We start from the raw sequence: 57,671 nt of genomic DNA, 5'->3' as shown, positions 1-57,671 counted from the left end.
AGCCCTGATCGCCGATGCGCAAGCCATGGATGACGTGCTGGGTGCACTCGACGCGACGCGCGGTCCGGCCGAGCTGGCACTGTATGAGGCCAACCCGCAAGCCACCCGTTATCTGGTTGAAGACCTGCCTCGTCTTGATGCCCGTGGGCGTGTGCTGGTGCTGCTGGCACCGGCACACGCCTGGGCGGATACCGAAGTCGAGCACTGGTGCAATGCGCTGCGCCCGGCATTGTTGGCTGAAGCGGCGTTGCTGCTGGTCGTCAGTGGAGGGCAGAGCACTGCCTTGGTCGAGTGCCTGCGCGTTTTCAACCAGTGCCTCGACGGCCTTGGGCAGGTGTACCGCGGCAAAGGTGGGGTACGTTACCTGCAGCATTTCTGGAGCAATCCGCTTGGCAAAGCAGCCACCCGGGACATGGAGCTGACTCGGCTGAGTGCGGGCTTTGCCGTTGCTGCCGCGCCTCAGGCACCCAGCGACACCGGTGGTGACGAGTTGCTGTGCCTGGCCCAGCGCCCGGTACTGGAAGGCGCGCCAGCCTTCTCCGAACACTGGCAGGTCTGCGAAAGCTTTGAGGAACTGGGGGGCAAAGCCAGCCGGGCGGTGTCTGCCACGGTGATCTTTGCCATGGACGGTGGGCAGCGTCTGGATAGCCTGGCGCGCCAACTGCACCACCTGCGGCAGTCGCGTGGCAACGCCTTGAAGCTGGTGGTGCGCGAAATGGCGCCGACCCTGCGTTATCAAGACGAACAGTTGCTGCTGGCTTGTGGTGCCAGCCAGATCGTGCCGTTCGGTGCCAGCTTGTCACGCTTCCTGACCATGGTGGAGAGCATCCAGGGTTACGTCTGGCGTCGACACCTGCCAACCGACTTCGATGCCTTGCTGGCACGCCTGCGGCCGCTGGCCATCTGCGGGTTGGTAGCGCCACGGGCGTTCGCCGATGCTGTGCAGAGCATGTGGCACGGGGTGCGCAACGGCGAAATCGTCCATCAGTTGCTGGTGTTGCGTCCGGCGCCTGGCCTGACCCCGCTGCAGGCTTGCTCGCGTACGGTATTCCGCCGTGATGGCGACATTGCCTGCGTGGTTGGCGAGGTGCTGTTCCTGTTCCTGTTCGCCTGCCGCTCCGAAGGGGTCGAGCAAGCGCTTGACCACATCTTCCAGCTGTCATGGAAAGAGCTGTTCATCGGCCAGGAGGTACTTGCCGGCGTCGACAGCCTGGCCACTCCGGCCTTCCTCGACAGCAACCTACCGCAGCCACCCCGCAGCGACACGGCGGCGCAGTTGCCTGCACAGGCATGGTCGGCGCTGGCACCGCGCAAGGTCGGCCTGGCCAAGCGGGGTAGCGCATGAACTTCGTGCAACTGCTGCAGGTGGTCGGCATTACCGCACTCGTCACACTGGGCCTGGCCTTGTTGCTAGTGCGCCTGTGTTCGGCATTACGTGGCGTGTTGCGCCGTCGCCTTCCCCCCCGTTACCTGAAACCGCTGGGCGTACGCCGCCGCGCTGCACGCCAGGAACCCCAGAATGACTAATACCACCATCACCCTCCCGGTACTGGCCCGCTGGCCTGGACTGGGAGGGTGGAACCTCTATTTTTTTGCAAAGTTTCTGCTGGTCGCACTGGGCATGCTCGACTTCCAGGCGCTGCCGAACCTGTTGTTCGCTGCGTTTCTGCTTGTCCCTTTGCCGGGCAAGTGGCTGCGTATTGCCCGGCAACTGCTGGCGGTGCCAATCGGTATCGCGCTTTTCTACCAGGACACCTGGCTGCCACCCTTCAGCCGCCTGCTGGCGCAGCCGGGGGTGCTGGACTTCTCGTGGGACTATCTGCTCGAGCTGCTGGGCCGCTTCATCAACTGGAACCTGCTCGGCGCGCTGGCAATGTTGCTGGTGGGTTACCTGTACCTACGCCATTGGCTGCGCCTGAGCACCCTGAGCCTTCTGGGGTTGGCATGGTTGTCGGTCGGCGGCTTGCCGTCGCTGAGTGCAGGCCAGGCGCCCGGCGTGGCGGCGAGTACCACCGCCACGCCCGTGCAAGCCACTGCAACGGCCGACAATGCCACGCTCGACAGCTGGCTTGAGCGTTTCTTCGCCAGTGAGCGCGAGCGGGTGACGGCGTTTCCTGCCGTGAATGCCGATGAGCAACCGTTCGACCTGCTGGTAATCAACATCTGCTCGCTGGCCTGGGATGATCTGTCTGCCGTGGGGCTGCGGGACAACCCGCTGTTGTCGCGCATGGACGTGATCTTCGACCAGTTCAACTCGGCGACCTCCTACAGCGGCCCGGCCGCCATCCGTGTGCTGCGTGCCAGTTGCGGACAGTCGTCGCACACTGGCCTGTACCAACCGGCTCCGGAGCAGTGCCTGTTGTTCCAGAACCTGGCCCGGCTGGGTTTCCAGAGCAACACCTTGCTCAACCACAGCGGCCGGTTCGACAACTTCATCGGCGACATTACCCAACAGCACATGCCGCAACCCGGCATGCGCAATACCGACTTCCCACGGGCGCTGGTGGGCTTCGACGGCTCGCCGATCGCCAGTGACCTGGATGTCTTGCGCCGTTGGTGGGGGCAACGCAAAGGCATCCCGGACGAGCATGTGTCACTGTTCTACAACAGCATCAGCCTGCATGACGGCAACCGTATCGTGACTGCCGACGGCGGCACCCGCGTGGCCGACTATGCCACCCGCGCCAATCGCCTGTTTGGCGAGCTTGGCACCTTCCTTGACGAACTGGAGCGCAGTGGGCGCCGGGTAGTGGTTGCCATTGTCCCTGAGCATGGGGCCGCGTTGCATGGTGACCGCATGCAGTTGTCTGGCATGCGCGAAATTCCCACGCCGTCGATTACCCATGTGCCGGTCGGCCTGAAGTTCATCGGCATGGGCCAGCCTGCCCGCAACGAGCCGCTGCGGGTCACAGCTGCCACCAGCTACCTGGCGTTGTCCGAGCTGATCTCGCGTGTGTATGCGGGCCTCGGCCAGCAGCAGGTGCTGGATGTACCCGGCCTGCTGACCGACCTGCCAACCACCGAGCAGGTTGCCGAAACCTCTGGCGCACAGGTGCTGAATTACCAGGGGCGTGCCTACATGCGCCTGCAAGGCCAGCCTGACTGGCAGCCCATCCCCAAGGAGCGCCCATGATCACTGGCAAGTCAGACCCGTCCGACCGTAGCGATGATATTGCCCAGTTGCGCCAGCACCTGGACATGCCAGAGCTGAACTACCAGGACATCTCGATGCTGGTGGGCGTTCAGCAGGCCCTGCAGCGCTGGCCATTGCTGGGTGAAAGCTGCAGGGCCAGTAGCGACGATGCGCTGTACGCGGCTGTCACCCAGCGCGAGAGGATCGCGCCATGACCAGCCTGGCATTGCATGGGGTGCGCGGAGGCCTGGGCCGCAGCGCCTTGCTGGCTGCATTGGGCTACGCGCTACAGGGCGTGGGCGAGCGGGTGCTGCTGATTGACCTGTGTCCAAGCAACTTGCTCGGGCTGCACTTCAACCTGCCGCTGGATACGTCCGAGGGCTGGGCGCTGGCCGAGCGGGAAGGGCGGCCGTTCAGTGATGCCGTGTACGAGGTGCTCGATGGCCTGTTCCTGCTGCCGTACGGCAACCTGCCTGGCGGTGCGCAGCACCGTGTGCCCGATGCGCAGTCATGGCGCGCTCGCCAGGTCGAGCTGGCCGAGCATTTTGACTGGCTGTTGTACGACCTGCCGCAATTGCCGGGCGATACCGCCGGCAATGGCATGGAGACTGATGTGCGGGTATTGGTGGCAGAAGCCGAAATGGCCAGCCACCTGCTGCTCGGGCGACGCCCGCTCGAGCACTTCGACATGCTGCTGGTCAACCGCTATGACCCGGCCAGCCGCTTGCAGAGCGACCTGTTGATGGTGTGGCGTGATCTGTTTCGTGATCGCTTGCCGATCCAGGTGGTCCATCGCGACGAAGCCTTCCTCGAAGCGCTGGCGTACAAGGCTCCCCTGGGTCTTTACGCACCGCAGAGCCTGGCCTGCCGTGATGTGCAAAGCCTGGCGGTGCGCTGTCTGACGAGGCGCCAGCCGTGACCCTGACCCCTCTGTCGGCCTATACCTGGTTCACTGTCCGTGGCGCGCGTCTGCCGGTCGCATGGCTGTTCACCCTCGGCGTGTGGCTGGCCTTCCTGTTTCTGCGCCTGGAGTCACCCGCCTGGCAGGCGCTGTTGGCCGAGCGCCAACGCCTGTACCCGCAGCTGGCGGGCAAGCGCCCAACCCTGGGTGACCCGCTGCGCCTGTTGATCCAGAGCCTGTGGTTGTTGCTGCGGCGCCAACCGCAGGCACGTACAGCAGGGCCTGGCCGCCGCGCGTTGGGCGCTGTGCGCATGCACCTGCGGGCGGCAGGCGGGGTGGCGCGCCACTACCGCGGCCTGCTGATCGATGCATTGCAACAGTTACCCGCGCGCTACCGCGCCAGTGTTTTCAAGCACCAGGCCTCGGCACGCCTGCGCGGCCTGAGCGTGTTTGCCCGGCGGGCGTTCTATAGCGTGCTGACGGTATTCGCCCTCAGCCTCGCCCTGCTGTGCGTGACCGAGCCGTTCGGCTACCTGGCGCAGCTGATGTTCATCTGCCTGCTCCTGGTTATCGCCATGCTGGTGCGACACATGCCGGGGCGTTTCCCGACCCTGATGCTGATCGTGCTGTCGACCATCATCTCGTGCCGCTATCTGTGGTGGCGCTACACCTCGACCCTGAACTGGAACGACACCACCGACTTGGTATTCGGGGTGATCCTGTTGGCGGCAGAAACCTATTCGTGGTTCGTGCTGATCCTGGGTTACATCCAGACCAGCTGGCCATTGCAGCGCAAGCCGGCAAACCTCCCGGCCAACGTCAGGCACTGGCCAACCGTCGATTTGCTGATCCCTACCTACAACGAAGACCTGTCAGTGGTGCGCACCACGGTAATGGCCGCGCTGGGCCTGGACTGGCCACGCGAGTGCCTGCGCATCTACATTCTCGATGATGGCCGCCGCGACGCGTTTCGTGCCTTTGCCGACGAAGTCGGGGTAGGGTATATCGTGCGGCCCGACAGCAAGCATGCCAAGGCCGGCAACCTCAACCATGCGCTGGGCGTCACCGACAGCGAGTTGATCGCCATCTTCGACTGCGACCATGTGCCGGTGCGCTCCTTCCTGCAACTGACCGTGGGCTGGTTCCTCAAGGACGCTAAACTGGCGCTGGTGCAGACACCGCACCATTTCTTCTCGCCTGACCCGTTCGAGCGCAACCTCGGCTCGTTCCGCCGCCGCCCCAACGAAGGGGAGCTGTTCTACGGCCTGATCCAGGACGGCAACGATATGTGGAACGCGGCGTTTTTCTGCGGCTCCTGTGCCGTGCTGCGCCGCACTGCGCTGGAAAGCATCGGTGGTTTTGCCGTCGAGACCGTGACCGAAGATGCCCACACCGCCCTGCGCCTGCATCGCCAAGGGTGGACGTCAGCCTACCTGAGCATTCCGCAGGCTGCGGGCCTGGCCACTGAAAGCCTGTCGGCGCACATCGGCCAGCGCATTCGCTGGGCCCGTGGGATGGTGCAGATCTTCCGCACCGACAACCCGCTGTTCGGGCGTGGCCTTAGCCTGTTCCAGCGGGTGTGCTACGCCAACGCGATGCTGCACTTCCTGGCCGGCCTGCCGCGGCTGGTGTTCCTGACGGCGCCACTGGCGTTCCTGTTGCTGCATGCCTACATCATCTACGCACCGGCATTGATGATTCTGCTGTACGTGCTGCCACACATGATCCACGCCAGCCTGACCAACTCGCGGATGCAGGGCAAGTACCGACAAACCTTCTGGGGCGAGGTCTACGAGACCGTACTGGCCTGGTACATCGCCCGTCCGACCACGGTGGCGCTGTTCGCGCCGAAAAAAGGCACGTTCAACGTCACCGCCAAGGGCGGCCTGATGGAGCAGGAACAGTTCGACTGGCGCATCGCCCAACCTTACCTGTGGCTGGCGGCGCTCAACGTGGTGGGTCTGGGCTTTGCGGTGTGGCGCCTGGTCACCGGCCCGACGGCAGAAATCGGCACGGTGATCGTCAGCTCGCTGTGGGTGATCTACAACCTGCTGATTATCGGTGCCGCAGTTGCGGTGGCCGCCGAAGTGCGCCAGGTGCGCCGCGCCCATCGGGTGCCGATGCGCTTGCCGGCGGGGCTGATGCTGGCCAGCGGTCATGCCTACCCCTGCACCCTGGTCGACTACTCCGACGGCGGTATCGGCCTGCAGGTACAGCCCGGTCTGGAGTTGAAACCGGGGGAGCAGGTACGCCTGCTGCTCAACCGCGGCCAACGCGAGTTCGCCTTCCAGGCGTGCGTCACCCGTACCGTCGGGCAACACGTCGGCCTGGTGTTCCGCGACCTCGCCCTGCAGCAGCGTATCGACCTGGTCCACTGCACCTTTGCCCGCGCCGATGCCTGGCTTGGCTGGAACGAGCAGCACGAGGTCGAGCGCCCGCTGCGCAGCCTGATCGATGTGTTGAAGCTGGGCGGCGTCGGTTACGTGCGCCTGGTCGAGCACATGCCGCCATGGCTACGGGCGTGGTTGCGCCCACTGCGTTCGCTGGCGTTGTGGCTGGCCAGCTACTGGCCCCGCACACCGCAGGCAATCCCTTCCATGAACCCTGTTGATCGAGACGCATGATGACTGGTTATCCCGCGCGTACCTGGGGCCTGGCGATGGCGCTGTTTACCGCCTTGTCGCAGAGCGCCGCTGCTGCTTCCGTAGCTCCGCTTGCCGAGCCTGCGGTACCCACACCCACGGTACCAAACTGGCAGGTTGCGAAAACCTTCGAGCAGCTTGGGCATGCGTCCGACAGCCTGCTGCTGGGGGTACGCAACAGTGAGCATATCGAGTTTGGCCTGCGTCGCGATCGCCTGGCCACCGATGCCAGCTTGCAACTGGACTACACGCCTTCGCCAGCCTTGCTGCCGAACCTGTCGCACTTGCGCGTCTACCTCAACGACGAGCTTATGGGCGTAGTTCCGGTAGAAAAGGAGCAGTTGGGCCAGCGTGTACGTCGCCAGCTGCCGTTGGACCCGAAACTGCTTGGCGACTTCAACCGGGTACGTCTGGAGTTTGTCGGGCACTATACCGATGTCTGCGAAGACCCGGCCCACAGCGGCCTGTGGCTTAACCTTAACCGCAAGAGCCAGGTACAGTTGCACGAGCAGGCGCTGGTGCTGGAAAACGACCTGGCGTATTTCCCGTTGCCGTTCTTCGATACCCGCGACACCGGCAAGGTAGTACTGCCGGTGGTGTTCAGCGGCGTGCCGAGCCTGGGCGAGCAGCGTGCGGCGGCAATCCTGGCATCCTACTTCGGCAGCCAGGCCGGTTGGCGCAAGGCCAGCTTCCCTGTGCTGTACAACCACCTGCCGGCCCGTGGCGATAAACCTGCACCGAGCATCGTGTTTGCCAGCAACGACCGTCGCCCGGCGTTCCTCGCTGATCTGCAGCAGTTCCCGCCGGTCGACGGCCCCGTGCTGCAGATGATCGATCACCCGGACGACCGCTTCAGCAAAGTGCTGCTGGTGCTGGGCCGTAACGACGACGACCTGATCAAGGCCGCCTCGGCGTTGGCGGTTGGCAACAATCTGTTCCGCGGCGCGCGCGTGAAGGTGGAGCAGATGACCGCGCTGCAACCGCGCCAGCCCTACGATGCGCCGAACTGGACGCGCACCGACCGGCCGGTACGCTTTGCCGAGCTGCTGGATTACCCCGAGCAACTGCAAGTCAGCGGCCTGCAACCGCGGCCGGTGACACTGGAACTGAACCTGCCGCCCGACTTGTTCGTCTGGCGCAACCAGGGTATTCCGCTGCGCACCCTGTACCGCTATACGGCGCCAGCGGTGACCGACGAATCGCGCCTGAGCATCAGCGTCAACGATCAGTACATCACCAGCATGCCGCTGGTGGGCAATGACCGGCGCGGCGGTACCCTTGAAGAAATGCGCCTGGCAGTGCTGTCCGGTGACAACACTGCATTGACCGAGAACTCGCTGGTACCGGCGCTGAAGATTGGCGACCGCAACCGCCTGCGCTTCGACTTCAGCTTTGCCAGTACCCTGGGCAGCGCCCAGCGCGATCGCTGCCAGACCTCGCTGCCGGTGGACGTGCGTGCAGCAATCGACGACAACTCCACCATCGACCTTTCCGGTTACCACCATTACATCGCCATGCCCGACCTGCGTGCATTCGCCCGCAGTGGCTTCCCGTTCAGCCGCATGGCCGACCTGTCCGAGACGCTGGTCATCATGCCGGCCAAACCCACGGCGATGCAGGTCGGCACTTTGCTCGACACGGTTGGCGGGTTGGCCGGACAGATCGGTTACCCGGCGCTTGGCCTGCAATTGATCGACGACTGGCAACAGGTCGCAGCGGCAGACGCCGACTTGCTGCTGATCGGCAGCCTGCCCGAGGCCCTGCGCGATGCGCCCGACCTTGGCCTGTTGCTCAGCGCCCAGCGTGACTGGTTGCTGCAGGGCCGCAGCGCATCGTGGCCCGGTGGCCAGCGTTTCGATACTGAGCCGGTGGCTGCAAGCAGCCGCGTGGCGGTCAGCGCCCAGGCGCCGATTGCGGCCATCACCGGGCTGAAGTCGCCGTTCCACGAGCAGCGCAGTGTTGTGGCCTTGCTGGCCAACAGCGACAGCGATTACGCATTGCTGCGCGACGTGCTTGGCGATGTGGGCAAGCTCGATGCGGTGGCGGGTTCAGTAACGCTGGTACGCAGCAGTGGCGTGAGCAGCCAGTTCGTCGGCGAGCACTACTTCGTGGGCGCGTTGCCGTGGTGGCTGCTGCTGTGGTTCCACTTGTCCGAGCACCCTGTGTTGCTGGCGGTGATCGCGGCTGTTTGCGTGGTGCTGTTCGCCTTCTTGTTGTGGCGGGCACTGCGCTGGGCAGGCAAGCGCCGCTTGGGGGAGGCGGGGTGATGATGCGTCAGATGCTGGTAGGGCTGGTCGCCTTAGGCCTGCCCGTCTTCGCCAATGCCGGGTCGGTTTGCCCATGGCCTGCCTGGGAGCGGTTCAAGGCCGAGCTGGTGAGTGTGGATGGGCGGGTCATCGACCCGAGTGACGAGCGCCTGATCACCACCTCGGAAGGGCAGAGTTACGCGCTGTTCTTCGCCCTGGTAGGCAACGATCGGCAAACCTTCGCGCAGTTGCTGCGTTGGACCAGCAACAACCTCGCCGAGGGTGACCTGGCCCGGCATCTGCCTGCCTGGCTGTGGGGCCGTGACGGGCAGCAGCAGTGGCAGGTGCTGGACGCCAACAACGCCAGCGATGCCGATCTGTGGATCGCCTACAGCCTGCTGGAAGCAGGGCGGTTGTGGGACCAGCCGGCCTACACGCAACTGGGCCAGCACCTGCTGTGGCGTATCGCCGCGCAGACCGTGCGCAAGCTTCCAGGCCTTGGCGTGATGTTGCTGCCAGGTGACTACGGTTTCGAAGACGCCCAGGGTACCCGCCTGAACCCCAGCTACCTGCCGCTGCAGTTGCTCGACCGCTTCAGCGAGGTGGACCCCTTGTGGGGTGAGCTGGCGGCCAACACGCGGCGTTTGTGGTTGGCATCGTCGCCAAAGGGCTTTGCCCCGGACTGGTTGCTGTGGACGCCGGCCGGAAAACCAGCGGCAGACACGAAACATGGCAATGCCGGTGATTATGACGCCATTCGTGTATACCTGTGGGTTGGCATGTTGGCCGAGGGTGCTGCGCAACGCCGCGAACTGGTGGCCCATTATGCGCCGATGGCGGCATTGACCCAGCGCCAGGGGCTACCTCCTGAGCAGTTGGATGCACGCAGCGGTGAAGCCCGCGGCCATGGCCCGGCGGGTTTCTCTGCGGCCTTGCTGCCATTGCTTGCTGCCTCGCCTGAGTACATGGCCGGCTTGGCGGCCCAGCGCCAGCGCTTGCGCGAACAGCCGGTCGAGGCCAAGGCGTATTACAGCCAGGTGCTGGCGCTGTTCGGCCAGGGCTTCGACGAGGCCCGTTACCGTTTTGACCCGCACGGCCGCCTGTTGCCGGCCTGGAGCGCGCCATGCAGCGAATGATCGGCGTGTTGATGCTGGCGGCAATAACCTGCCAGGCAGATGCGCAACCCAAGGATGTCGATGAACAGCGCCAATGGCTGCTGGACCAGGTACGCCGTGGCGAAGCGCTGCACCGTGACGACCTGGTACGCGATGCGCTGGGCCGTTTGCAGTTGCTTGAGCCGCGCAACCCGGACGTGTTGCTGGCGGCCTTGAGCCTGGCATTGCGCGAGAAGAACAGCAGTGAAGCCGAGCAGTTGAGTGCGCGGATCAGTGCCGTGGCACCTGGCAGCCTGCAAGCACGTCAGGCCGCACGCCTGCTTGAACTTCAACAACCGGCGCCTGCGCGGCGCCTGCAGCAGGCGCGTCTGCTGGCGGTTACCGGCCGTAATGAAGAGGCGCTGGCGGTGTACGAACAGTTGTTTGCCGGCGAACCACCCAGCCTTGAATTGGCCCTGGACTATTGGCGCGTGCGCGGCAACCTGCCAGGACAACGCCCTGAGGCAATCCGCCAGTTGCAGCGGTTGGATCAGCAGTATCCAGGCAGTGCCGGGCTGCGCCAGACCCTGGCCGGTTGGTTGTTCGCCGAAAAGCGTGACCGCGAGGCCTTGGCCGTGCTCGATCAGCTGGCGCGAGACCCTGGTGCACGGGATGCCGCTGCCCAGCGCGAGTTCGACTACCTGTCCGGGCAAGCCGTGAGTGCCACCAGCGCGGCAGCCTGGCAGGCCTTTCTTCAGCGTTACCCGGCTTCGCCGTTGTTGGCACAGGCCAGCGAGACCTTGCAACAACAGCGCAAGCTGCTGGCCGACCCGGCATGGCAGGCCGGTCAACGGGGTAAGGCATTGCTCGACAAGGGCCGTAATGCCGAAGCTGAAACGCAGCTGCGCCGCGCCCTGCGCCAGTACCCGGGCGATGCCGGCCTGTATGGGGCCTTGGGTTATGCGTTGATGCGCCAGGGCCGCCATGAAGACGCCCATGCGGCGTTCCGCGCGGCGAGCGCCAAGGAGCAGGACACCTACTGGATCAGCCAATGGAAGGACCTGGAGTCGTCCAGCCAGTATTGGGCCCTGCTGAAGAAAGCCGAGCAGGCCCTGGCGGCGAAAGACGCGCGCGGTGCGCGCGTACTTTACCGGCAGGCTCGCCAGCAACGGCCAAAGGATGAATACGCGTTGTTGGGCCTGGCAGATGTCTCGCTGGCCGAAGGCGATGTGGCGGCTGCCGAGCGGCAGTACCTGCAGGTAAGGCGTATGGCGCCGGATAACGAAAGTGCCGTGCGTGGCTTGATGCGCGTTTACCAGGCGCAGTCGCCAGGCAAGGCGCAGGCATACCTGGACAGCCTGCCACCACGGCAGCAGGCGCAGTTCGCCAGCCTGCGACGCAGCCTGGAACTTGCGCGGCTACGCCAGCAAGGGGACGAAGCCCTGCAGCGCGAGGACTGGTCGACGGCCAGCCACGTGCTGGGCCAGGCCGCGGCCCTGGCCCCGGATGAGCCTTGGCTGGTGTATCAGCTGGCCAACAGTCTGCGTCACCAAGGGCGCACTGGCGAGGCCGACGCGGCATTTGCCAGGCTGGTGCAGCACCAGCCACGTGATCCGGCAACGCGCTATGCCCACGGCCTGTTCCTGGAGTCCAGCGACCGTGATGCCTTGGCTCTGGACAGTCTGAGGGCGGTACCTCAGGCGACCTGGAGCGCGGACATGCACGCGCTGGAGCAACGTGTTCAACGGCGTATGACCCTGGCCTCTGCGCAGCAGTTGCAGGCACAAGGCCGCAGTGCCGAGGCGACAGCCTTGCTTGAAGCCGGCCTGGCGCGTGGTGAAGGTAGCCCGGACGACTTGATGCTGTTGGCTGACTGGGCAGCCGCGCGTGGTGAACATGGCAAGGCGCGCAGTTATTACCAGCGTGTGCTGGTCGCGCAGCCTGGGCGTCCTGGTGCACGCCTTGGGGTGATGGAAAGCGCCGTGGCCGAAGGCAACCTGCAGCAGGCCCGGCACATGCTGGGCGTGAAGGTGCCACAATTTGCCGCTGATGACGGCAACGCCCAGCGGCGCCTGGCGGCGGTGTGGACAGCGCTGGGTGAACACGATCAGGCGGCCAGGCTGCTTGACCGGATTGCCGCGCAGCAGACGCGACCCGATCCGTTGTTGCGGCGCGACGCAGCCCGCCTGGTAGCGCAGGATGATCCTCAACGAGCACTGGACCTTTACGCGGCAGCGATGGCCGATGCGCAGTTGCTGGACCGTGCTGCCGTAGCGCCACGGGATGACCGTGCATTGACCCTGGCCAGCCGCGAGCAGGATGGCGACGACTGGCTGGCCCGTAGCCTGCGCAGTGATGTGGACGCCCTGTATCGCCAGCGCAATACCCATGTGACGCTGATGCATGACTACGGCTGGCGCGAGGATGACGGTACGCCCGGCACGTCGGAACTGAGTACCCAGTCGACCTTGTTGCACGTCGACACCCCTTGGCAGGAGGGCACCGCGTTTGCGCGGGTAGAGCGCATTGGCATGGATGCCGGGTCGTTCGAACCGAACGATCAGGGAAGCTACACCCCCGACTTCGGCAGCTGCCAGTTTGTTGGCAAGAGCGCTGACGGGGAAACACTGCCCGCGTGCACGGGGGGATCGCAGACTGCAAACGGCAGCCTGCTGGCGTTGGGTTGGCAGGGCAGCCGCTGGGCGTTCGACCTGGGCACCACCCAGGGCTATGCAATCAACAACTGGCTGGGCGGCGCAACGCTCAACGGTGACCTCGGGCAGGTTGGCTGGTCGCTGACCGCCTCGCGCCGGCCGATGAGCAATTCATTGCTGTCGTTCGCCGGCGCACGCGACCGCCCGACGGGCGTGCGCTGGGGTGGGGTCACTGCCAATGGCGCCACGCTCGGCCTGAGCTGGGACCAAGGTGGCGACAACGGGGTGTGGGCCAGCCTGGGGCACCATTGGCTGTACGGCGAAAACGTGGCCGACAACCAGCGGACCCGGGCCATGGCCGGCTTTTACCACCGCGTGGTGGAAAAGGCCGACGAGCGTGTACGTGTTGGCGTGACGCTGATGCACTGGCGTCACGACAAGGACCTGGGCGGTTACAGCCTGGGGCAGGGCGGTTACTACAGCCCGCAGCGCTACAGTTCGGTGGGCGTGCCGGTCAGTTATGCCTGGCGCAACTACGACTGGTCGTTGCTGCTGGAAGGTTCCGTCAGCTGGTCTCAGGCCCATAGTGGCAGTAGCCGCTTGTACCCGGACGCACACATCAACCGCAAGGTACTGGCGCACTATGGCGTCGACTCCAACATCGATGCGATGACCGAAGCCAGCGACAGCAGCGGGTTGGGCTACCGCCTGCGCGGTCTGTTCGAACGGCGCCTGAGTGACCAGTGGGTACTGGGCGGCGGCTTCGACTGGCAGCACAGCGATGACTATGCGCCTAGCCATGGCATGCTCTACCTGCGCTACCTGTTCGAACCGTGGCGAGGCAACCTGGCCCTGCCGGTGACACCGCTTGAGCCTTACAGCGAGTGGCGGTGACGGCAATCACTGCGTTGCAAGGGGCGCGCCTGCACGGGGCGATGCGGGCCAAGGGTTGACACCAGGTACGCCGCCCCACCATTATCCAGCCATACCTACGCAACGGGCTTGCCAGCATGTCCACATCCAACCACGCCATTTCCGCTTCGGGCTTCATCGCTCAGGCAGACGCGTGCGTTGCCGTTGCCAAGAAATCCAAGAAACAGCCGCTCATCTGACCGAGGCGCGCTGTCTCGTCAGGTGGGCTGACGAGACAGAAGGCGCCAGGTATCCCTGCCACAACTTCCACTCTTTGCCCTGCTGACGCTGACTTTCGGTCAACATCAGGAGTTTTTGCATGTCGAATTTCCGTGGTATCTGGATCGCCCTCGTCACGCCAATGCGCGCCAATGAAATCGACTTCCCAGGCCTGGAAAAGCTGGTGAAGAAGCTGCTCGAAGACGGTGTGGCCGGTTTTGTGGTGTGCGGTACCACGGGTGAGGCAGCGGCGTTGTCCAAGGCCGAGCAACTGGCAGTGCTGGATGCCGTGCTGGCCTGGGTGGAGCCTGGCAGGGTGGTGATGGGCCTGTCAGGTTACAACCTGCGTGAGTTGCTGGCCTTCCAGGCTGAAATCCAGCAGCGTGACATTGGCGGGCTGCTGGTTCCCGCACCTTGCTACATCCGCCCTTCGCAGGCTGGCATCGAAGCCTTCTTCGCCACCGTGGCCGATGCCGCCAGCGTGCCAGTGATCGTCTACGACATTCCCTACCGCACTGGCGTACGCATGGAACGTGAAACCCTGCGCCGTATCGTGCGCCATCCACGCATTGCAGCGGTGAAGGACTGTGGTGGTGACAGCGAGACGACCATGGCCCTGATCGAGGACGGCCACGCCCAGGTGCTGGCCGGTGAAGACCTGCAGATCTTCAATAACCTGTGCCTGGGTGGGGCAGGGGCCATTTCAGCCTCCGCACATGTGCGCGCCGACCTGTACGTACGCATGGTGCAGCAGGTTGACAGCGGCGATTGGGCTGCCGCGCGTGGTACGTTCTACCAGTTGCTGCCCTGGATCAAAGTGGCCTTTGCCGAGCCCAACCCGGCCGTGGTCAAGGCGGCGTTGCAGCTGCAAAGCCTGATTGCAGACGAGCTGCGCGAGCCCATGCAGGCCTGCACGCATACCACCCGAGACAAGCTGCAAAGCGTGCTGTGTTCACTCGGCGCCTGAAGCGGCAACGGTTGATGGCGGGTTGACAAGCCGCCACACCCGGCATATACCGTTGGTTGTCAGGAGCCGCGCATCAATGGCGATGTCGCGGCCTCCACACCGAACCCAAAGAGCAAATGAGCTCTCTCCGCATGCGGAGAGGGCTTTTTTTCGTCCCTGAAAAATAACAACAAGAGGTGGTCAACATGCGTCATGGTGATATTTCCAGCAGCAATGACACCGTCGGCGTCGCCGTGGTCAACTATAAGATGCCGCGCCTGCATACCCGCGATGAGGTGCTCGAAAACGCCAGGAAAATCGCCGACATCATTGTCGGCATGAAGCAGGGGCTGCCGGGCATGGATCTGGTGATTTTTCCAGAGTACAGCCTGCAGGGCATCATGTATGACCCGGCCGAAATGATGGAAACCGCCGTGGCCATACCCGGCGTGGAAACCGAAGTGTTCGCCCAGGCCTGCCGCAAGGCCAATGTCTGGGGCGTGTTTTCGCTGACCGGCGAGCGCCATGAAGAGCACCCGCGCAAATCCCCCTATAACACGCTGGTGCTGATCGACAACAATGGCGAGATCGTGCAGAAGTACCGCAAGATCATCCCCTGGTGCCCGATCGAGGGCTGGTACCCGGGCGACCAGACCTACGTTGCCGATGGCCCCAAGGGCCTGAAGATCAGCATGATCATCTGCGATGACGGCAACTACCCGGAAATCTGGCGCGATTGTGCCATGAAAGGCGCCGAGCTGATCGTGCGCTGCCAGGGTTACATGTACCCGGCCAAGGACCAGCAGGTGCTGATGGCCAAGGCCATGGCGTGGGCTAACAACTGCTACGTTGCAGTGGCCAACGCGGCGGGCTTCGATGGTGTGTACTCCTACTTCGGTCACTCGGCAATCATCGGTTTCGATGGCCGTACACTCGGCGAGTGCGGTGAAGAGGAGATGGGTATCCAGTACGCCCAGCTGTCGATCTCGCAAATTCGCGATGCGCGGCAGAACGACCAGTCGCAAAACCACCTGTACAAGATCCTGCACCGTGGCTACAGCGGTATGCATTTGTCTGGTGACGGCGACCGCGGCATTGCCGAATGCCCATTCGAGTTCTACCGCACCTGGGTGCTGGATGCCGAGAAGGCCCGCGACAACGTCGAGGCCCTGACCCGGCGTACCTCGGGGGTGGCGCAGTGCCCGGTCGGCAGCCTTCCGTACGATGCCAAGGAAAAGGAAGCCCGCTGACGGGGTTGCCCGGCGTGCCTGCGGGCACGCTGTTTCACAAAGCGAGGGGAAGACCATGCCGTTCTTGAATGACCTGCTGGAGCAGACGCGTCGCGATGCGTCCTCCAGTGCTGCACTGAGTGCCGAAAACTGCCACACCCGGGCAATCGTCGAGACCCACCTGCGCAGTGAAGACACCCTGCAGTCGCGTTTCCGCTTCGATGTCGCTGCCGTCATGCAGGTAGTACGCAACGAAGTGCTGGGCCAGGACGAAGCCTTGCAGGCCATCGAAGATGTGCTCACGGTGGTGCGTGCGGATATTCTCGACCCGCGCCGCCCGCTGTTCACGGCATTGTTCCTCGGCCCGACCGGGGTCGGCAAGACCGAGGTCGTGCGTGCCCTGGCCCGCGCCCTGCACGGTGATGCCGATGCCTTCTGCCGGGTCGACATGAACACGCTGGCCCAGGAACACTACGCCGCTGCTCTGACCGGCGCACCACCGGGCTATGCTGGCGCCAAGGAAGGCCGCACGCTGTTTGACCAGGCGCTGCTGGACGGGAGCCAAGGGCGCCCAGGGATCGTGCTGTTCGATGAGCTGGAGAAGGCCAGCAAGGAGGTGTCCCAGGCGCTGCTCAATGTGTTCGACAATGGCCTGCTGCGCTTGGCCTCCGGTGAAAAGAGCTTCAATTTCCGTAACACACTGGTGTTCATGACCAGCAACCTGGCGGCAGACGAAATACGCCAGCACCGGCTGGGCCCGCTGGCGCCGCTGCGGCGTCTGCTTGGCCTGCAGGCAGGGCGCCGCGAGCGTTTGCTGGGCTTGGTGCGGCGGCGCCTGGTGAAGCGTTTTTCTGCCGAGTTCGTCAACCGCATCGACAGCACTGTGGTGTTCAATGCCATCGAACAGGAGGTGAGCGAGCGCATCATTGAACTGGAGGTGTCGCGCCTGAACCGGCGTCTTGCCAAGCATCACTGCCGCCTGCAGCTGGATGCGGCGGTGGTTGGCAAGCTGGCCAGCGAAGGCCATGACCTGGAGTTTGGCGCGCGTGCACTCAAGCGCTTTATCCGCCATGAGCTGGAAGTGCCACTGGCCGAGTACCTGCTTGGTAACCGCATCCCATGCCAGGCAGAAGTGACGTGCATGACGGTGGCCGGCCACCTTGAGCGCGGGCGCATCCGTTTTTCGTTGCCGACATGACAGTTGTCACAGGATGGTGTGATGAGTAGACAAGACAGGCAATTGAAGGTGGGCTTGCTGTTCGCCGAAACCGGCGTTACCGCAGCCATTGAACGCTCGCAGCGCTGTGGCGCGCTGCTGGCGGTCGAACAGGTTAACCGCGAGGGGGGCGTACTTGGCGAACCGGTTCTGACCCTGGTCGGTGACCCCGGGGGCGACCCGGACCGTTATCGCAATCTGTGTGACGACTATGTGCGCAACCACGGTGTGCGCCTGATGCTCGGCTGCTACATGTCGCACACCCGCAAAGCCGTGATGCCCGTCATCGAGCGCGCCGATGGCTTGCTGTTCTATCCCACGCCCTATGAGGGCTTCGAGTACTCGCCCAATATCATCTACGGCGGGCCGGCACCTAACCAGAATAGCGCGCCACTGGCGGCATACCTGACACGTCATTACGGCGCCAGGGTCGCCTTCGTCGGTTCCGACTACATCTACCCGCGGGAAAGCAACCATGTCATGCGCCACCTGTACAAGCAGCATGGTGGCGAAGTGGTGGAAGAAGCCTACATGCCCCTGTACCCCTCGGCCGATGACCTGGCCCTGGTGGTCGAGCGGGTGGTGCGTTCTGCCCCTGACGTGGTGTTCTCGACCGTGGTCGGTACGGGGACGGCAAGCTTCTACCAAGCAATGGCGCAGCGATATGGTAATGGCCCTCGGCCGCCGATCGCCAGCTTGACTACCAGCGAGGCAGAAATTGCCGAAATGGGGGCCGAGGCAGCCCGTGGCAACATCGTCGTGGCACCCTACTTCACCAGCGTCGAGTCACCGCAAAGCAACGCATTCGTCAGTCAGTGCCGTGCGTTCTTTCCGGCCGATGTGCGGATCACTGCCTGGGCCGAGGCGGCGTATTGCCAGATGCGCATGCTGTGCCAGGCGGTAAATGCCACCGGCAGCCTGGAGGTGGAGGTAATCCGCAATCACCTGTACCACGCGAGCATGGATAGCCCCCAGGGCAGGGTGCAGGTGGAGCAGCAGAACAACCACTCGCACCTGTTTTCACGTATCGGCGAGATCGATGCGCGCGGGCAGATCTGCATCAAATGGCAATCGCCTACGACCATCCGCCCTGACCCCTATGTGGTGGTTCACAACCTGGACGACTGGACCGTGAGCATGATGGGAGGCGGCCCCTCATGAGCACGTCGAACATCCTGAACACGCTGCGTGAACTGCACGTGGGCATCGTTTGTCCGCCCAGTGAAATCACTGATGCCCTGGTGTTGCAACTGATGCGTATCGGCTGCTCGGTGAAGCAGTGCTGGCCACCGCCCAAGGCGTTCGACACCCACACCGACCTGGTGTTTTGCGGGGTGTTCGAAGGCCGCCACCATGCCGAGCTGGGCAAGCTGCTGGCGCAGGGCGGCGTACGCCTGACCGCCATCGCCTTGGTGGAGTACGAGAGCCCGACCATTCTTTCGCAAATCCTGGAGCTGGGGTGTCACGGCGTGATGGTACTGCCTCTGGACAACCACAAGGTGCTTCCGGCGTTGGTGTGCGCCAGAAGCAACAGCGAAGCCCAGGCCCGCTTGATGCAGAAGAATGCCCAGTTGCAGGAGCGTCTGGAGCACCAGGCCGACATCAACAAGGCCAAGGTCCTGCTGATGGCGGCCCAGGGCTGGCAGGAGCCTGAAGCTCATGCCTACTTGTCGAAAGAGGCGATGAAACAGCGGCTGTCGATGCTGGAAATGGCAAGAAAAACCCTAAAACAATTCGAATGAGAAGAGGTTGCCATGTTGTACGGACTGGTTCTGCTGTATGTGGGTGCAGTGTTGTTCATCAACAGCATCTGGCTGATGGGGCGTATCACTGACCGCGAAGTGGCGGTGATCAACCTGTTTGTCGGTTTGCTCAGCCTGTTGGTGGCGGTCTACCTGATCTTCGTGGTGGGCTCGGCCGAAGGCATCAAGGCCGGTGCCTTGACCCTCCTGTTCGCCTTTACCTACCTGTGGGTGGCCGCCAACCAGGTGCTGCAGGTTGATGGGCGCGGGCTAGGCTGGTTCTGCCTGTTCGTCAGCGTGACGGCGCTGGTGGTGACAGTCAGTTCCATCCCTGGCGCCGAAGGGCTGTTGAAGGTATGGGATGTGCTGAACTGGGCGGCGTGGACGGTGTTGTGGTTCAGCTTTTTCCTGTTGCTGGCGCTGGCCAGGAAGATCCAGCGTCTGGTGGCGGCAATGACTCTGCTGTGCGCGATCTTCACAGCTTGGGTGCCCGGGTTGCTGATCTTGTGGCAGCAGATGGGCTGACGACCGTGCGCACCCCGGCTGGAAGAGGCCTCCAGCACCTGGGTGTCGTGGTGCACGGCCTGGAACCATGGGTTCGCACTATCAGCCCGGCACGTAGGGCAGCAGCCGCTCGGTCTCTTTCTTCACTACGGCGTAGCATTCACAGCTCAGCAGTTCCAGGCGTGGTCTGTCGAGCACCCTGATCTGCCCGCGGTTGTACTCGATCACCCCCAGACGCTGCAGCTTGCCTGCAGCATCGGTCACACCCTCGCGGCGAACGCCCAGCATGTTGGCGATCAGTTCCTGAGTCATGCACAGGCGATCACCCGGCAGGCGGTCAAGCGACAATAACAGCCAGCGGCACAACTGTTGGTCGATGGAGTGATGCCGGTTGCACACCGCGGTTTGCGCCATTTGGGTGATCAATGCCTGGGTGTAGCGCAGCATGAACGTCATCAGCTCGCCATGGCGGTTGAACTCGTCCTTGAGCCTTTGCACGGGCAGGCGGTAGGCATGCCCTGCGCTTTGTACGATGGCCCGGCTGGGTGTGCTTTCACCACCCATGAACACGGCAATGCCCACTAGCCCTTCGTTACCTACCACCGAGATTTCGGCCGAGGCGCCGTTTTCCATCACATACAGCAGCGAAACGATGGCATCGGTCGGGAAGTGGACGTGGCGCAGGGTGTCCCCGGACTCGTACAGGGCCTTGCCCAAGGGCAGGTTCACATGCTCCAGGTCCGGCTCCAAACGGCTGAACGTCTCTGACGACAGTGCAGCCAACAAGTGGTTGCTTTGGGGTTTTTGCGTGGGTTGCATGCGTAGGACCGTAGACGGAGTCGTGTCGGTACAAGCTTAGCCTAGCGGGGCCGAAGCTTCCGTCTGCGCGGTCATGGCGCGCCCAGCGGTTCAGCAGGCAGGCATGGAGCAGCCCGACACTGGGCGATGACGTGGTGCATGCGCCCGTCGTCCTTCAGCTGAAGCTTGGCTTCGGCGAGCTGCTCGCCGTCCAGGCTCAGGATCAGCTCGCTGCCGCTGTCGCGTACCTCGATCCGGTAATGGGCGCTACCAAAGCGGTAATGCAGCACATAACCTGGCCAGCCTGCCGGCAACAGTGGCTGCAGGCGCAGGGTGTCGCCACTGCGTTGCAGCCCCAGCAGGTTTTCTACGATCAACCTGTACATCCAGCCGGCAGAGCCGGTGTACCAGCTCCAACCACCCCGCCCGGCGTGGGGCGCAACTGCATAGACGTCGGCGGCCATGACATAGGGTTCGACCTTGTAGGTATCGATCAGCGCGTTGCAGCTCTGGCGCACCGGGTTGATCAGACGCAGCAGCTCCCAGGCCTTGTCGGCCTCGCCCAGGTGCGCATAGGCCATGCTTGCCCAGATCGCCGCATGGGTGTACTGACCGCCGTTTTCCCGCACCCCTGGCAGGTAGCCCTTGATGTAGCCAGGGTCCAGGGTGCCCTTATCGAAGGGCGGGTCGAGCAGTTTGACGATGCCAATGTCGCGGCGCACCAGGTGGCTGTCCACCGCGGCCATGGCCAGACGCGCACGCTCGGGCGACGCGACGCCCGACAGCACTGCCCAGCTTTGCGCGATTGAGTCGATCCGGCATTCCTGATTGCTCGCCGACCCCAACACTTGACCATCGTCAAACCAGGCGCGGCGGTACCAGCCGCCGTCCCAGGCGTGCGCTTCCAGGTTTTCGGCGAGTGCGGCGGCCTGGATGGTGCAGCGCAGCGCAAAGGCGCTGTCGCCCTGGCGCAGGGCAACGCTGCCAAATGCCCGCAGCACCTCGTAGCCAAAAAAGCCCAACCACACGCTTTCGCCTTGCCCTTGTTCGCCAACCCGGTTCATGCCGTCGTTCCAGTCGCCGCTGCCCATCAACGGCAGGCCTTGGGCCCCGCACTGCAGACCGTGGTCGAGGGCGCGCTGACAATGCTGGTACAGACTCTCGATCAGGGCCGAGTGGCCAGGCAGGTCGTAGTAGGACTCTTCGCCGGCGTTGAGCGGGCGCCCTTCCAGGTAGCCGACCGGCTCGTCAAGCACCGCGTAGTCCCCGGTGGTCTCTACGTAGCGGCTGGCTGCCAGCGGCAGCCATAGCAGGTCGTCCGAGCAGCGGGTGCGCACCCCGCGCTGCAGTGGTGGATGCCACCAGTGCTGCACGTCGCCTTCGGCATACTGATGCGCAGCGCACGCCAGCAGATGTTGGCGCGCCGCCGCCGGAGCGGCATGGACCATGGCCATACTGTCCTGCAACTGGTCGCGAAATCCGATGGCACCGCCGGACTGGTAGAAGCCGCTGCGTGCCCAGAACCGACACGCGATCACCTGGTACATCAACCAGCCGTTGGCCAGCACATCCAGTGCAGGTTCTGGCGTCTCGATCTGCACGGTATCCAGTGTCCGCCGCCAGTAGGCGCTGACCTTGTCAAACTCGCCCAATGCGGTCTGCACGCCCCGGTATTGCTGGACGTAGCGGGTGGCGGCTTGGGCGTCCCGGGCGGCGCCCAGGCGGAACACCACTTCCCGACTTTCGCCAGGCTCCAGCTGCAGCGCCACTTGCAGTGCCGCGCATGGGTCCAGACCGCCGCCGATACGCCCCGACAGCCGTGACTGGCGCATGCCCAAGGGGGCCTGGCAATCGCCGTTGCGCCCCAGGAATTCGCCGCGATCACAGGTCAGGCCCTGTATCGGCAGGTCGCAATCGAGAAAGGCCACTTGCGTGGAGTATTCCACTGCGTAGCTGTTTCGGGCAAACAGCGCACCACTGAAAGGATCGGTTTCACTGACCACGTGCATGGCGGTTTTGCCAGGCAGGTCGCCCAGCACCCACTCGACGAAGCAGGTCACCGACAACCGGCGTACCCGTGTCGAAGTGTTGTGCAGTTTGAGCCGGCTGAACTTCACCGGTGCATCCAGCGCCACATGCACCCAGAGCTCGCTGCGCAGGTCCTGCTCAGCATATTCGAACACGCTGTAGCCAAAGCCGTGGCGGGTGCAGTAACGGCCAGGGCCTGGGCAGGGCTGCGGAGTCGGTGACCAGTACTCGCCGCTGTCCTCGTCGCGTAAGTAGAGGGTTTCGCCACTGGCGTCGGTAACTGGGTCGTTGTGCCAGGGCGTCAACCGGTACTCGTGGGCGTTCTCGTACCAGGTGTAAGCGCTGCCGGCCTCGGAGACGACGCTTCCGAAGTACGGGTTGGCCAGGATGTTGACCCACGGCGCCGGCGGCGGTGAGCCGGGTAACTGCGCAATGACGTACTCGCGGCCGTCGGCGCTGAACCCGCCATAGCGGTTGCCCAGCATCTGCGTGGGTTGCTCGGTCGGTGAATGGCTGGCGGGTGCCGGCCGTCGGCTGGCCGGTTTGTCCTGAGGAGCCGGAGGCACCGCTGGCTGGCGACGCAGGTGCAGTTGCTCCTCCAGCGTGCCGAGATTGTCGTTGAGTACCAGCCGCGCTACCGACAAGGTCAATAGCCGGTCCTCGGCAGACAGTTGCTGCGCGGGCCGTACAAAAATGCCGCCGGGGCGGTCGAGCAGGGCCGCTTCGCTGCCGGAGACGACGATCCCCATGATCAGCTCCTGCAATTGCTGGCGGTAACCGGCCTGGTCTTCGTTCCAGATCAGCAGGTCGAGCGCCAGTCCTTTCTGGCGCCAGTAGGCATGGGCGAGCACCATCTGCTTGACCAGATGAATGTTGGCCGGGTCGCCGATCTGTACCAGCACGATCGGCAGGTCGCCTGACAAACCTTGGCCCCACAGGCCGGACTGGTTGCGCCGGTTGCTGGCCAGCAGCGCTGCGTTGGGCCGCAGGCTGGCGTTGGGATATAGCACCGAGGCGGCCATCTGTTCGAACAGCCGGGCGTCGGCCAGCGAGCCGTTGAGCTGGTGCAGCAGCACCTGACTGTGCGGCCAGGCGAGGTCGAACACCCGATCGGCCAAGTGCCGGTCGCGGTACTTGCCGATCAGCTGCAGGCAGGCATCCCGGCTTTCGGCGACGCCTGTGACCAGGTCAACCGTGGCCGCATGGCCGGGCATCAGGGTGATGCGGCAGCGGATGGCCACGATCGGGTCCAGCACAGCCCCTGCGCTATCGGACAACACCGCGTTGTCACGGTCCATGGCCGCCGGCCTCGCCAGAGTGCGCCCTCGCCCGATGAAGCGGGCCCGATCGGTTTCGTAGGACAGCGCCTCGATATCGGCCCCGTGCACCGCGAGCACGTGGCACATCCACGGCACGGCGTCCTGCTGCGAGCGCGGACGCCGCGTGCAGAGAATGGCTTGCAGCGGGCGGATCAGTTCGGTCTGGATGAACAGCTTGCTGAAAGCCGGGTGCAGGGCATCGCTCAAGGCTGGTGCCAACACCACTTCGGCGTAGCTGGTCAGCTCCAGGGTGCGGGGCTGGTCGCCGTGGTTGGTCAGATGCAGACGTCGCAGTTCGATGTCGTCTTCCGGCGACACGGCAATTTCGGTGTGGCAGTCGAAGTCGCGCTCACGCACGCGAAACTCCGCGCGGCCGTCGCTGAAAATCGCTTCCTGGAGTTTTGTGCGGTGTCGTGTCGGCTGGTAGGTGGTGGACCAGTAGGCGCCGCTGGCGACATCGCGCAGGTAGCAGAAGTTGCCCAGGTCGTCGCGGCTGGCGTCTTCGCGCCAGCGGGTCACCGCCAGCGTGCTGCGCTGGCTGTAGCCACTGCCCACGTGGTTGACCATGACGTGGTAACGGCCGTTGGACAGCAGTTGCACGGCCGGATGGGCGCGGTTTGGCTCGCTGAACACCCGCAGCCGTGCCTCGGGGGCGCGCTCTGCGGCATCCTCGGCCGGGGTCTGGAGGGTATGCAGGTACGGCGCGGCGGTTTTCGGTACGCGCTCCTGCAACAGCAGCATGCTGGCCTGGAACTGCGGGTCGGAGGCGAAACGCCGTTGCATGGGCTTGTTCAGCAACAAAGCAGTCAGGGCCAGGAAACTCATGCCCTGATGGTGGGCCATGAAGGAGCGGATCACGACGGCGTCCTGCCCGGGGGGCAGGCGTGCCTCGCTGTAGTCCACGGCCTCGTAGAGTCCGAAGCGGCCAGCCAGGCCTAGCGTGGCCAGCCGCTGCAGGTTGTGGCAGGCGGCAGCGGGTTCCACCATCAGGGCCAGTGCGCTGGCATAGGGCGCGACCACCCGCTCTTCACCCAAGCCACGCTTAAGGCCAAGCCCCGGTACGCCGAACGCCCGGTACTGGTAGTTGAAATGGGCGTCCAGCGCATTGTAGGCCGATTCCGAGACCCCCCAGGGCAGGCCCGACAGCCTGCCATGTTCGATCTGCCGTTTGACGGCGGCATGGCAGGTCTGGTCGAGTAGCGTGCCCTCATAGTTCGGCATCACCAGCAGCGGCATCAAGTACTCGAACATCGAACCGGACCAGGACAGCAACACGGGGACGCCTGCATTGCTGGTGAGCAGCCGGCCGAGGGCGAACCAGCTGTCCTGAGGCACCTGGCCCTGGGCGATGACGACGAAGTTGGTTAGACGCATCTCCGAAGCCAGCAGGTCGTAGAACGCGGCGTCCAGGCGTTGTTCGTCGGCGTTGTAGCCGATGGCGAACAGGTCGCGTTGGCTGTCGTACAGGAGGCTGAAGTCCATGCTGGCCAACGCTTCAATGCGGCTGGCAAGGGCGTGTGCCTGGGCGATGCGCTGGCGGGCAACCGCCTTGACGTTAGCCACCGCCGGGCGCTCGGGGGGAGGCCACTGGTCTGCGTCGAGCTCTGCAAGCTGGCGCCAGGTCAGCAGCCCTTGGGGGGCTTGATCGTTGCCCGGGGGCAATTGCAGCCGCTGCAGTTCGCAACTCAGGTCCACACATTGCGCATGCAGGGCATTCAGCCAGAACGCCCGGTCTTCAGCAGCTTCTGCCTCCTGCGCAAAGGTCGCTGGCTGTGTGATCAGCGCCTGCAACTGTTCGGCCAGCCTCGGCAGCAGCGTGGCGGGCACGTTGCCCACCTGTCCATGAGCGTGCCATACCTGTTCGCGCAAGGCCTTGATCGGCTGGGCGTCAGCGTTTGTGCGGGTATAGGCGTCCAGCAGCGTATCGAAGGTGTCAAGCAACCCCTGGGTAACGCGCCGGTCTGTCTGGGGCGTGTCGGCCATTTCCAGCAGGCCGGGCCTGAGTGTCAACAGCAGGGCGGCCAGGTTGCCGCTGTCTACGCTCGAGACATAGAGCGGTGACAGCGGCTTGAGGGTCTGGGTGTCGTACCAGTTGTAGAAGTGCCCTTTGAAACGCTCCAGGCGGCCCATGCTGTCGAACATGCAGGCCAGGCGCTCGAACAAGCGGCCAGCACTGAGGTAGCCGAAGTCGTGGGCCGCCAGGTGCGAGAGCAGGGCCATGCCCATGTTGGTCGGTGAGGTGCGGTGAGCGATGCTGGCGAAGGGTGGCGCCTGGATGTTGTCGGGTGGCAGCCAGTTGTCGGCAGGGCCGACGTAGCTGTCGAAGAAGGCCCAGTTGGCGCGGGCAAGCCGATGCAGGAAGGCCAGGTCCTCTGCACCGGGCATGAATGCAGCGCGGCCACTCGAGCGGCCAAGCCACCAGGCCAGCGCCGGGCCGAGCAGCCACAGGGCAAGCACCGGCGAGGCAATCAGCAGTACCATCGGCTGCATCGCCAAGGCTCCGATCAGCACCGCCACCAGGGTCGCTTGCCCCCATTGTTCGCGATACACCGCTTTCAGGGTATCTGCACTGTTGCGCTCGTCCTCGCGCGAGGGGTTCCATTGCAGCAGGCGTTGTTTGCTGACCGCCAGACGCCACAAGGTGCGGAGGATGGCATCCAGGCTGTAGCAGGTCTCGAAGGGTAACCAGGCCAGCGACAGGCCGGCACGTACAAAGTGTTTACCCGAGGTGCGCAAAGCTGCCAGAAGGTGTTCTGACAGAGGTACATCGGTGGTCTTGCCCAGTACTTCAAGCAGCGAATCCAGCAAGGGGCGCGTCATCAGCAAGGCCAGCAGGGCGAGCGTCCAGGCGAGCGGCGTGGTACTGGCCAGCCAGCCCCACAGCAGCAGTGCCAGCAGCGCGGCCGGCTCCAGGCTGCGGCGCAGGTTGTCGAAGATCTTCCAGCGCGACAAAGCGCTGAGTGGGCTTTGCACCTGGCCTTGGGTGCCGGTGTGCAGCCAGGGCACCAGCCATGGCAGCAGTTGCCAGTCGCCGCGTATCCAGCGGTGTCGGCGTTTGCTGTCAGCGCTGTAGCGGGACGGGTAGGTTTCGAACAATTGCACATCGCTGAGCAGGCCCGAGTGCGCGTAGCAACCTTCGATCAGGTCATGGCTGAGTACACGGTTGTCGGCAAAACGGCCCTCCAGTGCCTGCTCGAAGGCGTCCACCGCATAGATACCTTTGCCAATGAAGGAACCGCTGAGAAACAGGTCCTGATAAACGTCCGAAACCGCCCGCGTATAGGGGTCTACACCCGCGTCGCTGCCAAACAGGCGTGCATAGCGCGAGCGCGAGACGCTGGGCAGGCTGATGCCCACCCGCGGTTGAAGGATCGCGTAGCCTGCATGGATGCGCCCTGTGTGCGCGTCGAACCGTGGACGGTTCAGTGGGTGCTGCATGGCGCCGATGAACTGCTGGGCGGCACCGCGAGGCAATTGGGTGTCGGTGTCCAGGGTGATGACATAGCGCACGTGGCCGAGTGTTTGCAGGTCGCCGATGATACGCATGAAGCACGCGTGGCCGTGGCCGCGCAACACCATGTTCAGCTCGGCGAGCTTGCCGCGCTTGCGCTCGCGGCCCATCCAGCAGCGCTCGGCGGCGTTCCATACGCGTGGCCGGTGAAACAGGAAAAAGCGCGCGCCGCCCAGGCTTGGGTACTTATGGTTGAGGCCTCGGATGCCTTCGCTGGCCAGGTCGAGCAGCGCCTCGTCATTGGGCTGGCTCTGTTCACGGGCATCCATGAAGTCGCTGAGCAGAGCGAAGTGCAGGTGGTCGTCACGGTTGGCCAAGAAGCGTACTTCCAGCCCTTCGACCAGCTCTTCGACATCGCCGGCATTGGCCAGCAGAGTAGGCACCACCACCAGCGTGCGGGCGTCTGCGGGAATACCGGTCGTGTAGTCCATCCGCGGCAGAAAGGAGGGCTTGACGGTCAAGGTCACCAGCCAGTTCACCAGACCGATGACCAGACGGCTGGTGCACAGCAGAACCGGCAGGGCCATGGTGACCAGCACCGCGAAGGGCCACCCCGCCAGGCCAATGGCGCGTATGAAGCCCCACGCCAGCAGGCAGGAAAGCAGTGTCACAGGCACCAGATAGAACGTCAGTGGCGCCCGGTGCAGCAGGCGTTGCCAGCGCTCGGCCATCGGCACCCGCGCGGTTAGTCGCTGCTCCAGCAACGGCAGGCCGGCACCCGCCAGGTAAAAGCCCACGTGCTCAGCCGGTTCACCTGGGGCGGCGCCTGCTGCCAGGGCCAATTCGATGGCTGTGCTCGCCACCGCGGATTCGCTGAATGTGCTGTGACGCGCCAGGCGCTCGACGCTGTGCCGGTAATGGTCACGGCTGGAGAAATCCATGGCTGGATAGATGGCGGCCGGGTCGCGGCGCAGTATCTGTTCGACATGACTAAGTTGCTCGACGAACAACTTCCAGTCGATGGTCGACAGCAGGCGCAGACTGCCGATGCTGTTGCTGATGGACACCTGGTCGATGGCCTGCTGTTGGGCATCGAGCTGGACATGATGCTCGATGCTGTGCGCCGACTCGCTGAGCATCTGCTCCACCCAAAGCAGCGGCTGGGACAGCGAAACACTGTGCCCCTGCAGCCGCCTGGCCAGCTCGGCGACGAAGGCGGCCGTCATCGGCGGTTGCGAGCGGGCCATGTCGGCGACCACCAGCACCACGCTCTTGGCGTCGCGCTCGGCGGTTTCGCCAAGCCGGTCGGCCCAGACATTGGCCAGGTCTCGGTCAGCCCAGTTGGCCATGACCCGCGCCGCGACTCGGCGCAGGTTTTCTATCAGGGCCAGGCGCAGCATGATCGGGATAGCCCAGAGCTCACCCAGGGTCAGGGTGCTGGCCTGCTGATAGGCCTCGACGAAACGGCTGAAGCTTTCGGCATCGATCCGCCCGTCACCGTGGCAAATCGTCTCCAGGGCAATGTCGTAGACACGCGGCAGACCGGTCGAGGGGCCATTGTCCAACTGCGGCAGCTGCAGGCTGTAGTTGGCTGGCAGGTCGTGTTTGGCAATGCGGATGTGTGTTTCGACCAGATAAAAGTTGTCGAGCAACCACTGCGCGGCGGGTAACGCGGGGCGGGAGCTGGGCAGGGCGCCTGCGAGGGCGGTGCAACTGGTCGACAGCATCCGTTCGTTGTCGGCCAGGCGTTCAAGCAGGGCGTCGTTGGCTGGCAGCTCGCTCAAGCGGTGCTGCTGGGCCAGCCGTAGGCCGTGCTCGGCCATCTGGTCGGCGTTGTACAGCTCCGAGCGCAGCAGGCTTTCATAGGTGAAGGTATGTCGGGGCGAGCGCCAGCGCCCCGCAAGTGCGTACAGGCGTCGAATGTAGCTGCGCGCAAGAAGCCAAGGACTGTCCATGGTAGGTCGGGTTGCTGATCTGGCCTTTCAGCGTTCAGTCTGCGGGGGCGCCCGAGCAGCGTCTGTGCGTTAGCGAACAGACCCGCCGCCGCCTTGCGCCCATTCTGAATCGGCGCCGCTTGTCATGTCGAACGGTGCTTTTACCCCGGTCGACCCGGCAAGGGTGGCAACACTCGCACGCAGGAGACTTTACCTTGAACGCGTTTTTTAATTCTGCCGCAACATCCGTATGCGCCTGCACGGATGTTGCGTCACATATACGTGAGGACACTTCCGGTTTCGGGTTGCTGCTGACATCGCAGAACGGGCAGATCGCCAGCGCCAATGCGGCGTTATGTCGAATGCTGGGCTACAGGCACGAAGCCTTGGTTGGCATGCGTTTTCAGCAACTGCTTACGAGGGAAGCCAACACCCTTCATCAGCTGTACTGGCAGCCATTGATTGGGCAGTTGGGGGCGGTGGCGAGCGTCAAGTTCGATTTCGTACACCGTCTGGGCTTCACTCTGCCGCTGATGTCCAATGCCATTGCCTGCCCACGTTTGAACGGTATCGTTCATGAGCTGACCGTTTTCAACCTTGAAGGTTCGCGTTATGAGCATGATCTTCTGTGCGCGCGTCTCTTGGCAGAGCGTTGCCTGGCCAAAAATCTCCAGGCACAGCGCGCCTTGCTGTCTCGCAGCAGTCCCTGCGTGTTGCGGCGCCCGGAGCCTTCGCAATCCTTACTGGAGGCGCAAATGCTGGCGATCGTCAGCCATGACCTGCGTACGCCGTTGCACGCGATCGGCATGGCTGCCGACCTGTTGGGGAGACGCTCACATGCGGCCGATAGCCCCAGGTTGCTCAGAGTGATCAGCCGCTCTGTGACGCGCGCGCAGCGGCTGGTGGCGGCCTTGCTGGACTTCACGCTCATCCAGGCCGGGCGCGGTATCACCATCGAGTCCAAGGAGGCTGACCTGCCGCATGCCGTGGAGGGGTGCCTGGACGAGTTGCGGCTGACATTCCCAGGCCGTCAATTCAATTATCAGCATAGCGGCGGGCGCAGTGTCTGGTTCGATACCGACCGCCTGTACCAGATGATCGGTAACCTGGTGGCCAATGCGGTTGCCTACGGCGATCCTCGCACATCGGTTGACGTGACATCCTGTGTCGAGGACACGACAGCCACCCTGACGGTGCACAACAGCGGCCCGCCTGTTCCCCTTGACCTGCTGGAACACATGTTCGAGCCGTTGGTACGAGGCGAGCAGCAACTTGCGGGTGCTACCAGCATTGGCCTGGGTCTCTTTATCGTGAGCCAGATAGCGAAGGCCCATGCGGGATGCGTGTCTGTCGTGTCTACACAGCAGGGCGGCACTACCTTCACTGTAAGGCTTTCGCAGCAGAGCACTGGCACAGGCTCGACGCTGACATCTGTCACACCTTCGCGCTCATCGCTGGGAAGCTTTCACGCGGTATGAGCCCGTTCAGTCCTCAGGCGGCGAGGGACGTCTCATGAGCGTGCTCCTACGCCGACTGCTCCGGCAGGCGCTTTTCCATCGGCTGATACACCAGCCCGGCAAACTCGCTCACGTCGCCTGCCAGGGTGAAGCCGTAGCGTTGGTAGGCGGGTACTGAAGACAATGATGCCTTCACCGTCACCACTTCAGCTCTGGCATGCTCCAGTGCAGCGTTCATAAGGCGCTTGCCTATGCCCTGGCGTTGCAGGCCTGGTGTGATGAACAGCATCGCAACGTGACGGCCTTCCTTGAGCTCGATCAGCCCCGCAATAGCACCTTCGACAAAACAGGCCAGCATCAGGTTGTCACCTTGCATGCGCTCGGCAAACGCCTGGGGGGCTGACACCTGGGTAAAGGTCTCGATACCTTGCGCCGACAGTGTCGGTGCGACCGCCTGCATGAAGGCATCCAGGCACAAGGCGCTGACCTGGGGGAGGTCGTCAGGAGTTAGAGCGCGTACTTGCATGGTAATCGTCCTTGTCTGTTATCGTCCTGTTGCCAACTTTAACCTGTTACTGGATCAAGGATCGATCCGTGGCAAATTCGCTCAAGACGACACCTTTCTCTTTGACTGGCGTTTCAAGCTGCCGTTGCGGCGACCGGTTTGCTTTCGCCAATCAGGATGTCTTCGAAGAATGCCCCGACAGGTTCGGTAGGGTGGCACAGTTGTATCTCCAGCACCCACACCACCTCACTCGGGACAATCTCCACCTCGGCCAGCTTGTCCTGGCTATACAACACATGCGGGAAGTCGGCGATGCGATGCCCGGCCAGGTTGCGCTCCAGCTGCCAACCTTTGGCCTGGGCACTGCGCTCGGCGAAGTCATACAGTTCACGCCCGGTCAACCCGCGGCCCCAGGCCTGGCGGGTTTCGTCGAACACTTCATGCAATGCCTTGACGCAGGCGTGGTGCAGGGCGTGCTGGCCGAACACGAAAGTGTCGCCATAGTCGCCTTCATAGCCATCCCAGACTGGCCCAACATCGACCACAACGATGTCCGTAGTACGTAATACACGTTGCAGATCAATGCCTTGCCGCGGTGTCTTCACAGTGTCGGCGCCAAAACGGATGTAGGTTGGGTGCCAGGTGTGCGATGCACCCATTGCCTGCAAGGTTTGCGCGGCCATCTCCAGCGCCTGGGCGGTGGTCATGCCTGCATGCAGCTGGCTGGCGATTGCGGCCACCGCCCGTACCGACTGTTCGCGGGCAGCGAGCATGCCGTCCAGCGAATATCGTGGGCCGACCTTTTCCAGCTCAGGGTGCAGCGTGCTGGCTGATGAAGCCTGCGTTGTCAGTGCGCCGCTGGCGACAAAGGCCTCGGCAACAAAGCGATGGGGCTGTACGCCTGCCGCAAGGCATTGTTCGCGGGCCTGGGTGATCATCGTGGCATTGCCACAGGCATAGACCTGGGTTTCGTCCCAGCGATGCGTCTGGCTGAGCGCCACCTGCTGTATACGTGCCTGGGCCGAGAGCACCGGTTGCCAGCGAAAGTGTGGGTGCACACGGCTGGACACATCGAGAAATTCGCGGTCATAAAAATCCGCCGGCGATGAGCCGCCCCAGTACAGCGTGACGTCGGCATCGCCGGCCAAGGCTCTCAGCAATAGCGGCTTGATGCCGGCGTAACCTGTGCCGGTGGCGAAAAGTATCAGCGGGCGTTGATCATCGTGCTGCCAGGTACAGGCGCCCAGCGGGCCTTCGAGCTTTACCGTTGCACCTGCTTGCAGGGTGGGCAGCAAACCTTCGGTGAACAGGCCGCCGCTGACCTTGCGGATGTGAAACACCAGTTGCCCTTGTTCCTGGGCAGGCAGGTTGGCAATGGAGAAACAGCGGCTGTCGCCGTTGTCCAGCTGGAACCGCATGTACTGGCCCGCCCGGACATCCAGCGGCTGAGCAGGCTGCAGCACCAGCTCGACAATATCTGTGCTCAGCGCGCGCTTGCCAACAACCTGTGCGAGGGTTGCCAGTGCCGGGGTGTCCAGTGACCAGCCGGGTATTTCCAGGCGCATGTCGCTGCAGGCGTGGCTCTGGCACAGCAACATCTCGTCGGCGGCCAAGGGATAGGAAGGCGGCGGTGTGTCCGCATCCCGCTGCTTGTCCTGATGCTGCCCCGACACCACCTTGACCTTGCACGAGCCGCAGGCGCCGCGGCGGCAGGAGAAGGGTACCGGCAGGCCGCTGGCGAGCATGGCATCGAGCAGTAGCTCCTGGCTGGCTTCGAAGGTTTTGCCCGAGGGCGACAATTCAATGACGTGGCGGCTTTGCATGAGCACCTCGGGGCAAATGGAGGTTCGATTGTTGCTATAGTCCAGGACCAGCAGAACCTCCAGTTTTGGATATTTCATATGGTCCAGCTTCGTAAATGGCAGCCACTGCTCAAGCTCGATGGGGCACAGGCTTCGTACCGGCAGATCGTCGAAGGGCTGGTGGCCGCAATCAGCGAGGGTCGCCTGCGCCCTGGCACGCCGTTGCCGGGCACGCGGGAGATGGCGCAACTGCTGAACGTCAATCGCAAGACCGTGATCCTCGCTTATGAGGAAGCCGAAACCAAAGGCTGGCTGCAAAGCGTGCAACGCCGGGGCACCTTTGTCAGCCAGCAGCTGGCGCCTGGCACAGCGGCCGTTTCCGGTGCCGTGCGGCCTTTTGCCCTGGCGCTGCCAGAGGAACCTGCCGTTGCCTACTTCAAGGCGAACGAACAGGCTGTAGCCCAGCAAGGGCGGCCAGGGGCCTTGTTCTTCGACAACGGCGCCTGTGACCACCGCCTGCTACCGCAGGCTGTGCTGCACCGCTATTACCGCAATGCCTTGCGCAGCAGCTTCAGCAGCAACAGCGTGCGCCACGGCAGCGAGTGCAGCAGCCGCAATCTGCGCAGCGCCCTGGCTGACATGCTGCGGCACAATCGCAGCCTGAACGTTGGCGCCGAGCATATCTGCCTGACCCAGGGGGTGCAGATGTCGCTGTCCCTCGTGGCCAGTGTGTTGCTCAAGCCGGGTGACGTTGTGCTGGTCGAGCGCCTGAGTTACCCCCCTGCCTGGGAGATCTTCCGTCAGCTGGGTGCCCGCCTGGTGACCGTGGAGCTGGACCATGAGGGCTGCCGGGTCGATCAGCTAGATGCCCTGTGCCGGCAGCACAAGGTGCGGATGATGTACATAACGCCCCATCACCAGTTCCCGACCACGGTCAGCCTGCCAGCCGGGCGCAGGCAACAGCTGCTGGAGCTGGCGCGCCAGCATGCCTTTTGCGTGGTCGAAGAGGATTACGACTACGAATACCACTTTGCCGGGCGGCCTTATCTGCCGTTGGCCAGCGACCGCCAGCAGCGGCACGTGATTTACATTGGCTCACTGTCCAAGCCTTTGGGTAGCACGTTCCGTTGCAGCTATATCGTGGCACCGGTGGAAGTGACAACCCTGCTGGAACGCAGGGCGATGCTGACCCTGGGGCAGGGCGATGCAGTCATGCAGCAGATGTTGGCGGACCTGATCAATGATGGCGAACTGAAGAAGCACCTGCGCCGTGTCAACCGCGAGTACCGGCGCCGGCGCGAGACCTTGTTGGGATGCTTGCGCGATGGGTTCGGCGAACAGATCAGCGTGCAGGCGCCAGAAGGTGGCCTGGCGCTGTGGGTGAGGTTTGCCGATGAGATCAACGTGGATCAGTTGGTCGACAAAGCGCTGGAACGGGACCTGGTGGTGCGCAGTGGGCGACAGTTTTCACCGTTTGGCCATGCCGAGAATGCCTTGCGCCTGGGGTTTGCATCGCTGGATGCGGATGAGATCCGGCGGGCGACCCAACGCCTGGCAGACGCAGCGAAAGTGGTGGGCAAGGCGCGGTGGCTGTAGGCACGGCCTTCTGTCGCGACAGGGGATGGCACGGGCTTCGCCCTTGTTCGCGGGCGAGCTCGCAGTGATCGCGCTGGCCTCAGGATTTGTGTAAGAGGGTTACTCCTCAATAACCCCGTGGCCTTTTGGATGTTCAGCAAGGCAGCAGTTCCTGCCTGGCAATGCGGTAGCCTGAATGCCCACTCAGGAACAGCGGGTCGTAGGCGTCACCCCCCACCACAGATGCAGCGCGCCGGGTCGCCTACGATAGTTTTCCCACGCCTTGTCGCGCGCCTTATATAGTGGCGGGCTTTTCCCGATTGAAGTCAAAGGAGTGGCACACATGCGCGTACTAACCCTGCTTGCGGCAATAGGAGCCAGCTTGTCGCTGTCCTCCACGTTGGCAGCACCGAGCCAGGCAGTGCCAGCGCCTGGTGAGCGCATTTCGGTGCAGGTCGAAGGCGCGGGGCCGGACGTTATCCTGATCCCTGGGCTGGCTTCATCACGTGAGGTATGGGCGGGGCTCGCCACTACCCTGCGCCAGCAGTACCGCCTGCATCTGGTGCAGGTTGCAGGTTTTGCCGGCTCGCCTGCCGTGCCTTCTGTAGGCGGTCGCGTGGCCGCTCCCGTTGCCGAGGCTGTTGCAGATTATATCCGCAGCCAGCACCTTGAGGCGCCAGCCATCGTTGGCCATTCGCTGGGCGGTGAAGTCGCGCTGATGCTTGGCGCACGCCACCCCGAGCGGGTAGGGCGGCTGATGGTTGTCGATGCGCTGCCGTTCTACACGTTACTGATCGATCCCACGGCAACTGCCGAAACGGCTTCGGCGCAGGCTGGTACAGTGCGCAGCGCGATGTTGGCGGCCCCGGCAGTGCAGGCCGAGGCCATGCAGCGCGCGGCCATCGACCGGTTGGCCAAGACGGCAGCGGTCAGGCCCGCACTGGTTGATGCGGCGCTGCGCTCGGACCGCCAGGCAGTAGCCGACGCCACCCATGAACTGATGATCACCGACCTGCGCCCCGAACTTGGCGATATCCAGGCACCGCTGGAGGTCGTGTATGCCTATGACTCCATGTATGGCATACCCGCTGCCAGCGTTGACGCAACCTTTGCTAAGGCCTATGCCGGGGCGCGGGGTGTCACCTTCAAGCGTATAGATGGCAGCTTCCACTTCATCATGCTGGATCAACCGCAGGCGCTCGCCGAGGCGGTAGTGGACTTCCTCAGGCGTTGAGGTTGGCCTCAACGCATTCCGTTCGGTTACCGCACATAACCGCATCTCGGCGCCTCAAGCCTGCGCCAGTACCTCCGATAGCAGCACACCCACCCTCGAATCATCGATCAGAAGTGGTGCCAACAAGGAGTACTGCCCGCATGCTTGCCAACCTGAAAATTCGCACCGGAATGTTCTGGGTGTTGTCGCTGTTCAGCCTGACCCTGCTGTTTTCGACTGCCAGTGCCTGGTGGGCTGCCGTGGGTAGCGACCAGCAGATCACTGAACTGGACCAGACTGCGCACCAGTCGGACCGGTTGAACAATGCGTTGCTGATGGCAATTCGCTCCAGCGCCAACGTGTCTTCGGGCTTTATCGAGCAGTTGGGTGGCCATGACGAGAGTGCAGGCAAGCGCATGGCGCTGTCGGTGGAGCTGAACAACAAGAGCCAGGCGCTGGTCGACGAATTTGTCGAAAACGCCCGTGAACCCGCCCTTCGCGTGCTGGCAACCGAGCTGCAGGCTACCTTTGCCGAATACGCCAAGGCGGTGGCCGGGCAGCGCGAAGCGACCCGCCAGCGTTCGCTGGAGCAGTACTTCAAGGTCAACAGCGATGCCGGTAATGCCATGGGGCGGTTGCAAACCCTGCGCCAGCAGCTGGTGACCACACTGAGCGAACGTGGCCAGCAAATCATGCTCGAGTCCGACCGGCGCCTGGCCCGGGCACAATTGCTGAGCTTGTGCCTGCTGGGCATGACCGTGGTGCTGGCGGTGCTGTGCTGGGCGTTCATTGCCCAGCGTGTGTTGCACCCCCTGCGTGAAGCCGGCGGGCATTTCCAGCGCATTGCCAGTGGCGACCTGAGTGTGCCGGTGCAAGGGCAGGGCAACAACGAGATCGGCCAACTGTTCCATGAGCTGCAGCGCATGCAGCAGAGCCAGCGCGACACTCTGGGGCAGATCAACAACTGTGCCCGGCAGCTGGACGCCGCCGCCTCGGCGTTGAACGCGGTCACCGAGGAAAGCGCCAACAACCTGCGTCAGCAGGGGCAGGAGCTGGAGCAGGCCGCCACCGCCGTGACCGAAATGACCACGGCAGTGGAGGAGGTTGCGCGCAACGCGATCACCACCTCGCAAACCACCAGTGAATCCAACCAGCTGGCCGCGCAAAGCCGCCGGCAAGTCAGCGAAAACATCGACGGCACCGAAGCGATGACCCGCGAGATCCAGACCAGCAGTGCGCACCTGCAGCAGTTGGTGGGGCAGGTGCGGGACATCGGCAAGGTGCTGGAAGTGATCCGCTCGGTGTCCGAGCAAACCAACCTGCTGGCGCTCAATGCTGCCATCGAGGCGGCCCGTGCCGGTGAGGCTGGGCGCGGCTTTGCGGTGGTGGCGGATGAGGTGCGCACACTGGCCTATCGCACGCAACAATCGACCCAGGAAATCGAGCAGATGATCGGCAGCGTGCAGGCGGGGACCGAAGCTGCGGTAGCATCCATGCAGGCCAGCACCAACCGCGCCCAGTCGACACTGGACGTGACCCTGGCCTCGGGGCAAGTGCTGGAGGGCATTTACAGTGCGATCGGCGAAATAAACGAGCGCAATCTGGTCATTGCCAGTGCGGCCGAAGAGCAGGCTCAGGTGGCGCGAGAAGTAGACCGCAACTTGCTGAACATCCGCGAACTGTCCAACCATTCCGCGGCGGGTGCGCAGCAGACCAGCGAGGCGAGCAAGGCGTTGTCGGGGCTGGTGGGGGAGATGACGGCGTTGGTGGGGCGGTTCAAGGTTTGAGGCGCTGCGCCTGCGTGGAACATTAAGATAAGGTTAAACTTATTTAAAGTTCCCCTTACGGGTTGACTTCGATACTACGCTTGAATAAAGTTCGACCGCCCCGAGCGCGGGGCCTTTTTTCCCTTCAATGAAGAATTCAATGGACACAGTATCTTGTCGCTGCCTGACCCTTGCCGAATGGCCTGGTCAGGCACTTGAACCGGAACACCGGTCCCGACACCCTGGTCGGGCAAGCCGCGCCAGAGCCTGATGCTCCGCCGTGACTTGCCGCCGCCGGTGTTGGCCGGTTGGAGGCAAGCTCATGAACCTCACTTCATTCGTTTCACATCGCCAGCCTGCGTGCCTTGCGCCGCAGCAGACCGGCGTCTGGCCGCGGCGTCTGCACGGCTACCTTGACCACCACCAGGAACCCCCAAGTAGATGCGGGGTGCTGGCGCGTCTTCATGCACGCTTGAGCCCCCGCACTTCTCACTGAATAAAAGATATTGAACGGTATCTTTGTGCTCGAACTTTTTACGTTAAAAGTTCGCGGGATAACTATTGCCCTGTGTTTATGAAAAGGAATCAAACCATGGATTGCGCGAGTAGAAAGTTCGCTGCCGAAACAACTTCCGACTCTCGGCAGCGGACAGACAACTGTCGGAAAGAACCAGCATTATTCAGCGACCCGACATGCCTTCGTTCACCGCCTGAGTGAAACGTCTGTGTGTCGTGCCGCCGCAGCGGCAGGAGCACAGCAACATGACTGTCAAACACCGTAACACCTCATCGGCCAAGGCCGAACGCGAAACCCGCCTGTCCACCCGCGCCGCCCGTGAAGCGCGCAATGGCCTGGCGGTCACCCTCGCCAACCTCGATGCCAGCGAACAGGGCCTGACCGAGCACGAAGCCGCCAAGCGCCTGGCGCGCGATGGGGCCAACCAGGTTGCCCACGACCCGCAACCCCACGCCCTGGTGCAGCTGCTCAAGGCCCTGAACAACCCGTTCATCTATGTACTGCTGACCCTGGCCGGGATCAGCTTCGTCACCGACTACTGGCTGCCGGTCAGTGCAGGAGAAGCAGACGACGCCGACCTGACCAAGGTCATCATCATCATGACCATGGTAAGCCTCAGCAGCCTGCTGCGCTTCTGGCAGGAGTACCGCTCGAACAAGGCTGCCGACGCGCTCAAGGCAATGGTGCGCACTACTGCCACCGTGTTGCGCCGCGAGCAGATCGGGCAAGCCCCGCGCCTGCGCGAAGTGCCCATGGACGAACTGGTGGCCGGCGACATCGTGCAGCTTTCTGCAGGTGACATGATTCCCGCCGATATCCGCCTGCTCGAAGCGCGCGACCTGTTTATCAGCCAGGCCGTGCTTACCGGCGAAGCGTTGCCGGTCGAAAAGTACGACACCTTGGGTAATGTCGCGCAGAAGTCGGCCGCCGAGCATGGCGCACATCAGGACAACCTGCTCGAGTTGCCGAACATCTGCTTCATGGGTACCAATGTGGTCAGTGGCCGCGCCCGCGCCGTGGTGGTGGCGACCGGCCGACGCACCTATTTTGGCTCGCTGGCCAAGGCCATTGCCGGTTCGCGCAGCCAGACCGCTTTTGACCGCGGCGTGAACAGCGTCAGTAGCCTGCTGATCCGCTTCATGCTGGTGATGGTGCCGGTGGTGTTCATGATCAACGGTGTGGTGAAAGGCGACTGGGGTGATGCCTTCCTCTTCGCGCTTGCCGTGGCAGTGGGCCTGACCCCGGAAATGCTGCCGATGATCGTCAGCGCCAACCTGGCCAAGGGCGCCGTGGCCATGGCTCGGCGCAAGGTGGTGGTCAAACGCCTGAACGCCATCCAGAACCTGGGCTCCATGGATGTACTGTGCACCGACAAGACCGGCACGCTCACCCAGGACCGGATCATCCTCGAGCACCATGTGCGCTTCGACGGCCAAACCGACAAGCACATCCTCGAGCTGGCCTGGCTCAACAGCCATCACCAAAGCGGCATCCGCAACCTGATGGACCAGGCCGTGCTGCATTTCGCCGGCCAGGACCGCCAGTTCCAGGCGCCTTCCGCCTACGCAAAGGTCGACGAACTGCCGTTCGACTTCATCCGCCGCCGCCTGTCAGTGGTGGTGAAGAATGCCTTGGGCGATCACCTGCTGGTAAGCAAAGGGGCGGTCGAGGAAATGCTCGCCATCGCCACCCATGTGCAGGAAGGCGACAAGGTCCTTGCCCTCGATCCGTGCCGCCGCCAGCAGTTGATGGCCAGTGTCGATGCCTTCAACCAGGACGGCTTCCGCGTGCTGGTGGTTGCCACCCGGGAGATCCCGGCGGCCGAAGGCAAGGCGCAGTATCACACCGAAGATGAGCGCGATCTGGTCATCCAGGGCTTGCTGACCTTCCTCGACCCGCCCAAGGAAACCGCCGGCCCGGCCATCGCCGCCTTGCGCGACATGGGCGTGCAGGTAAAGGTACTGACCGGCGACAACCCGGTGGTCACGTCCAAGGTCTGCCGTGAAGTGGGCCTGGCGCCAGGCCAGCCCTTGCTCGGCCAGGACATCGAGGGCATGGACGACACCACCCTGAAGCTTCAGGTGGAGGAGCGCACCGTCTTCGCCAAGCTCACCCCGCTGCAGAAATCACGGGTGCTCAAGGCCCTGCAGGCCAATGGTCACACCGTGGGCTTCCTTGGCGACGGCATCAACGACGCCGCCGCCCTGCGCGATGCTGACGTTGGTATCTCGGTGGACAGCGGCACCGACATCGCCAAGGAATCGGCCGATATCATTTTGCTGGAAAAGAGCCTGATGGTGCTCGAGGAGGGCGTGCTCAAAGGCCGCGAAACCTTCGGCAACATCATGAAATACCTGTGCATGACTGCCAGTTCCAATTTCGGCAACGTGTTCTCGGTCCTGGTGGCCAGTGCGTTCATTCCGTTCCTGCCGATGCTGGCGATCCACTTGTTGCTGCAAAACCTGATGTATGACTTTTCCCAGCTGTCGCTGCCCTGGGACCGCATGGACAAGGCGTTCCTCAGCAAGCCACGCAAATGGGATGCCCGCAACATCGGCCGCTTCATGTTGTGGATAGGTCCTACGTCGTCGATCTTCGACATCACCACGTTCGCCCTGATGTGGTACGTGTTCGCCGCCAACAGCGTCGAAATGCAGGCGCTGTTCCAGTCTGGCTGGTTCATCGAGGGCTTGCTGTCACAGACGCTGGTAGTGCACATGCTGCGCACTCGCAAGGTACCGTTCTTCCAGAGCACCGCCGCATTGCCGGTGGTATTGGCAACGGGGCTGGTCATGGCATTGGGTATCTACATCCCGTTCTCCCCGGTGGGCGCGATGGTTGGCCTGGTGCCGCTGCCGTGGGAGTACTTCCCTTGGCTGGCCGCCACCCTGCTGGGCTACTGCGTGGTCGCCCAGGCCATGAAGACCCTCTATATCCGCCGTTTCGGCCAGTGGTTCTGAGCGATGCAAGGAGAGCAGACCATGCGAGTATTGATTTGTGCAGGACGCAACTACGCCGACACCCGGCGTTGCCGCCAGGCCTTGGACGACGTCCAGCGCCAGCGGCCGATCCGGGTGTTGATCCACGGTGGCAGCCAGTTCCTTGGAGGGGAAATCGAAAGCTGGGCGCGCGAGCATGGCGCCGATCTGGTGCGTTACCCGCCAAACTGGCAGCTGCACGGCAAGCAGGCCGAACGCTTGCGCAACCTGTTCATGCTCAATGACAGCCGCCCTGACCTGTTGCTTGCCTTGCCCGGTGGCGATGACACCGAGGAGCTGCTGGCCAGGGCCCGTGGCGCCGAGGTTCAGGTGATGTGCGCCAGGCAACCGCGCCATCCCGAGCGGGGCGATTGCAGCTAATGCAAGCGCCTGGAGCCTACGGTACCTGTGGGAGCGGGCTTGCCCGCGAAGCAGGCGCCTCGGTTTCACGGCCCCACGCTTTGAGCAGCCGCCCTGGGCGGCTGCTTAGCCTGGCTGCGCCGCCAGATCGTTACTGACATTGCGCCCCAGCACCAGCACGGTGACAAAGCCACAGCCCACCAGCGCCGTGGCCAGGCTCAGCAGCACCGCAGTGCCCATATGGTCCACGACTTGCCCGCCGAAGAACGAGCCCACGGCAATGATCACCTGGAACATGGCCACGAACAGCGGCATGCCACGTTCGACATCCTTGGGCGCCACGACAAACATCCAGATATTGGCACATGCCGGGAACGCACCGAAGGCAAAGCCCCACAGTGCGATCAGCATGGCGGCACCCGTCATGCCGGTGGCGAAGTGCGGGAACAGGGCGGTGCTGATAGCGATCATGAGCGCGACCAGCATCAGGGTATGCCGCACGCTGCGGTTGGCAGCAAAGCCGGCGAAGATGTTGCCCATGAAGCCGGCCACGCCATACAGCAGCAACAATGAACCGATCGTAGGCCCGTCAAAGCCGGCATTCTGTTTGAAGAACGGTGCGACATAGGTGTACGCAGCAAAGTGCGCCAGGCCGATCAGCAACACGGCGATCAAACCGACCCGTGCTTGCGGGTTGATGAACAACGCCGGCAGGTCGCGGATGCGAATGGCCTTTTCCGGCATCAGCCGCGGCAGCAGGAAGACCTGTGCCAGCAGCACCGGTACGCCTACCAGTGCAGTGACCAGGAACGTCATGCGCCAGCCCATCAGGCCACTCAGCCAGGTGCCGACAGGCACGCCCACTACCGTCGCCAGGGTTACGCCCGCCATGATGATGGAGTTGGCTTTGGCTACGCCCATCCCGTCAGGTGCCAGGCGGCCGCTGAGGGCGATGGCTGTCGCCCAGAAGCCGCCGATACTGATACCCAGTAGCACACGGCCGACCAACAGCAGGTTGAAGTCGCCGGCGTAGGCCACGATGGCGTTGGCGATGATCATGATCAGCGTCAGGCCGATCAGCAGGTAGCGCCGGTCCAGCGCGCCGACGCCTACGGAAATCAACGGGGCGGCTAACGCAGCCATGATCCCTGGCAGGGTCACCATCAGGCCGGCAAGGCCTGCACTGATGCCAAGGTCGCTGGCCACATCGTTCAGCACCCCCACCGGGAGGAACTCACTGGTGACCAGGGCGAAAGCACCCACGGCTACCGAGAGGATTGCCAGCCATTGCTGGGTCACGCTTTGTTGGCTGTGTTCGGGAAGGCCGCGAGGGGCCTGGCTGTTGCTTGGCATGGGTTAGGTTCCATGAGGGATCTCGCCTGTAGCAGGCGCAGGAGCGGGGGGATTTGCAGGGGATTGTAGAGGCGGCCGTGCCAGGCCGACAGGCAGGCCGCTCGATAGTAATCATCAGTGCAATCGATGAAACGCCCTGTGGAGAGCGCGCTGGCAGCGACTACGCCCTACCGGTGCCGCACCGGTGCAGGCCATGGCAATTTGCAGCCTGCAGCGTCAGCTTCTCTTTCCTGCGTCGTATACCGGGTGTGCCCAGCGAGTGATCGAACGCACCGTACGGGCGTCGCCGTCGGCTAGTTATGCTGTTGCTCACCCTCCACCCACTGCTGGTAGGTGATGCGGCTGATGTGCTCAGTACGATAGTCGTCGAGGAAGCGGTTGTGCTTGTTTTCTTCGGTGTGATGATGACGGAAGCCACACTTCGCCTGGGCAGCCTGTGACTGGCTGTTGTCAGTGTAGTAGCCACACCACAGTGCCTGCAGTTTCAGGGTTTCGAAGGCGTGGCGCATGACTTCCCGCACAGCCTCCGGAACCAGGCCTTTGCCCCAGTAGGGAACCCCGATCCAGTAGGAAATTTCACCTTCCTGTTCACTGATCTCGAAGTTGCTGTTACTGCCAGTCAGCAGGCCGACACAGCCTACGACACGTTGATTCTGCTTGAGCTCAAGGGCGTACACTTCGGGGTGGTTGAACACTTCGCGAATGACCTCGCGGCTGTGCTCCACACTGGTGTGCACAGGCCAGCCCGCAGCGGGGCCGACGCGCTCGTCCTTGGCATATTCGTACAAATCAGCAGCGTCGCTCTCCAGCCAAGGGCGAAGCAGCAAACGTTCGGTTTCCAATTTCATGTCCTGTACTCCTGTCTGGTCCGTTGGGCCAGCGTATGGCCGACTGGCCACGCGGTAAACGTCACTACCTTGGCATTATCGGTACTTTTCGAAACTGCACGGGTGCTTGATGTTAGGCTGTTGGCTCTATCTGGCGGTGGTACCGAGTGCGATGCATCACATTCCGAAACTTTACGCGGCTGGTGATCCGATCCAGACAGGTGAAAGCACGCTTGCCGACGGGCAGGGGGCGCCACTGTCGTTCGGTCATGCCTATCTGACACTGCTTGTGTGCCTGTCCGGGGCTGCCCGTTTCACGCTGAACTTCAAAGAGCATGCTGTCAGGCGCGCAGATGTGCTGGTGCTGGCCGAAGACACCATAGCCTTGCTCAAATGTCGCTCACGGCGTTTCAAGGTGTTTTTCTGCCTGATACCGCAAGCACTTGCTGCCGAGGTCGCCTACCCACTGCCCAATTCATTGTTCGTCTTTCTGCACGACCATCCGCACTGTGTACTTGCCGAAAGCGAGAGGCCGCTGCTGGAAGGGTGGCTGAGGCAGATGCGCGATATTGTGCGGTGCTGTGCCACTTATCAGCACATCATGCTGCGCAACCAGCTACAGAACCTTTTCCTGAAGATTGCCGAGCAGCTTCCCGTGTTACCGACAGCAGGCAGGGCGTTCAGCCGCAAGGAAGCGCTGAGTTGGCGATTCTGGGAGCTGGTAGGCAAACACAGCACTCGGCAGCGCGAGGTTAAGTTCTATGCCGACGCGCTTAACATCACCCCGTTCTATCTGTCGCAACTGACAAAGGTGTATTTCAATGCCAGCCCGAAAGGTTTGATCGATCGGCAGGTGACCTTGGAAATCAAGGCACTGCTTTCCTACAGTAATCACGCTGTCGGGCAAATTGCCGATGCGCTCAGTTTTGCCGACGCGTCTTACCTGTGCCGCTATTTCAAGCGTCAGACCGGTTTTTCGCTTTCCAGCTACCGCAGGCAAGCGCAGAACATGCAAGGGCAGGGCTGACGCTTGCACAGCGGCGCCTGCCGAGGGCGCTTATCAGCGTGCTCGGCAGGCACGGTATGCTATGGCGAGACCAGCACATCACACTGCGATTCGCTCAGTACATGCTTGGTGACGCTGCCCACCAGCAGTTCCTCCAGCGCGCTTGCCCCCTGCTTGCCGACCACGATCAGGTCGCACTCCAGCTCCTGTTCCTGCTCTGCAATGCGCCAGCCAGGGTCACCGTGCACAAGGATCTGCCGTGCATCGGCCAGGCCGGCAGCCTCACTCAGCGCCGCGAGCTGTACTTGTGCATCCTTGCGGATGACATTGCGGTAGTGGGTGAGGGTGTCGTGGTCGAGATGGGCGAAGCGCACGCTGGCTTCGAACGGGGCTTCGTACACATGCAGCAGAATGATCTCTGCTTGCGGTGCAATGGCCTTGGCCAATTCGATGGTGCGCAGTGAAACGGACGAAAAATCGACTGGCACCAGCACGGTGCGGTAGGCATCACGAGGGGCCGGCTTGACCACTAGCAAAGGGCAGGGCATGCGGTTGAGCAGTTTCTGCACGGTCGAGCCCAGCAGCAGGCGCCGTGCCACGCTCTGGCCCCTGGCCCCACACACCAGCAGGTCGCTGTGCTTGTCCTGCACCACCCGGTTGATCTCCGTGATCACCGAGCCGCTGGCGACCTGCACGCCAGCGGAGATACCGTAACGCTGGAACAGCAGTGCTGCCAGTGCGTGGGTTTTCTCGCCTGCGCTATCCAGTACGCGTTTCAACAGATCGTCATCAGGCGTCACCAACTGTTTGAGGCGCTCGAAGGGTGCCGGGTTGGCAACGTAGAGCAGGTCCAGCGAGGCCTGTTGCGCATCGCTCAGGTAGGCAGCGCGCTCAGCGGCGTTGCGGGCATGTGGGGAAAGGTCGGTGGCAACCAGTATGTGTTTCATCGGGTTCATGTGGGGCTCCTTGGCCAAGGCCGCGCACAGCGATCAAGCGGTAAACCTTGAGCACTGTGCGCCTGGCGGTGCTTGAGTCATTCCTTGCGTGCAGCCATCGTCGCGCGAACCCGGCGCGAGGGCTTGATCTGGGTCAATGGCGTGCAGGTGTAGCGGCACGTCATGCCGCCAACAGCACTGCCGGTGTAGCTGCAAGGCTGATTACCCAGGGCTGGCGGGCTGCCTCATTACTGTCTTGAACCTCAGCCTCTCAGCCCAGATTTCCCAGTGGCTTCTGCCATGAAACCGCATTAACTGTCGCAGCGCTGTCGGCCCTGCAACAGCAGCAGTTCGGTGAGCGTGTCCATGGCCGGTGTTGCCTGGCTGCCTTTACGGGTAACCAACTCGTAGGGGTCGCTGACCGAGCCCATGCTCAAGGGCAGTATGCTGACCTGTTGATTCATTGCACATTGCTGGGCCACGTCGATCGACACCAGCGCAACGAAGTCAGGACGGTTTTGCAACAGCGACAAGGTCGCCAGGATCGAAGTGGTTTCAACCAGGTGCAGCGGGAAGCGCAGCCCGGCATCGTGAAATTCGCGCTCCAGTTGCACGCGCATGGGCATGTTGGCCCGGTAGACGATCCAGCGGCTCTCGGCCAGGTCGGCAAGGCTCAGGCTTGGCGCATGCTTGAGCGGGTGGTCGAGGTTGGCGATGACCGCCAGTGTCTCATCCTGGACAAAGGTGCTGGCGAACAGCTGCGGCGTATTGCTGACACTGGTGCGGCACAGGGCTATGTCCAGGCGGCCGCTCTCGATCTGGGTCAGCAGCGACTGGCTGGTGTCTTCGATGATTTCGAACGACATCTGCGGCTGGATGCTGGCCAGCTGTGACACCGCCTTCATCAGCAACGGCACCGCCCCCATGATCGCCCCCACAGCCAGCCGGCCGCCGACCCCACGCAGGATTGCATCCAGATCGTGCCGCAGGTTGGCGATATCGGTCTGCAACAGGCGTGCGTAGCGGATGGCGCAGTGCCCGGCGGCCGTGGGCTCCAGGCCTCGGTTGGTGCGGTTGAACAGCACAGTGCCGAAGGTGGTTTCGATTTCCTGCAAGGCCTTGCTGGCACCAGGCTGGGTAAGCCCGACGCTGCTTGCTGCACCGAGCAGCGAGCGGTGCTCGTCCAACTCGATCAACAAGCGCAGATGGCGGGCGTGCAGGCGGGACATGATCGAATTGAGCGATGGGGTCATCTGGTATTCGTCCTGGTTATACCGATATGGATTGTTCTCAATACCATGGCTAGCCGCGCATTCCTATACTGGCGCTGCACAGTGTCGCATCCAGTGCGGCTGAAACGCCCAGAATAATAAAGCCAGGAGCCTGCCAAGCCTTATGTCCCTGATCAACTACATCACCCAGATCCAATTCGATATCGGTGCCATTGCATGCCTGCCTGCCGAATGTGAGCGCATTGGTATAACCAGGCCTTTGATCGTGACCGACCGTGGCGTGCGTGCCGCCGGTATCGTCGATACGGCGTTGAACACCTTCGCCAGCGACACGGCACAACTGCCGATCTACGACGGTACGCCACCCAACCCCAACGAGCATGCCGTGCGTGAGGCTGTGGCCATGTTCAAGGCATATGGCTGTGATGGCATCATCGCCATTGGCGGTGGCTCGGCGATCGACCTGGCCAAGGGGGTGGCCGTGTGCGCCCGGCACGACGGCCCGTTGAAGTGCTTTGCGGTGATCGAGGGCGGCCTGGCCCGAATCACCTCGGCAACCGCGCCGGTGATTGCGGTGCCGACCACGGCCGGCACGGGGAGCGAGGTCGGGCGCGGTGCCATCCTGATACTCGATGACGGGCGCAAGGTGGGGGTGATCTCGCCCCATGTGGTGCCCAAGGCCGCCATCTGTGACCCGGCACTGACGCTCGGGCTGCCGGCACAACTCACGGCTGCCACCGGCATGGACGCGATTGCCCACTGCCTGGAAACCTTCATGGCACCGGCGTTCAACCCGCCTGCCGACGGCATTGCCCTGGACGGCCTGTGGCGGGCCTGGCGCTTCATCGAACGAGCCACCCGCGCGCCGGGCAACCTGGACGGGCGCATCAACATGATGAGCGCATCGCTGCAAGGGGCGCTGGCCTTCCAGAAAGGCCTGGGCTGCGTGCACAGCCTTAGCCATGCGTTAGGCGGGATCAACCCACGCCTGCACCACGGCACCCTCAATGCGATCTTCCTGCCTGCCGTCATCCGCTTCAACCGCACGGCCGAAACGGTGGTGAGTGAACACAAGATGCAACGCATCGCTCAGGCGATGGGGCTGGCCGATGACAGCCAGATCGAAGATGCCATTCGCGACATGACCCGTAGTCTGGGCCTGCCGACCGGCCTTGGCGAACTGGATGTCAGCCCGGACCTGTTCCCGCGCATCGTCCAGGGCGCGTTGGCCGATCACAGCCACCGCACCAACCCACGTGAGGCCTCTGCCGAGGATTACCAGTGGCTGCTTGAAGCGTCCATGTAAGCCGTTACCTGCTGTTCAACCAATAACAACAAAAGTGAACGCCCATGAATACCAAATATGCGCAACCCGGGCTTGCCCGCGAACCTGAAGCGGTCGCCAGCTCGAACCCGTTCAGAAAGTACCAGGTCATCACCGTCAGCCTGTTGCTGGTGATCGGCATCATCAACTACGTCGACCGCAGTGCGCTGTCGATTGCCAATACGTCCATCCAGCGCGACATGGGCATCACGCCGTCACAGATGGGCATTCTGCTGTCGGCGTTTTCCCTGGCGTATGCCTTTTCGCAACTGCCCTTGGGCATGATCATCGACCGCCTGGGCAGCAAGATTTCGCTGGGGGCGGCCCTGCTGGGCTGGTCGGTGGCACAGACGGCTTCTGGCCTGATCAACAGTTTTTCTGCATTCATCGGGCTCAGGGTGGTGCTGGGAATTGGCGAGGCGCCGATGTTCCCGTCGGCGGCCAAGGCGCTGGCGGAGTGGTTCGAGGCCGAGAAGCGGGGTACGCCGACCGGCATCGTGCTGTCATCGACCTGCATCGGGCCGTGTCTGGCGCCGCCGTTGCTGACGCTGCTGATGATCACCTGGGGTTGGCGCGGCATGTTCATCGTCACCGGTGTATTTGGCATTCTGGTTGCCGCCTGCTGGTTCGCCTTCTACAAAAGCAAGGCGCAGTACCTGGCCGAACTGCCTGCCGAGGAGCGTGAGCTGCTGCTGGCGGCCCAGGCGCATAAACAGGCGGTGGCAAGCGCCAGGCCCAGTGTGCAGGCACAACTGGCGGCGTGGGCCGAGCTGTTCCGCCACAAGAGCACCTGGGGCGCAGTACTGGGCTTCATGGGGGTGATCTACATGCTATGGCTGCACCTGACCTGGCTGCCGGGCTACTTCGAGCGCGAGCATGGCTTGAGCCTGTACCAGACAGCCTGGGTGGTTTCGCTGGCCTATGTGTTCGGCGCGTTGGGCACCATTGTCGCGGGCCGCATCTGCGACCGCCTGGTGAAGCACGGTGCCAGTGTGCTGGGTAGCCGTAAGCGGGTTGTAGTGACTGCGTTGCTCGCGGCGGCCGCATTCACCGTTCCCCTGTCGTTCGGTAGCGGCTTCCTGCTCAGCGTGGCGCTGCTGTGTTGTGCGCTGTTCAGCGTGAACATGGCCAGCTCTACCGCATGGATGATCGCCAACACCGTGGTCGATAGCCAGCGCGTGGCCTCGTTTGGCTCGATCCAGAACTTCGGCGGCTACCTGGCAGGCTCTGTGGCGCCCATCGTGACCGGGTTCAGCATTCAGCAGACCGGGTCCTTCGCTTCGGCATTCCTGATCAGTGCCGCCGTGGCCGCGGTTGCTGCGATGGCTTATGTGTTGTTGTTGAAGCAGCCGGTTTCCACTGATCGCTGAGCATGCACCTGCAGGCGGATTTCATCAGGCAGTTCAATAACAATTTGTGATGATTAGCATCATGACAATATATTTATCATTATCAATTTCAGGCCATAGCATCTGTTGCCCGCCATCGCCTATCTCAATGAGGTCTTGATGAACCGTTCGCTCTTCGTACACCAACGCACTGCAGCCTTGCTACTGCAACACTGGCGCAGCGGTGACCTGCTGACGGAACTGCCCGCCAGCCTCAAGCCCGAGACGTTGAAACAAGGCTATGACAGCCAGGACCAGTTGTTTGCTGCTGCCGCAGGCCAGCGCGCCGGGTGGAAGCTGGGCGTCGGCAGCCCAGCTGGCATGCGTGCAGGCAAGTTGTCGCGGCCCTTGATTGGCCAACTGGAAGCGGGGCGTTGCCATGCCGATGGCGCACATATCAAGCTGCCAGCGGTTACGCCGGTGACCATCGAATGCGAAATTGCCTTCGTGCTGGACCGGGATATTCCTCCGCAAGCCGGGCGCGTACCGGTGAGTGAGGATATTCGCGCCACGTGCGTCACCTTTGAAGTGGTGCGTTCGCGCTTTGTCGACCGCAAGGCTGTCGGCTGGCCAAGTTTTGTGGCTGACAACGTGGGGTTTGAAGCATTGGTGGTCGGCAATAGCCTGGGCGCTGGTATAAATGTGCCGTTGCTCGCTGACCTGGCCGAAACCACCGAGGTGCATGTGGATGGTCAACGGCGCGCCGGTGGCTTGTCTGGCGATGCGGCCACCGACCCGCTGGTGTCGCTGGCTCACCTGTACGCGCACGCTGCCGAGCGTGGCCAGACCCTGAAGGCCGGGGATGTCGTGACCACCGGGGCCATGTGCCAGCCGTTCGACCTGCATGAAACAGGCCACGAGGTCAGCGCCAGGTTCCTTGGCCAGACCCTGACGTTTACGCTGTAACGGCCGACCATTGCTCGAACGCTGCCTGCATTCTTTGCCGGGTCTGAGGGTCGGCGGGGATCAGGTGTTCGATGCGCAGTGACTGCACGGTGACATCCTGCGGCATGCCAAAGGTGGTGAACGTGGACAGGAACCGTAGCTCACCATATGGGGTGTTCACGCGGGTCAGCAGCAGAGGGGTGGCTGTCGTCATCTGGCACGGGCTTGCCGGGGCCGGCAAGTCGCGCAAGCGCGCTGCCAGTGCCGGATTGCCTGCGGCCTCCCGGGATGCACGTTGCCAGGCTGCAGCGCGGATTTCCGGCGCGTTGGCCAGGTGATCACCCAGGCCACCGGGGCACAGCAGTGTCTGTAGCAGGTTGAGGCCGGTTGCCGGCTGTGCGCTGACACCGGCCATCGCCAACAGCAGCCCGGTACTGGCGTTGGCGGCGATGACGTTCCAGTGGCTATCGATGACGATCGCCGGAGCGGGGTTGTTCACCTGCAGAATATGCTCGATGGCAGTATTCACCAAGGCCAGTTCAGGCGCATCGAGCGGCGTGGCGGCGTAGCGGGGCGCGTATCCTGCAGCAACGAACACTTCGTTGCACCGCTCCAGCGGCGCATCCAGGGCTGAGAGCAGGGCATGCAAGGTGCCTGGGCTGGCCTTTGCGCGTCCTGTTTCCACACAGCTCAGATGACGCTGCGACAGCCCCGTCAGCAGCGCCAGTTCCAGCTGGCTGAGGTTGGCCTGACGGCGCAGTTCGCGAAGATGCTGGCCCGCTGAGATGTGCGGGGCAGGGGTGCTGCGATGGAACAGATGCTGATTCATGCGTTGCCCTGATCGTCCTTGAGTGCAATGTCCATGACCTCACGGGTCATTGAGTGCAAGCAACCCTATCACTACTGTGCCGGCAAACCCTATCAAGGAGAGCTATATGGGCTTGCGTATCTGCGCGCTGGCAATACTGGTGCTGTTTTCGCTGTATACCGGCTGGACCATGCTGATTGCCGAGCAATCGCTGCTGGCATTCGGGCTGGCACTGCTGGCGCAGGCGGACACGGCCCAGGTGGTCATCGACCTGTACCTGATGGCCGGGCTGGCCGGTTGCTGGATGGTGAGAGACAACCGCATGCGCGGCAGAGCCGGGATCGCGGTGCTGCCTTACCTGCTGCTGACCGTCGTGTTCGTTTCGCTTGGGCCGTTGCTGTACCTGGTGACCAGAGGCGTTGCCGAGGGGCGCCAGCCATGAGCAGTGCCTTGCAGGTTTATGCGCTGTGTGTGGTGCTGCTGTTCCTCAAGATGTTCCTGGTTTCCTGCTATCAGGGCTATCACCGCTTGCGCTTCGTCGCGTTCACCAACCCGGAGGACGCTGCCGTGTTCAGGCGCATCGCCCAGGCCGCAGAACGCCCGCAGGTGATACGTGCTGCCAAGGTTTGGGCCAACGACCTGGAGAACATTCCCATGTTCTTTGCCCTCGGCGGGCTGGCTGTTGCGCTGGAAGCCGCCACGCTACCGGTGCTGTGGCTGAGTGTGGTGTTCACGGTTGCAAGGGTCCTGCACACGCTGGCCTACCTGCGGGGTTTGCAGCCCTGGAGAACGTTGTTCTATGGCATCGGGGTCATTTGCCTGCTGGGATTCTGCTCACTCATCACCGCGAGAATAGGCGGCTGAACCAAAATATTGCATGAGTCATCTTGATGCTTTCACATAGCAGTACTAATACTTAAGCACTGCCGAAGGGGATGATCATGCAGACACGCTTCGTTGTGGTTCCCGCAGTGCCACTCAAGAAAGAGGCTTATCCTCGGCGGCTTGGCTTTCCTGCCGCACTGGGGGAGGGTTACGACCTCTACGACACCCAGGACAAGATGCGTCTGAGCCTGAACTTTTCCACCCGTGCCCAGGCTGAGTTCGAATGTGCATGCCGCAACCGCTGTGCGGATGCCGGTGATACAGGTCTCGCCGGTATCGGTTGATCGCCTGCAGTGGCCAGGTTCCTGTTCCCGGTGCCGCATTGCATGGTCTATCGACACATTCAAGCGTTAGCGTCGAGGCTGGAGCCGTTCCAGGGTTCCGGCTCGGCGCCTGATGGCACAGTCAATAAGCTCTACCGCGCGGCCTGCCATTCAATAGTCACAAAGTTGTAACACAGCTGATGCAAAGTGTGCCGGCCATCACATGGAGCACATTTTGATGAAACGCCTGATGAAGTCTGCTGCACTCGCCGTTGCCGTTTCCCTTTGCGCCACCTCGGCAGCCTTTGCTGCAGAAAACGTTCGGTTGACCGGTTCGGGCGCCAGCTTCCCTGCACCGATCTACCTGACCTGGTTCAAGGACTTCAGCAAGAACACGGCTGGGGTCACCGTCGATTACCAGTCCAAGGGTAGCGGCGCGGGCGTTCAGGACTTCCTGAACAAGACCGTCGACTTCGCCGCCAGCGACTCGGCCATGAGCGAAGCAGACATTGCCAAGGTTGGCGAAGGCGTGCAGTTGCTGCCAATGACCGCCGGTGAAATCGTTCTGGCTTACAACCTGCCGGGCAACCCTAAAGGGCTGAAGCTGCCGCGCGACGTCTACTCCAATATCTTCCTCGGCAAGATCACCCAGTGGAACGACCCGCAAATCGCGGCGGCCAACCCAGACCTGAAGCTGCCTGCCACCCCGATCACCGTGGTTGTGCGTGCCGACTCCAGCGGCACCACTGCCGTCTTCACCAAGCACCTGTCGGCCATCAACGCTGACTTCAAGCAAGGGCTGGGTGAAGGCAATACCGTCAACTGGCCGGCCACCGACAAGTTCATCAAGTCGCCGAAGAACGACGGCGTAACCGCCACCGTCCGCCAGACCCCGGGCGCCATCGGCTACATCGAGTACGGCTTCGCCAAGCTGGCCAAGGTCGACTTCGCCATGTTGCAGAACAAGGCCGGCCAATACGTCGTGCCGAATGCCGAGAGCGGTGCCGAAGCACTGGCTGCGGTGAACATGCCGGAAAACCTGGTGGCCTGGCTGCCTGACCCGGACGGTGCCAAGTCCTACCCGATCACTTCCTATACCTGGATGATTTTCCGCAAGGACAACGGCAACCCGGAAAAAGCCAAGGCCATGCGTGAAATGGTCGAGTACAGCCTGACCAAAGGCCAGACCATCGCCGACTCGATGGGTTACATCCCGCTACCGCCGTCGGTAGTAGACCAGGTGCGTAAAGCGTCCGCCAACATCCAGTAATACCCAGGCGCTCCCGGTATCGGCATGAAGCCGTGCCGGGGGTGTTTGTCCCTTGTCCCGGAACTCGCCAATGAACACACCTTTTGCCATACCGGATAACCCCGACTCCGCGTGCCAGCCACCGTCTGCGAAAGACTTTCTGGTCGATCGCACCTTCCGTGCGCTTGCGCGCATTGGCGTGGTGCTGGTACTGGCGCTGGTCTTCGCGCTGGTCTACGAAGTGGGCCGCAAGGCACTGCCCGGCATTGAAAAGCACGGTTTTGACGTGTTGTTCGGCAGCGTCTGGGACGTTAACCAAGGCAAGTACGGTATTCTGCCAGCGATCTGGGGTACGCTGTACAGCGCCTTGATCGCCCTGTTGATCGCCGGTTTCTTCGGCGTCAGCATGGCCATTTTCCTGACCCAGGATTTCCTTCCGGCCAAGCTTGCCGCGGTGTTTCGCACCATCGTCGAGTTGCTCGCCGCCATCCCCAGCGTGGTGTACGGCCTGTGGGGCATCTATGTGGTCATCCCGGCGATTCGCCCGTTGACCGCCTGGCTGAACAGCGAGCTGGGCTGGATCCCGTTTTTCGGCACCTCCCTGAGTGGCCCAGGCCTGCTGCCTGCGGCGCTGGTGCTGGCGATCATGATCCTGCCGACCATCGCTGCGGTTTCCCAGGATGCGCTGACCAGCGTACCGATGAAAACCAAGCAGGCTGCCTACGGCATGGGTACCACCCACTGGGAAGCCATCCTCAAGGTGATGGTGCCCTCGGCGGCTACCGGCATCTTCGGTTCGCTGGTGCTGGGCCTGGGCCGTGCACTCGGTGAAACCATGGCGCTGGCCATGCTGGTCGGCAACGCCAACACCATTTCCCTGTCCTTGTTCGCACCGGCCAACACCCTGGCGGCGCTGCTGGCGCTGAACTTCCCGGAAGCCGGCCCGAACGAGGTCGAAGTGCTGATGTACGCGGCACTGGTACTGATGTTCATCACCCTGCTGGTGAACGTTCTCGGCTCGATGATCATGCTCTACGCCCAGCGTGGTAACAAACAATGACTGACCTGACGACCCCTGTAGCCGCGTTGCCCAGCCTGCAGCGCAAGCTGGAAGGCCGTGCCCTGCGCAGCCTGATCCTGACCACGCTGGCCTGGTTCGCGGCACTGGTGGCCAGCGTGCCGCTGATTTCCGTGCTGTACATGCTGATCACCCGCGGTGGCGCACGGCTCAACCTGGAAGTGTTCACCGAACTGCCACCTACCGGTTTCGAAATGGGCGGCGGCTTCGGCAACGCCATGGCCGGTACCTTCGTGATGGTCGGCATTGCCGCCGCCATCGCCGTTCCGGTCGGTATTTTGGCAGCGGTGTTCCTGGCCGAGCTCGGCCCCGACAGCAAGCTGGCCAACGCTGCGCGCTTTGCCGCCAAGATGCTCACTGGCCTGCCATCGATCCTGGCCGGGGTGTTCGCCTACGCCCTGGTGGTGATGACCACCGGTACCTACTCGGCACCGGCAGGCGGCGTGGCCCTGGCGGTGCTGATGCTGCCGATCGTGGTGCTGACCGCCGAAGAGTCGATGAAGATGGTGCCCAAGATCATGAAGGACGCTGCCTACGGCATGGGTTGCACCCGCGCCCAGGTCATCTGGAAGATCGTGCTGCCTACCGGCCTGCCGGCCATCCTCACCGGCGTCATGCTGGCCGTGGCCCGCGCCGCTGGCGAAACCGCGCCACTGCTGTTCACCGCGTTGTTCAGCAACTACTGGATCTACCATGACGGCAGCCTGGAGGTCATGAACCCTACGGCCTCGCTCGCCGTCCTTATCTACAACTTCTCCGGCATGCCGTTCGACAACCAGCTTGAGCTCGCCTGGGCGGCCTCGCTGGTGCTGGTAATGATCGTGCTGGTAATCAACATTCTGAGCCGAGTCTTCGGCAAGCCCAAGTATTGAGAAAGGGAGCATCCAACTTGAACGTATCCACTGCGCAAAGAGCCGCTCCCCTGGTCAGCGAAGCCCCCATCGTCATGGACTGCAAGCTCGACAAGATTTTCTACGGTAACTTCATGGCCGTGCGTGACAGCCATGTGCCGATCAGGAAAAACGAGATCACCGGTTTCATCGGCCCGTCGGGCTGCGGCAAGAGTACCGTGCTGCGTAGCTTGAACCGTATGAATGACTTGGTGAAGGGCTTCCGCTTCGAAGGCCATGTGCACTTTCTTGGGCAGGATGTCTACGGCAAGGGCGTCGACCCTGTTGTAGTGCGCCGCTATATCGGCATGGTGTTCCAGCAGCCCAACCCGTTCTCGATGAGCATCTTCGACAATGTGGCCTTCGGCCTGCGCCTGAACCGCTACAAAGGCGACTTGGGCGATCGCGTGAAGCACGCCTTGCAAGGCGCCGCGCTGTGGGACGAAGTGAAGGACAAGCTCAAGGTCAGCGGGCTGTCGCTGTCCGGTGGCCAGCAGCAGCGCCTGTGCATCGCCCGTGCGATCGCCACCGAGCCGGAAGTGCTTTTGCTGGACGAGCCCTGCTCGGCACTCGACCCGATTGCCACCCGCCGCGTGGAAGAGCTGATGGTCGAGCTGAAAAAGGACTACACCATCGCCCTGGTGACCCATAACATGCAGCAGGCGATTCGTGTGGCCGACACCACCGCGTTCTTCTCGGTGGATATTTCCCAGGGCACGCGCACCGGCTACCTGGTCGAGATGGGCCCAACCGCGCAGATTTTCCAGAACCCGCGCGAGCAGCTGACCAGCGACTACATCAGCGGCAAGTTCAGCTGAGCCCTGCAAGCCCAAGGTGGGCGGGTGTTGCAGCCAGGAAGGTTGCAACACCCGGCCGCGTTACCTTCCGTTAAAGTGTTACCCGGGATTACCAATGCGAGCGACGCGTCGTCTTGATCTGTCAGCGGTAGAGCGCGCACTGCGCGAGGTGCAGGGCCGTTTTGCCGAACTCAGCCAGCATTTCACCGAGCCGCGGGACCCGTTTACCGACGAGGTGCTGCTGAATGTGGTTGAAGGCTATGCGCTGATTGACGACTATGTCGCTCGCGGTATCGACCTGTTCGACCTGCAACAGCTGAACCTGATGCTGGAAATCAATGCCACCGTGCTATGCGGTAGCGATCCGGCCCGTCGCCTGGAATTCGCCCCGCACCTTGCGGCAACCGAAGCGCACTTTTTCAACAACGTGGAAGGTGGCATCAAGGATTTGTACAACTGGTACTGCGCGTACCGCAGCGATTCCATCTGGAAGCGGGCAGCAGGTGTGTATGTACGGATTCTCAGCAAGCCGCAGCTGTTCATCGAAGGCAACAATCGCACGGGTTCGCTTATTGTCAGCTATCTGCTGATGCGTGCCGGTCTGCCGCCATTCGTGCTGTCGCTGGACAACGCCGAGGGTTACTTCAACCCGTCCTCGGTCATACGCAACTCCGCCAAACACGGTGTCAAGGCTTTGTACGAACTCCCCAAGATCAAGAAAAAGTACGCCGCGTTCCTGGAAGCGAAGGCGCCTGAGCCCGGCAAGTTCTTCTTGAATGGCACGCCTGTGCCTGCCTACGAGGGGAGCCGCTGATGCAAGGTTCATCCCTGTTCGCACGAGGGCGGCAAGCTATCGAGCGCAAGCTCAAGCGTGGCCAGGTACGCATTTCGTTCGATATCGACGACACGTTGGCCTGCCTGCCCGAACACGCCGCCGCCGAGGACAGCAAGCTGCCGGGGTTCGTCCATCGCTGGCTGGGTGAGCCCCTGCGCAGCGGCAGCCGCGAACTGATCCGCGACCTGCGCCGCCAGGGCTGCAGCATCTGGATCTACACCTCCTCGGGGCGTACCCCGGCTTACATCCGCCGCTGGCTGATGCTTTACGGCATTCATGTCGATGGCGTGGTCAACAGCGATCGGCACCAGCACATCCTGGCCCAGCGAGGGCTGGAAAACTCACCCTCCAAGCTGCCTTCGGCTTTTGATATCGATCTGCACGTAGATGATTCCGAAGGTGTGCGCCTGGAAGGTGTCGACCACGGTTTCCGCGTGGTGGTGGTGTGCCCGAAGGATGAGCACTGGGCGCAGAAGGTGAAGGACGCGGTGGTGGATGTGCAGGCACGGCTGGCCTGGCAGCAACCGCACCGTTATGAAATGCCCGCTTGCCAGCGTTCGCAGGCACTGGCTTCCTGAAGCCAGGAGATTCCGCTCAGACAATGTAATTGGGGCTGCTTTGCAGCCCTTCGCGGGCTCGCCCGCTCCCACAGGGGTCGTGGATCCTGAAATTGGACTGCCCCCAAGAAGTTGGACACCAATCCAACCCTTGGGGGATCTATGGGTAAGTACACCGAGCAATTCAAGCTCACAGCGATCACAGCCTACCTGGACGG

43 protein-coding genes (1 of these 43 running past the window's edge) are annotated in these 57,671 nt (G+C 62.9%); 34 read left to right on the top strand and 9 right to left on the bottom strand.

Annotated features, from left to right (window positions below; translation table 11 throughout):
* The 15 genes from FQ668_RS17350 to FQ668_RS17280 form a co-directional block, all read left to right on the top strand.
* Positions 1-1,345 carry the 3' portion of a BcsE family c-di-GMP-binding protein gene (locus tag FQ668_RS17350; protein ID WP_053868145.1) on the top strand. Its footprint begins 146 nt before the window's first position, so only the last 1,345 of its 1,491 coding nucleotides appear in the window; its start codon lies off the left edge, out of view; the stop codon is at positions 1,343-1,345.
* Positions 1,342-1,527, top strand: a complete 186-nt coding sequence (gene bcsF, locus FQ668_RS17345; protein ID WP_010953551.1) for a cellulose biosynthesis protein BcsF — start codon at positions 1,342-1,344, stop codon at positions 1,525-1,527. The genes FQ668_RS17350 and bcsF overlap by 4 nt, the downstream gene beginning before the upstream one ends.
* Positions 1,520-3,133, top strand: a complete 1,614-nt coding sequence (gene bcsG, locus FQ668_RS17340; protein WP_076402928.1) for a cellulose biosynthesis protein BcsG — start codon at positions 1,520-1,522, stop codon at positions 3,131-3,133. The genes bcsF and bcsG overlap by 8 nt, the downstream gene beginning before the upstream one ends.
* Complete coding sequence (gene bcsR, locus FQ668_RS17335) at positions 3,130-3,348, top strand: cellulose biosynthesis protein BcsR (protein WP_014591429.1); 219 nt, start codon at positions 3,130-3,132, stop codon at positions 3,346-3,348. Before bcsG ends, bcsR begins: the two co-directional genes overlap by 4 nt.
* Complete coding sequence (gene bcsQ, locus FQ668_RS17330) at positions 3,345-4,052, top strand: cellulose biosynthesis protein BcsQ (protein WP_053868144.1); 708 nt, start codon at positions 3,345-3,347, stop codon at positions 4,050-4,052. Before bcsR ends, bcsQ begins: the two co-directional genes overlap by 4 nt.
* The gene (gene bcsA, locus FQ668_RS17325) at positions 4,049-6,658 is read left to right on the top strand and encodes a UDP-forming cellulose synthase catalytic subunit (RefSeq protein WP_053868143.1); all 2,610 of its coding nucleotides are present in this window, start codon (positions 4,049-4,051) and stop codon (positions 6,656-6,658) included. Before bcsQ ends, bcsA begins: the two co-directional genes overlap by 4 nt.
* Positions 6,655-8,943, top strand: coding sequence for a cellulose biosynthesis cyclic di-GMP-binding regulatory protein BcsB (gene bcsB / locus FQ668_RS17320; RefSeq protein ID WP_080999579.1), 2,289 nt, complete (start codon positions 6,655-6,657; stop codon positions 8,941-8,943). Before bcsA ends, bcsB begins: the two co-directional genes overlap by 4 nt.
* Positions 8,943-10,058 carry a cellulose synthase complex periplasmic endoglucanase BcsZ gene (gene bcsZ, locus FQ668_RS17315; RefSeq protein WP_053868141.1) on the top strand — a complete coding sequence of 372 codons (1,116 nt, stop codon included), beginning with the start codon at positions 8,943-8,945 and terminating at the stop codon, positions 10,056-10,058. Before bcsB ends, bcsZ begins: the two co-directional genes overlap by 1 nt.
* Positions 10,046-13,564, top strand: a complete 3,519-nt coding sequence (bcsC, locus tag FQ668_RS17310) for a cellulose synthase complex outer membrane protein BcsC (RefSeq protein ID WP_053868140.1) — start codon at positions 10,046-10,048, stop codon at positions 13,562-13,564. Before bcsZ ends, bcsC begins: the two co-directional genes overlap by 13 nt.
* Positions 13,565-13,901: 337 nt before the next feature.
* Positions 13,902-14,768, top strand: coding sequence for a 4-hydroxy-tetrahydrodipicolinate synthase (dapA, locus tag FQ668_RS17305; RefSeq protein WP_014591422.1), 867 nt, complete (start codon positions 13,902-13,904; stop codon positions 14,766-14,768).
* A gap of 185 nt (positions 14,769-14,953) precedes the next feature.
* Positions 14,954-15,997: an aliphatic amidase gene (locus FQ668_RS17300; protein ID WP_019436852.1), complete on the top strand. Its 1,044-nt coding sequence runs from the start codon at positions 14,954-14,956 to the stop codon at positions 15,995-15,997.
* A gap of 55 nt (positions 15,998-16,052) precedes the next feature.
* Positions 16,053-17,174 (top strand): AAA family ATPase, encoded by a 1,122-nt coding sequence (locus FQ668_RS17295; protein WP_014591421.1) that lies wholly within the window; start codon positions 16,053-16,055, stop codon positions 17,172-17,174.
* A 21-nt stretch (positions 17,175-17,195) separates the two neighbouring features.
* Positions 17,196-18,353 (top strand): transporter substrate-binding domain-containing protein, encoded by a 1,158-nt coding sequence (locus tag FQ668_RS17290; RefSeq protein WP_033724638.1) that lies wholly within the window; start codon positions 17,196-17,198, stop codon positions 18,351-18,353.
* Positions 18,350-18,934: an ANTAR domain-containing response regulator gene (locus FQ668_RS17285; RefSeq protein WP_012052055.1), complete on the top strand. Its 585-nt coding sequence runs from the start codon at positions 18,350-18,352 to the stop codon at positions 18,932-18,934. The genes FQ668_RS17290 and FQ668_RS17285 overlap by 4 nt, the downstream gene beginning before the upstream one ends.
* A gap of 12 nt (positions 18,935-18,946) precedes the next feature.
* The gene (locus FQ668_RS17280) at positions 18,947-19,459 is read left to right on the top strand and encodes an AmiS/UreI family transporter (protein ID WP_012052056.1); all 513 of its coding nucleotides are present in this window, start codon (positions 18,947-18,949) and stop codon (positions 19,457-19,459) included.
* A gap of 81 nt (positions 19,460-19,540) precedes the next feature.
* On the opposite strand, the gene FQ668_RS17275 is transcribed toward FQ668_RS17280, so the two are convergent.
* Both FQ668_RS17275 and FQ668_RS17270 read right to left on the bottom strand, forming a co-directional pair.
* Positions 19,541-20,257 (bottom strand): Crp/Fnr family transcriptional regulator, encoded by a 717-nt coding sequence (locus FQ668_RS17275; RefSeq protein WP_014591418.1) that lies wholly within the window; start codon positions 20,255-20,257, stop codon positions 19,541-19,543.
* Between the two features lie 71 nt (positions 20,258-20,328).
* On the bottom strand, positions 20,329-28,989 hold the full coding sequence (locus FQ668_RS17270) for a glucoamylase family protein (protein WP_019436850.1): 8,661 nt from the start codon (positions 28,987-28,989) through the stop codon (positions 20,329-20,331).
* A gap of 194 nt (positions 28,990-29,183) precedes the next feature.
* Here FQ668_RS17270 and FQ668_RS17265 point away from each other — a divergent pair, with 194 nt between their 5' ends.
* A complete protein-coding gene (locus tag FQ668_RS17265) occupies positions 29,184-30,446 on the top strand; it encodes a PAS domain-containing sensor histidine kinase (RefSeq protein ID WP_230678085.1) in 1,263 nt (420 codons plus the stop codon).
* Between the two features lie 46 nt (positions 30,447-30,492).
* On the opposite strand, the gene FQ668_RS17260 is transcribed toward FQ668_RS17265, so the two are convergent.
* Together FQ668_RS17260 and FQ668_RS17255 are read right to left on the bottom strand one after the other, a co-directional pair.
* Positions 30,493-30,951, bottom strand: a complete 459-nt coding sequence (locus tag FQ668_RS17260; protein ID WP_019436848.1) for a GNAT family N-acetyltransferase — start codon at positions 30,949-30,951, stop codon at positions 30,493-30,495.
* Between the two features lie 113 nt (positions 30,952-31,064).
* The gene (locus FQ668_RS17255) at positions 31,065-32,831 is read right to left on the bottom strand and encodes an NAD(P)H dependent flavin oxidoreductase family protein (protein ID WP_019436847.1); all 1,767 of its coding nucleotides are present in this window, start codon (positions 32,829-32,831) and stop codon (positions 31,065-31,067) included.
* On the opposite strand from FQ668_RS17255, the gene FQ668_RS17250 reads away from it, so the two are divergent.
* The 5 genes from FQ668_RS17250 to FQ668_RS17230 all read left to right on the top strand — a co-directional run bounded on the left by FQ668_RS17250 (position 32,832) and on the right by FQ668_RS17230 (position 41,162).
* Positions 32,832-34,328 (top strand): PLP-dependent aminotransferase family protein, encoded by a 1,497-nt coding sequence (locus tag FQ668_RS17250; RefSeq protein ID WP_019436846.1) that lies wholly within the window; start codon positions 32,832-32,834, stop codon positions 34,326-34,328. It begins immediately after the preceding gene.
* Between the two features lie 322 nt (positions 34,329-34,650).
* Positions 34,651-35,541, top strand: coding sequence for an alpha/beta fold hydrolase (locus FQ668_RS17245; RefSeq protein WP_019436845.1), 891 nt, complete (start codon positions 34,651-34,653; stop codon positions 35,539-35,541).
* Between the two features lie 140 nt (positions 35,542-35,681).
* A complete protein-coding gene (locus FQ668_RS17240) occupies positions 35,682-37,307 on the top strand; it encodes a methyl-accepting chemotaxis protein (RefSeq protein WP_004574224.1) in 1,626 nt (541 codons plus the stop codon).
* A gap of 741 nt (positions 37,308-38,048) precedes the next feature.
* Positions 38,049-40,763 carry a magnesium-translocating P-type ATPase gene (gene mgtA / locus FQ668_RS17235; protein WP_014591410.1) on the top strand — a complete coding sequence of 905 codons (2,715 nt, stop codon included), beginning with the start codon at positions 38,049-38,051 and terminating at the stop codon, positions 40,761-40,763.
* A 21-nt stretch (positions 40,764-40,784) separates the two neighbouring features.
* On the top strand, positions 40,785-41,162 hold the full coding sequence (locus FQ668_RS17230; protein WP_014591409.1) for a DUF2493 domain-containing protein: 378 nt from the start codon (positions 40,785-40,787) through the stop codon (positions 41,160-41,162).
* A gap of 105 nt (positions 41,163-41,267) precedes the next feature.
* Here FQ668_RS17230 and FQ668_RS17225 read toward each other — a convergent pair whose 3' ends face one another.
* Together FQ668_RS17225 and FQ668_RS17220 are read right to left on the bottom strand one after the other, a co-directional pair.
* Complete coding sequence (locus FQ668_RS17225) at positions 41,268-42,494, bottom strand: MFS transporter (protein ID WP_014591408.1); 1,227 nt, start codon at positions 42,492-42,494, stop codon at positions 41,268-41,270.
* A 293-nt stretch (positions 42,495-42,787) separates the two neighbouring features.
* Complete coding sequence (locus FQ668_RS17220; RefSeq protein WP_019439082.1) at positions 42,788-43,342, bottom strand: GNAT family N-acetyltransferase; 555 nt, start codon at positions 43,340-43,342, stop codon at positions 42,788-42,790.
* Positions 43,343-43,493: 151 nt separating this feature from the next.
* Between FQ668_RS17220 and FQ668_RS17215 the strand changes: the two genes are divergently transcribed.
* Entirely contained in the window at positions 43,494-44,348 is an 855-nt protein-coding gene (locus tag FQ668_RS17215; RefSeq protein WP_019439083.1) for a helix-turn-helix transcriptional regulator, read from the top strand.
* 59 nt (positions 44,349-44,407) lie between these two features.
* Here the strand turns inward: FQ668_RS17215 and FQ668_RS17210 are convergent, their stop codons facing one another.
* Both FQ668_RS17210 and FQ668_RS17205 read right to left on the bottom strand, forming a co-directional pair.
* On the bottom strand, positions 44,408-45,283 hold the full coding sequence (locus FQ668_RS17210) for a universal stress protein (protein WP_019439084.1): 876 nt from the start codon (positions 45,281-45,283) through the stop codon (positions 44,408-44,410).
* 290 nt (positions 45,284-45,573) lie between these two features.
* Positions 45,574-46,515 (bottom strand): LysR family transcriptional regulator, encoded by a 942-nt coding sequence (locus tag FQ668_RS17205; RefSeq protein WP_019439085.1) that lies wholly within the window; start codon positions 46,513-46,515, stop codon positions 45,574-45,576.
* A gap of 142 nt (positions 46,516-46,657) precedes the next feature.
* Between FQ668_RS17205 and FQ668_RS17200 the strand changes: the two genes are divergently transcribed.
* From FQ668_RS17200 to FQ668_RS17190, 3 genes are all read left to right on the top strand, one after another.
* Entirely contained in the window at positions 46,658-47,800 is a 1,143-nt protein-coding gene (locus tag FQ668_RS17200) for an iron-containing alcohol dehydrogenase (protein WP_014591404.1), read from the top strand.
* Positions 47,801-47,844: 44 nt separating this feature from the next.
* Positions 47,845-49,188: an MFS transporter gene (locus tag FQ668_RS17195; protein WP_014591403.1), complete on the top strand. Its 1,344-nt coding sequence runs from the start codon at positions 47,845-47,847 to the stop codon at positions 49,186-49,188.
* Between the two features lie 138 nt (positions 49,189-49,326).
* On the top strand, positions 49,327-50,112 hold the full coding sequence (locus FQ668_RS17190; RefSeq protein WP_014591402.1) for a 2-keto-4-pentenoate hydratase: 786 nt from the start codon (positions 49,327-49,329) through the stop codon (positions 50,110-50,112).
* Here FQ668_RS17190 and FQ668_RS17185 read toward each other — a convergent pair.
* Entirely contained in the window at positions 50,102-50,920 is an 819-nt protein-coding gene (locus FQ668_RS17185; RefSeq protein WP_019439086.1) for a helix-turn-helix domain-containing protein, read from the bottom strand. The two genes, FQ668_RS17190 and FQ668_RS17185, sit on opposite strands and share 11 nt — an antisense overlap.
* A 106-nt stretch (positions 50,921-51,026) precedes the next feature.
* Between FQ668_RS17185 and FQ668_RS17180 the strand changes: the two genes are divergently transcribed.
* From FQ668_RS17180 to FQ668_RS17140, 9 genes are all read left to right on the top strand, one after another.
* The gene (locus tag FQ668_RS17180; RefSeq protein ID WP_014591401.1) at positions 51,027-51,341 is read left to right on the top strand and encodes a hypothetical protein; all 315 of its coding nucleotides are present in this window, start codon (positions 51,027-51,029) and stop codon (positions 51,339-51,341) included.
* Entirely contained in the window at positions 51,338-51,763 is a 426-nt protein-coding gene (locus tag FQ668_RS17175; RefSeq protein WP_019439087.1) for an MAPEG family protein, read from the top strand. The genes FQ668_RS17180 and FQ668_RS17175 overlap by 4 nt, the downstream gene beginning before the upstream one ends.
* Before the next feature lie 71 nt (positions 51,764-51,834).
* Positions 51,835-52,068, top strand: coding sequence for a hypothetical protein (locus FQ668_RS17170; RefSeq protein ID WP_014591399.1), 234 nt, complete (start codon positions 51,835-51,837; stop codon positions 52,066-52,068).
* A gap of 217 nt (positions 52,069-52,285) precedes the next feature.
* A complete protein-coding gene (gene pstS, locus FQ668_RS17165) occupies positions 52,286-53,317 on the top strand; it encodes a phosphate ABC transporter substrate-binding protein PstS (protein ID WP_003254123.1) in 1,032 nt (343 codons plus the stop codon).
* Positions 53,318-53,387: 70 nt separating this feature from the next.
* The gene (pstC, locus tag FQ668_RS17160) at positions 53,388-54,356 is read left to right on the top strand and encodes a phosphate ABC transporter permease subunit PstC (RefSeq protein WP_004574212.1); all 969 of its coding nucleotides are present in this window, start codon (positions 53,388-53,390) and stop codon (positions 54,354-54,356) included.
* On the top strand, positions 54,353-55,246 hold the full coding sequence (pstA, locus tag FQ668_RS17155) for a phosphate ABC transporter permease PstA (protein WP_014591397.1): 894 nt from the start codon (positions 54,353-54,355) through the stop codon (positions 55,244-55,246). Before pstC ends, pstA begins: the two co-directional genes overlap by 4 nt.
* Before the next feature lie 74 nt (positions 55,247-55,320).
* Positions 55,321-56,082: a phosphate ABC transporter ATP-binding protein PstB gene (pstB, locus tag FQ668_RS17150; RefSeq protein ID WP_017148287.1), complete on the top strand. Its 762-nt coding sequence runs from the start codon at positions 55,321-55,323 to the stop codon at positions 56,080-56,082.
* Positions 56,083-56,176: 94 nt separating this feature from the next.
* Complete coding sequence (locus FQ668_RS17145; protein ID WP_019439088.1) at positions 56,177-56,875, top strand: hypothetical protein; 699 nt, start codon at positions 56,177-56,179, stop codon at positions 56,873-56,875.
* Complete coding sequence (locus tag FQ668_RS17140) at positions 56,875-57,474, top strand: hypothetical protein (protein WP_019439089.1); 600 nt, start codon at positions 56,875-56,877, stop codon at positions 57,472-57,474. The genes FQ668_RS17145 and FQ668_RS17140 overlap by 1 nt, the downstream gene beginning before the upstream one ends.
* The last annotated feature ends 197 nt before the right edge of the window (positions 57,475-57,671 follow it).

It is taken from the genome of Pseudomonas sp. Kh14 (assembly GCF_900291005.1).
In the GTDB taxonomy this organism is placed as follows: Bacteria; Pseudomonadota; Gammaproteobacteria; order Pseudomonadales; family Pseudomonadaceae; genus Aquipseudomonas; species Aquipseudomonas alloputida.
The sequence above is the reverse complement of the archived record's forward strand: the minus strand, read 5'-3'. Positions and strand labels throughout refer to the sequence as shown.

What these genes read in the sequence shown, in the direction of transcription:
- bcsF (WP_010953551.1), top strand. Translation starts at nt 1,342, where the DNA reads ATGAACTTCGTGCAACTGCTGCAGGTGGTCGGCATTACCGCACTCGTC.
- bcsG (WP_076402928.1), top strand. Translation starts at nt 1,520, where the DNA reads ATGACTAATACCACCATCACCCTCCCGGTACTGGCCCGCTGGCCTGGA.
- bcsR (WP_014591429.1), top strand. Translation starts at nt 3,130, where the DNA reads ATGATCACTGGCAAGTCAGACCCGTCCGACCGTAGCGATGATATTGCC.
- bcsQ (WP_053868144.1), top strand. Translation starts at nt 3,345, where the DNA reads ATGACCAGCCTGGCATTGCATGGGGTGCGCGGAGGCCTGGGCCGCAGC.
- bcsB (WP_080999579.1), top strand. Translation starts at nt 6,655, where the DNA reads ATGATGACTGGTTATCCCGCGCGTACCTGGGGCCTGGCGATGGCGCTG.
- bcsZ (WP_053868141.1), top strand. Translation starts at nt 8,943, where the DNA reads ATGATGCGTCAGATGCTGGTAGGGCTGGTCGCCTTAGGCCTGCCCGTC.
- bcsC (WP_053868140.1), top strand. Translation starts at nt 10,046, where the DNA reads ATGCAGCGAATGATCGGCGTGTTGATGCTGGCGGCAATAACCTGCCAG.
- dapA (WP_014591422.1), top strand. Translation starts at nt 13,902, where the DNA reads ATGTCGAATTTCCGTGGTATCTGGATCGCCCTCGTCACGCCAATGCGC.
- FQ668_RS17300 (WP_019436852.1), top strand. Translation starts at nt 14,954, where the DNA reads ATGCGTCATGGTGATATTTCCAGCAGCAATGACACCGTCGGCGTCGCC.
- FQ668_RS17295 (WP_014591421.1), top strand. Translation starts at nt 16,053, where the DNA reads ATGCCGTTCTTGAATGACCTGCTGGAGCAGACGCGTCGCGATGCGTCC.
- FQ668_RS17290 (WP_033724638.1), top strand. Translation starts at nt 17,196, where the DNA reads ATGAGTAGACAAGACAGGCAATTGAAGGTGGGCTTGCTGTTCGCCGAA.
- FQ668_RS17285 (WP_012052055.1), top strand. Translation starts at nt 18,350, where the DNA reads ATGAGCACGTCGAACATCCTGAACACGCTGCGTGAACTGCACGTGGGC.
- FQ668_RS17280 (WP_012052056.1), top strand. Translation starts at nt 18,947, where the DNA reads ATGTTGTACGGACTGGTTCTGCTGTATGTGGGTGCAGTGTTGTTCATC.
- FQ668_RS17275 (WP_014591418.1), bottom strand. Translation starts at nt 20,257, where the DNA reads ATGCAACCCACGCAAAAACCCCAAAGCAACCACTTGTTGGCTGCACTG.
- FQ668_RS17270 (WP_019436850.1), bottom strand. Translation starts at nt 28,989, where the DNA reads ATGGACAGTCCTTGGCTTCTTGCGCGCAGCTACATTCGACGCCTGTAC.
- FQ668_RS17260 (WP_019436848.1), bottom strand. Translation starts at nt 30,951, where the DNA reads ATGCAAGTACGCGCTCTAACTCCTGACGACCTCCCCCAGGTCAGCGCC.
- FQ668_RS17255 (WP_019436847.1), bottom strand. Translation starts at nt 32,831, where the DNA reads ATGAAATATCCAAAACTGGAGGTTCTGCTGGTCCTGGACTATAGCAAC.
- FQ668_RS17250 (WP_019436846.1), top strand. Translation starts at nt 32,832, where the DNA reads ATGGTCCAGCTTCGTAAATGGCAGCCACTGCTCAAGCTCGATGGGGCA.
- FQ668_RS17245 (WP_019436845.1), top strand. Translation starts at nt 34,651, where the DNA reads ATGCGCGTACTAACCCTGCTTGCGGCAATAGGAGCCAGCTTGTCGCTG.
- FQ668_RS17240 (WP_004574224.1), top strand. Translation starts at nt 35,682, where the DNA reads ATGCTTGCCAACCTGAAAATTCGCACCGGAATGTTCTGGGTGTTGTCG.
- mgtA (WP_014591410.1), top strand. Translation starts at nt 38,049, where the DNA reads ATGACTGTCAAACACCGTAACACCTCATCGGCCAAGGCCGAACGCGAA.
- FQ668_RS17230 (WP_014591409.1), top strand. Translation starts at nt 40,785, where the DNA reads ATGCGAGTATTGATTTGTGCAGGACGCAACTACGCCGACACCCGGCGT.
- FQ668_RS17225 (WP_014591408.1), bottom strand. Translation starts at nt 42,494, where the DNA reads ATGCCAAGCAACAGCCAGGCCCCTCGCGGCCTTCCCGAACACAGCCAA.
- FQ668_RS17220 (WP_019439082.1), bottom strand. Translation starts at nt 43,342, where the DNA reads ATGAAATTGGAAACCGAACGTTTGCTGCTTCGCCCTTGGCTGGAGAGC.
- FQ668_RS17215 (WP_019439083.1), top strand. Translation starts at nt 43,494, where the DNA reads ATGCATCACATTCCGAAACTTTACGCGGCTGGTGATCCGATCCAGACA.
- FQ668_RS17210 (WP_019439084.1), bottom strand. Translation starts at nt 45,283, where the DNA reads ATGAACCCGATGAAACACATACTGGTTGCCACCGACCTTTCCCCACAT.
- FQ668_RS17205 (WP_019439085.1), bottom strand. Translation starts at nt 46,515, where the DNA reads ATGACCCCATCGCTCAATTCGATCATGTCCCGCCTGCACGCCCGCCAT.
- FQ668_RS17200 (WP_014591404.1), top strand. Translation starts at nt 46,658, where the DNA reads ATGTCCCTGATCAACTACATCACCCAGATCCAATTCGATATCGGTGCC.
- FQ668_RS17195 (WP_014591403.1), top strand. Translation starts at nt 47,845, where the DNA reads ATGAATACCAAATATGCGCAACCCGGGCTTGCCCGCGAACCTGAAGCG.
- FQ668_RS17190 (WP_014591402.1), top strand. Translation starts at nt 49,327, where the DNA reads ATGAACCGTTCGCTCTTCGTACACCAACGCACTGCAGCCTTGCTACTG.
- FQ668_RS17185 (WP_019439086.1), bottom strand. Translation starts at nt 50,920, where the DNA reads ATGAATCAGCATCTGTTCCATCGCAGCACCCCTGCCCCGCACATCTCA.
- FQ668_RS17180 (WP_014591401.1), top strand. Translation starts at nt 51,027, where the DNA reads ATGGGCTTGCGTATCTGCGCGCTGGCAATACTGGTGCTGTTTTCGCTG.
- FQ668_RS17175 (WP_019439087.1), top strand. Translation starts at nt 51,338, where the DNA reads ATGAGCAGTGCCTTGCAGGTTTATGCGCTGTGTGTGGTGCTGCTGTTC.
- FQ668_RS17170 (WP_014591399.1), top strand. Translation starts at nt 51,835, where the DNA reads ATGATCATGCAGACACGCTTCGTTGTGGTTCCCGCAGTGCCACTCAAG.
- pstS (WP_003254123.1), top strand. Translation starts at nt 52,286, where the DNA reads ATGAAACGCCTGATGAAGTCTGCTGCACTCGCCGTTGCCGTTTCCCTT.
- pstC (WP_004574212.1), top strand. Translation starts at nt 53,388, where the DNA reads ATGAACACACCTTTTGCCATACCGGATAACCCCGACTCCGCGTGCCAG.
- pstA (WP_014591397.1), top strand. Translation starts at nt 54,353, where the DNA reads ATGACTGACCTGACGACCCCTGTAGCCGCGTTGCCCAGCCTGCAGCGC.
- pstB (WP_017148287.1), top strand. Translation starts at nt 55,321, where the DNA reads ATGGACTGCAAGCTCGACAAGATTTTCTACGGTAACTTCATGGCCGTG.
- FQ668_RS17145 (WP_019439088.1), top strand. Translation starts at nt 56,177, where the DNA reads ATGCGAGCGACGCGTCGTCTTGATCTGTCAGCGGTAGAGCGCGCACTG.
- FQ668_RS17140 (WP_019439089.1), top strand. Translation starts at nt 56,875, where the DNA reads ATGCAAGGTTCATCCCTGTTCGCACGAGGGCGGCAAGCTATCGAGCGC.